This is a genomic window from Paenibacillus graminis, assembly GCF_000758705.1.
Lineage (GTDB): Bacteria > Bacillota > Bacilli > Paenibacillales > Paenibacillaceae > Paenibacillus_AQ > Paenibacillus_AQ graminis.
The window spans coordinates 6,335,471-6,393,141 of the sequence record NZ_CP009287.1; the positions used below are offsets into that span (position 1 = coordinate 6,335,471).

46 protein-coding genes, 2 pseudogenes and 1 other annotated feature (2 of these 49 running past the window's edge) are annotated in these 57,671 nt (G+C 50.0%); of the genes and pseudogenes, 11 read left to right on the forward strand and 37 right to left on the reverse strand.

All coding sequences use genetic code 11. The features are described from left to right. From PGRAT_RS27360 to PGRAT_RS27375, 4 genes are all read right to left on the reverse strand, one after another. Nucleotides 1–1,188: the 5' portion of an Nramp family divalent metal transporter gene (locus tag PGRAT_RS27360; RefSeq protein ID WP_155990304.1), read on the reverse strand. 75 nt of this gene lie to the left of the window's left edge; only the first 1,188 of its 1,263 coding nucleotides appear in the window; it begins with the start codon at nt 1,186–1,188; its stop codon lies beyond the left edge, outside the window. A 435-nt stretch (nt 1,189–1,623) separates the two neighbouring features. Continuing rightward, nucleotides 1,624–3,315, reverse strand: a complete 1,692-nt coding sequence (locus tag PGRAT_RS27365) for a glutamine--tRNA ligase/YqeY domain fusion protein (protein ID WP_025703671.1) — start codon at nt 3,313–3,315, stop codon at nt 1,624–1,626. A gap of 86 nt (nt 3,316–3,401) precedes the next feature. Further along, nucleotides 3,402–3,665: a binding site (T-box leader), on the reverse strand. Between the two features lie 70 nt (nt 3,666–3,735). Next, nucleotides 3,736–5,292 carry an SAM-dependent methyltransferase gene (locus PGRAT_RS27370; RefSeq protein WP_025703672.1) on the reverse strand — a complete coding sequence of 519 codons (1,557 nt, stop codon included), beginning with the start codon at nt 5,290–5,292 and terminating at the stop codon, nt 3,736–3,738. A 44-nt stretch (nt 5,293–5,336) separates the two neighbouring features. After that, a complete protein-coding gene (locus PGRAT_RS27375; protein ID WP_025703673.1) occupies nt 5,337–6,194 on the reverse strand; it encodes a copper amine oxidase N-terminal domain-containing protein in 858 nt (285 codons plus the stop codon). Between the two features lie 169 nt (nt 6,195–6,363). Here PGRAT_RS27375 and PGRAT_RS27380 point away from each other — a divergent pair, with 169 nt between their 5' ends. Together PGRAT_RS27380 and PGRAT_RS27385 are read left to right on the forward strand one after the other, a co-directional pair. After that, nucleotides 6,364–7,563: an oxalate decarboxylase family bicupin gene (locus tag PGRAT_RS27380; RefSeq protein WP_025703674.1), complete on the forward strand. Its 1,200-nt coding sequence runs from the start codon at nt 6,364–6,366 to the stop codon at nt 7,561–7,563. 391 nt (nt 7,564–7,954) lie between these two features. Beyond that, complete coding sequence (locus PGRAT_RS27385; RefSeq protein ID WP_081954772.1) at nt 7,955–9,022, forward strand: LLM class flavin-dependent oxidoreductase; 1,068 nt, start codon at nt 7,955–7,957, stop codon at nt 9,020–9,022. A gap of 500 nt (nt 9,023–9,522) precedes the next feature. Here the strand turns inward: PGRAT_RS27385 and PGRAT_RS27390 are convergent, their stop codons facing one another. From PGRAT_RS27390 to PGRAT_RS27405, 4 genes are all read right to left on the reverse strand, one after another. Continuing rightward, nucleotides 9,523–9,954: a protein-tyrosine phosphatase family protein gene (locus PGRAT_RS27390; protein WP_025708485.1), complete on the reverse strand. Its 432-nt coding sequence runs from the start codon at nt 9,952–9,954 to the stop codon at nt 9,523–9,525. A gap of 77 nt (nt 9,955–10,031) precedes the next feature. Next, entirely contained in the window at nt 10,032–10,451 is a 420-nt protein-coding gene (arsC, locus tag PGRAT_RS27395) for an arsenate reductase (thioredoxin) (RefSeq protein WP_025708486.1), read from the reverse strand. A gap of 21 nt (nt 10,452–10,472) precedes the next feature. Next, nucleotides 10,473–11,762, reverse strand: coding sequence for an arsenical efflux pump membrane protein ArsB (locus tag PGRAT_RS27400; protein WP_025708487.1), 1,290 nt, complete (start codon nt 11,760–11,762; stop codon nt 10,473–10,475). A 125-nt stretch (nt 11,763–11,887) separates the two neighbouring features. After that, complete coding sequence (locus PGRAT_RS27405; RefSeq protein WP_025708488.1) at nt 11,888–12,223, reverse strand: ArsR/SmtB family transcription factor; 336 nt, start codon at nt 12,221–12,223, stop codon at nt 11,888–11,890. Between the two features lie 151 nt (nt 12,224–12,374). Between PGRAT_RS27405 and PGRAT_RS27410 the strand changes: the two genes are divergently transcribed. Together PGRAT_RS27410 and PGRAT_RS27415 are read left to right on the forward strand one after the other, a co-directional pair. After that, nucleotides 12,375–12,824, forward strand: coding sequence for a MarR family winged helix-turn-helix transcriptional regulator (locus PGRAT_RS27410; protein ID WP_025708489.1), 450 nt, complete (start codon nt 12,375–12,377; stop codon nt 12,822–12,824). A 67-nt stretch (nt 12,825–12,891) separates the two neighbouring features. Continuing rightward, nucleotides 12,892–13,674 (forward strand): arsenite methyltransferase, encoded by a 783-nt coding sequence (locus PGRAT_RS27415; RefSeq protein ID WP_025708490.1) that lies wholly within the window; start codon nt 12,892–12,894, stop codon nt 13,672–13,674. Between the two features lie 161 nt (nt 13,675–13,835). Here the strand turns inward: PGRAT_RS27415 and PGRAT_RS27420 are convergent, their stop codons facing one another. Then, a complete protein-coding gene (locus PGRAT_RS27420; RefSeq protein ID WP_025708491.1) occupies nt 13,836–14,105 on the reverse strand; it encodes an ABC transporter permease family protein in 270 nt (89 codons plus the stop codon). On the opposite strand from PGRAT_RS27420, the gene PGRAT_RS31965 reads away from it, so the two are divergent. Together PGRAT_RS31965 and PGRAT_RS31325 are read left to right on the forward strand one after the other, a co-directional pair. After that, nucleotides 14,104–14,301, forward strand: a complete 198-nt coding sequence (locus PGRAT_RS31965; RefSeq protein ID WP_025708492.1) for a cupin domain-containing protein — start codon at nt 14,104–14,106, stop codon at nt 14,299–14,301. The two genes, PGRAT_RS27420 and PGRAT_RS31965, sit on opposite strands and share 2 nt — an antisense overlap. 13 nt (nt 14,302–14,314) lie before the next feature. Then, nucleotides 14,315–14,770, forward strand: a complete 456-nt coding sequence (locus PGRAT_RS31325; RefSeq protein ID WP_025708493.1) for a helix-turn-helix domain-containing protein — start codon at nt 14,315–14,317, stop codon at nt 14,768–14,770. 118 nt (nt 14,771–14,888) lie between these two features. Here the strand turns inward: PGRAT_RS31325 and PGRAT_RS33560 are convergent, their stop codons facing one another. Continuing rightward, nucleotides 14,889–20,900, reverse strand: coding sequence for an invasin domain 3-containing protein (locus PGRAT_RS33560; RefSeq protein ID WP_052415739.1), 6,012 nt, complete (start codon nt 20,898–20,900; stop codon nt 14,889–14,891). Between the two features lie 428 nt (nt 20,901–21,328). Here PGRAT_RS33560 and PGRAT_RS27435 point away from each other — a divergent pair, with 428 nt between their 5' ends. Further along, complete coding sequence (locus tag PGRAT_RS27435; protein ID WP_025703526.1) at nt 21,329–25,813, forward strand: helix-turn-helix transcriptional regulator; 4,485 nt, start codon at nt 21,329–21,331, stop codon at nt 25,811–25,813. A 152-nt stretch (nt 25,814–25,965) separates the two neighbouring features. Here PGRAT_RS27435 and PGRAT_RS27440 read toward each other — a convergent pair whose 3' ends face one another. Further along, on the reverse strand, nt 25,966–28,344 hold the full coding sequence (locus tag PGRAT_RS27440; protein ID WP_025703527.1) for an ABC transporter ATP-binding protein/permease: 2,379 nt from the start codon (nt 28,342–28,344) through the stop codon (nt 25,966–25,968). Between the two features lie 195 nt (nt 28,345–28,539). Here PGRAT_RS27440 and PGRAT_RS27445 point away from each other — a divergent pair, with 195 nt between their 5' ends. Together PGRAT_RS27445 and PGRAT_RS27450 are read left to right on the forward strand one after the other, a co-directional pair. Beyond that, on the forward strand, nt 28,540–29,214 hold the full coding sequence (locus PGRAT_RS27445) for a response regulator transcription factor (RefSeq protein ID WP_025703528.1): 675 nt from the start codon (nt 28,540–28,542) through the stop codon (nt 29,212–29,214). Between the two features lie 2 nt (nt 29,215–29,216). After that, nucleotides 29,217–30,266: a HAMP domain-containing sensor histidine kinase gene (locus PGRAT_RS27450; protein WP_202903620.1), complete on the forward strand. Its 1,050-nt coding sequence runs from the start codon at nt 29,217–29,219 to the stop codon at nt 30,264–30,266. A 119-nt stretch (nt 30,267–30,385) separates the two neighbouring features. Here PGRAT_RS27450 and PGRAT_RS31330 read toward each other — a convergent pair. The 7 genes and pseudogenes from PGRAT_RS31330 to PGRAT_RS27485 form a co-directional block, all read right to left on the reverse strand. After that, a pseudogene (locus tag PGRAT_RS31330) lies at nt 30,386–31,173 on the reverse strand (MraY family glycosyltransferase). 92 nt (nt 31,174–31,265) lie between these two features. Then, complete coding sequence (locus PGRAT_RS27460; RefSeq protein WP_025703530.1) at nt 31,266–32,063, reverse strand: lipid II flippase Amj family protein; 798 nt, start codon at nt 32,061–32,063, stop codon at nt 31,266–31,268. A gap of 285 nt (nt 32,064–32,348) precedes the next feature. Next, nucleotides 32,349–32,665, reverse strand: a pseudogene (locus PGRAT_RS34570) (alpha-N-arabinofuranosidase); the annotation flags it as partial. Nucleotides 32,666–32,719: 54 nt separating this feature from the next. Next, entirely contained in the window at nt 32,720–33,574 is an 855-nt protein-coding gene (locus tag PGRAT_RS27470) for a carbohydrate ABC transporter permease (protein ID WP_025703532.1), read from the reverse strand. A 3-nt stretch (nt 33,575–33,577) separates the two neighbouring features. Continuing rightward, nucleotides 33,578–34,549 (reverse strand): carbohydrate ABC transporter permease, encoded by a 972-nt coding sequence (locus PGRAT_RS27475; RefSeq protein WP_025703533.1) that lies wholly within the window; start codon nt 34,547–34,549, stop codon nt 33,578–33,580. Between the two features lie 59 nt (nt 34,550–34,608). Beyond that, a complete protein-coding gene (locus PGRAT_RS27480; RefSeq protein WP_036703030.1) occupies nt 34,609–36,021 on the reverse strand; it encodes an ABC transporter substrate-binding protein in 1,413 nt (470 codons plus the stop codon). Between the two features lie 426 nt (nt 36,022–36,447). Continuing rightward, entirely contained in the window at nt 36,448–36,666 is a 219-nt protein-coding gene (locus PGRAT_RS27485; RefSeq protein ID WP_025703535.1) for a hypothetical protein, read from the reverse strand. Between the two features lie 591 nt (nt 36,667–37,257). On the opposite strand from PGRAT_RS27485, the gene PGRAT_RS27490 reads away from it, so the two are divergent. Both PGRAT_RS27490 and PGRAT_RS27495 read left to right on the forward strand, forming a co-directional pair. Continuing rightward, nucleotides 37,258–38,001 carry a TrmH family RNA methyltransferase gene (locus tag PGRAT_RS27490; protein WP_025703536.1) on the forward strand — a complete coding sequence of 248 codons (744 nt, stop codon included), beginning with the start codon at nt 37,258–37,260 and terminating at the stop codon, nt 37,999–38,001. A gap of 1,069 nt (nt 38,002–39,070) precedes the next feature. Further along, nucleotides 39,071–39,487, forward strand: a complete 417-nt coding sequence (locus PGRAT_RS27495) for a VOC family protein (RefSeq protein WP_025703537.1) — start codon at nt 39,071–39,073, stop codon at nt 39,485–39,487. A 79-nt stretch (nt 39,488–39,566) separates the two neighbouring features. On the opposite strand, the gene PGRAT_RS33815 is transcribed toward PGRAT_RS27495, so the two are convergent. The 19 genes from PGRAT_RS33815 to PGRAT_RS27590 form a co-directional block, all read right to left on the reverse strand. Further along, the gene (locus PGRAT_RS33815) at nt 39,567–39,728 is read right to left on the reverse strand and encodes an SRPBCC family protein (protein ID WP_167337239.1); all 162 of its coding nucleotides are present in this window, start codon (nt 39,726–39,728) and stop codon (nt 39,567–39,569) included. Nucleotides 39,729–40,000: 272 nt separating this feature from the next. After that, nucleotides 40,001–41,833, reverse strand: a complete 1,833-nt coding sequence (gene glmS, locus PGRAT_RS27505; protein ID WP_025703539.1) for a glutamine--fructose-6-phosphate transaminase (isomerizing) — start codon at nt 41,831–41,833, stop codon at nt 40,001–40,003. Between the two features lie 671 nt (nt 41,834–42,504). Further along, nucleotides 42,505–43,845, reverse strand: coding sequence for a phosphoglucosamine mutase (gene glmM, locus PGRAT_RS27515; protein ID WP_025703541.1), 1,341 nt, complete (start codon nt 43,843–43,845; stop codon nt 42,505–42,507). Between the two features lie 110 nt (nt 43,846–43,955). Next, nucleotides 43,956–45,419, reverse strand: coding sequence for a CdaR family protein (locus PGRAT_RS27520; protein WP_025703542.1), 1,464 nt, complete (start codon nt 45,417–45,419; stop codon nt 43,956–43,958). Beyond that, nucleotides 45,412–46,242: a diadenylate cyclase CdaA gene (gene cdaA, locus PGRAT_RS27525; RefSeq protein ID WP_025703543.1), complete on the reverse strand. Its 831-nt coding sequence runs from the start codon at nt 46,240–46,242 to the stop codon at nt 45,412–45,414. Before cdaA ends, PGRAT_RS27520 begins: the two co-directional genes overlap by 8 nt. A gap of 207 nt (nt 46,243–46,449) precedes the next feature. Beyond that, nucleotides 46,450–47,064, reverse strand: coding sequence for a zf-HC2 domain-containing protein (locus tag PGRAT_RS27530; protein WP_025703544.1), 615 nt, complete (start codon nt 47,062–47,064; stop codon nt 46,450–46,452). A 121-nt stretch (nt 47,065–47,185) separates the two neighbouring features. Then, a complete protein-coding gene (gene sigW / locus PGRAT_RS27535; RefSeq protein ID WP_020427142.1) occupies nt 47,186–47,752 on the reverse strand; it encodes an RNA polymerase sigma factor SigW in 567 nt (188 codons plus the stop codon). A gap of 553 nt (nt 47,753–48,305) precedes the next feature. Continuing rightward, complete coding sequence (ppc, locus tag PGRAT_RS27540) at nt 48,306–51,098, reverse strand: phosphoenolpyruvate carboxylase (protein ID WP_025705073.1); 2,793 nt, start codon at nt 51,096–51,098, stop codon at nt 48,306–48,308. Nucleotides 51,099–51,398: 300 nt separating this feature from the next. Beyond that, the gene (locus PGRAT_RS27545) at nt 51,399–51,662 is read right to left on the reverse strand and encodes a holin (RefSeq protein WP_025705074.1); all 264 of its coding nucleotides are present in this window, start codon (nt 51,660–51,662) and stop codon (nt 51,399–51,401) included. Between the two features lie 120 nt (nt 51,663–51,782). After that, nucleotides 51,783–52,481 (reverse strand): M15 family metallopeptidase, encoded by a 699-nt coding sequence (locus tag PGRAT_RS27550; RefSeq protein ID WP_025705075.1) that lies wholly within the window; start codon nt 52,479–52,481, stop codon nt 51,783–51,785. Next, nucleotides 52,453–52,845: a hypothetical protein gene (locus tag PGRAT_RS27555; protein ID WP_025705076.1), complete on the reverse strand. Its 393-nt coding sequence runs from the start codon at nt 52,843–52,845 to the stop codon at nt 52,453–52,455. Before PGRAT_RS27555 ends, PGRAT_RS27550 begins: the two co-directional genes overlap by 29 nt. After that, complete coding sequence (locus tag PGRAT_RS27560; protein ID WP_025705077.1) at nt 52,829–53,029, reverse strand: hypothetical protein; 201 nt, start codon at nt 53,027–53,029, stop codon at nt 52,829–52,831. The genes PGRAT_RS27555 and PGRAT_RS27560 overlap by 17 nt, the downstream gene beginning before the upstream one ends. Nucleotide 53,030: 1 nt before the next feature. Then, nucleotides 53,031–53,339, reverse strand: coding sequence for a hypothetical protein (locus tag PGRAT_RS27565; protein WP_025705078.1), 309 nt, complete (start codon nt 53,337–53,339; stop codon nt 53,031–53,033). Between the two features lie 282 nt (nt 53,340–53,621). Next, nucleotides 53,622–53,753, reverse strand: a complete 132-nt coding sequence (locus tag PGRAT_RS34735) for a CD1375 family protein (protein ID WP_272945706.1) — start codon at nt 53,751–53,753, stop codon at nt 53,622–53,624. A gap of 53 nt (nt 53,754–53,806) precedes the next feature. After that, nucleotides 53,807–54,280 (reverse strand): XkdW family protein, encoded by a 474-nt coding sequence (locus PGRAT_RS27570; protein ID WP_025705079.1) that lies wholly within the window; start codon nt 54,278–54,280, stop codon nt 53,807–53,809. Nucleotides 54,281–54,294: 14 nt separating this feature from the next. After that, nucleotides 54,295–55,872, reverse strand: a complete 1,578-nt coding sequence (locus PGRAT_RS27575; RefSeq protein ID WP_025705080.1) for a hypothetical protein — start codon at nt 55,870–55,872, stop codon at nt 54,295–54,297. An 11-nt stretch (nt 55,873–55,883) separates the two neighbouring features. Continuing rightward, entirely contained in the window at nt 55,884–56,495 is a 612-nt protein-coding gene (locus PGRAT_RS27580; RefSeq protein WP_025705081.1) for a YmfQ family protein, read from the reverse strand. A 2-nt stretch (nt 56,496–56,497) separates the two neighbouring features. Beyond that, nucleotides 56,498–56,833, reverse strand: a complete 336-nt coding sequence (locus tag PGRAT_RS27585) for a hyaluronate lyase N-terminal domain-containing protein (RefSeq protein WP_025705083.1) — start codon at nt 56,831–56,833, stop codon at nt 56,498–56,500. A gap of 12 nt (nt 56,834–56,845) precedes the next feature. Next, nucleotides 56,846–57,671, reverse strand: the 3' portion of a protein-coding gene (locus tag PGRAT_RS27590) for a DUF2793 domain-containing protein (RefSeq protein WP_042267516.1). Its footprint extends 197 nt past the window's final position; only the last 826 of its 1,023 coding nucleotides appear in the window; its start codon lies beyond the right edge, outside the window; its stop codon occupies nt 56,846–56,848.

Genomic DNA, 57,671 nt, shown 5'->3' on the forward strand with positions numbered 1-57,671 from the left:
AGTAATCCGGTGGTTTACCAGCCCGTTCATGATCTTGCGGTCACTGGTGAAGATCACCAGCGGAATCAAGGCAAAGGCAATCCCGAACGAGAGTACCACCTGGCTCATGACCAGTGCGCTTGTAGCATTGATGCCGAAGGCGATGATGGCCAGCGGAGGAATAATCGTAATCGCCCGCCGCAGGTAGAGATTGATTCTTTTATTAATGAAGCCTTGCATGACCACATCCCCTGCCATCGTCCCCACTGACGAACTCGAGAGTCCGGCAATCAGCAGGCCCAGTCCGAAGGAAATCGCAGTAACCGGTCCTGCCAGATGGCGGAACTGCTCAAAGGCGATATCCAAATCCTCGACCACTAAGCCGTTCTTGAAAAACAACGCGGCAGAGACAACCACCATCGCCATATTGACCGCACCGGCAATCAGCATGGCAATCAGAATGTCGATGAACTCCAGCTTGAAAATCTGTTTTTTCTCCTTGTCATCAATTCCGACTACGCGGCTCTGTGTCAGTGAAGAATGCAGATATATCGCATGCGGCATTACCGTCGCCCCCAGGATGCCCGCAGCCAGCAGAATGCTGTCCACGCCCTGGAACTGCGGAGTGAAGATCCCGGCGACGACTGCCCCGGCATCCGGCTTGGCCATGATGACCTGGAACGCAAAGGCCAGTACAACAATGAGGACCATACCGGCGATTCCAGCCTCAAGTGTACGGTACCCGCGCCGCTGCAGCTCCAGAATGGCGAATGAACCGACAGCGGTGAACAGTGCGGCTGGCAGCATCGGAATGCCGAACAATAAATACAGTCCGAGGGCTGCCCCGATAAACTCTGCCAGGTCGGTGGCGATAATCACCAGCTCACTCTGAATCCACAAAAAGATGGATACGCCCTTCGGGAATCTCTCCCGTGCTACCTCGGGCAGATTTTTGCCGGTAGCTATGCCAAGCTTGGCGGACAGCGACTGAATCAGAACAGCCATCAGATTGGACGCGAATATAACCCACAGCAGCAGATACCCATACTTCGATCCGGCTGTAATATTGGTAGCGAAATTCCCGGGGTCCAGATAGGCTACAGAAGCGATAAAAGCCGGGCCCAGGAAAGGAAGGAGCCTCTTCATTCCTTTGACATCCCCGTTCAGTACTGCCTGTGCGGTGAGTTTGTTTTTAGGTCTGTGTATCATTGGAGGTGTTTCTGCTAAGTTTTGCTCCATCATTATCAATCCCTCCTCTTGCCCGGAAAAGTTGTCTATACACACGAAAGTTTCCCTGGTGCAACATTTAATTTAGTTTTATTATAATCTGCGTTTTGAAAAATGTAAATGCATTTACGCAAACTAATGCTTGGCATCATTTCCTTACCCTATTATTAACCAATGTGCGCTGAATCTTTCGGGGTGGATTTTGTACACCTAATTATGTACATTGATCCCATATGGCGCTTTCAACCGGATTGGTGGTATTGTCTAGAGTAAGCTACTTTAATCATATGTAACAAAGCCCCACAAAGTGAAACCTCGATTTATCTGCTTATGCTCAAAACAAACGGGCGAGATTCCGGGTTACTCCCGGCTCTCGCCCGTAGTTATTACCTGTCTCTTCATCCCATTAATAGCGGCTTATTTCCCGCCCTTCCACGTATCCTTCAGCGGAACAATCCGGTTGAACACCAGCTTGTTTTCACGGCTCAGCTTGTTGTCGGCGCAGAAGTAGCCCTGGCGCATAAATTGAAATTTATCCTCAGGCTTGGCACCAGCCGCAAAAGGCTCCAGAAGGCAGTGTTCCAGCAGCTTCCTGGACTCCGGATTGATGTGTTCCTCCCAGGTTTCACCTTCCGCCTTGGGACCGTCGTTGTCTTCCAGCAGCTTTTCATACAGGTATACCTCTGCCGGTATGCCATGACTGGCCGAGACCCAGTGCAGGGTGCCTTTGACTTTGCGCCCACTATTTGCCCCGCCGCTTTTCGTCAGGGGATCATAGGTGCAGCGCAGCTCGCTAACCGCACCGGTTTCAGCATCCTTGATGACTTCATTGCATCTGATGATATAAGCCCCCTTCAGCCGGACTTCGCCGCCCGGAACCAGCCTGCGGAAACCCGGTGCCGGTTCCTCCATGAAATCATCACGCTCAATGTAGACAGTGTCTGAGAATGGCACCTCTCTTACACCCAGCTCTGCATTTTCGCTATTATTGGCCAGGGTCAGCCACTCTGTCTCCCCCGCCCCGTAATTAGTAATAACGACCCTCAGAGGATCGAGCACGGCCATTATACTCGGCACAGTGGCTTTGAGGTCCTGTCTCAGGCAATGCTCCAGCATGGAGAAATCCACCATCGTCTGGTTTCTGACCATGCCGATCTCTCTAACAAAACTGCGGATGCTCTCCGGGGTGAACCCCCGTCTTCGCAGACCGCTCAGTGTGGGTAAACGCGGATCATCCCAGCCGTCCACGTAATTCCCCGCAACGAGTGCTCTGAGATACCGCTTGCTGGTGACCACCCCTGTCAGGTTGACCCTTCCGAATTCCCTTTGCCTAGGCGCTTCTTCAATGCCCAGTTCCTCCAGTACCCAATCGTAAAGGGGCCGGTGGTCCTTGAACTCAAGCGAGCATAAGGAATGGGTAATCCCTTCAATGGCGTCCTGAATCGGGTGGGCAAAATCATACATCGGGTAAATGCACCAAGCATTCCCTGTACGGTAATGCTCCGCATGGATAATTCTGTACAGTACGGGATCACGCAGGTTAATGTTCGGTGAAGCCATATCGATTTTGGCCCGCAGCACCCGGGAACCAGTGGGATAAACCCCTTCTCTCATTCCGCTGAATAAGCGGAGGTTCTCCTCCACGGACCGTTCCCGGTAAGGACTGTTTTTCCCTGGCTCCGTCAGTGTGCCTCTGTAGGCAGTCACCTCTTCAGGCGATAAATCGCATACATAGGCTTTGCCTTTGCGGATTAAGCCCAGCGCGCTGCTGTAGATTTGCTCTGAATAGTCTGAACCGTAATAGATATGTTCTCCGGGGCTGCAGCCCAGCCATTCAATATCCTGAATGATCGCTTTTACATATTCCATGTCCTCTTTGAGCGGATTCGTATCGTCGAAGCGCAGATGAAAGGTGCCTCCGTATTTTTGTGCAATCCCGTAGTTGGTGTGAATGGCAAATGCACTGCCGATATGCAGATATCCGTTCGGCTCCGGCGGGAACCTTGTACAGATCTTTCTGCTGTAGATGCCGGACTCTATATCCTCCTTGATGAGCTTATCCATGTAGTTTTCCGCTGCTGCGGTTTCCATTGAGTTGTCGCTGCCCATGTGTGAACCCTCCTGTGTGAATGTGTAAACCGCCTTAACCAATCTTTGCCCCAAGCAAAAAGAACCCCACCTCCAAGACGTATGGTCTTGGGGACGAGATTCTCGCGGTACCACCCCAGGTTTATTAATATGTCGCCATATTAATCTCATTAAGTACAGCATTGCCTTCAGGCAATGCTTATACTCTAGCTCTGTAACAGGAGCTCCTGTCGCACCATCCCCAGCATCTGCTATAGTTCCGGTACGCCGCTCAGAGGCTTGGTTCAATACACCGTTCTTTGCCCCTTTTCAGCATCCGGAGCTCTCTGTAAAAGAATGGATATATCTACTCTTCTCATCATCGCGTTTCCTTAATTTATTGCGTGAAGCCTATAAATTCTAATCATTTTACATAAAAACAGGACTGATGTAAAGACGGCATCAGTCCCCGCTGAGCGCCGCCAGCAGATCCAGCGCTTCCTCATGCTCCGGCTCCAGCACCAGCGCCTGGCGGGTATACTCCAGCGCAGCTTCCAGATCCTCAAGCTCATAGCTGCAGATAGCCAGGCAATAGAGCACTGTGACAACCGGCTCATCCTCCGTCTCCTGCAGCGATTGGGTCAGAAAATGCCGCGAGTCTTCGTACAGTCCCATCTCGAACAGCAGCAGTCCGCTGTCGAGGGCGAGATCATATTTTTGCGGCATCGGATAAAAGCCTGTCCACATCCGGCCGATCCCCAGCTTCAAATCGAGAATCTCCTCGTCGCTGGCCTCTTCCAGCAGGCTGGAAATCCGCTCGGCACTCTGGATGAACAGCTCGGCATCATAGCCGCCCAGCCGCCAGAAGCCCAGAATCTGCTGCAGCCCGATGGTGTCATAGTTCTGGTCGATCCAGAGCTTCAGACTGAAGAAGTCATCCGGACCAAAGCGCTCGATAAACCTGCGGTAGGCCAGGCGGGCCTGGACATGGCGCAGCGGCTCTTCCAGCATGAAGATGCAGCCTACGTTCAGGTTCTTATAATGATGTTCAGTAAATGAAGCGGAAGCGCCTTTTTGCTCAAAATAGCACACCAGCGCATGATAGTTCGCTGTAAGTGAGATGCTGCCATGATGGATCAGCTTCGGAGGCTCGGCAAATTCCCAGTTCTCCAGCCGGTGGTCGCCCTTGTCGGCGGTCAGCAGCAGGAAGCCCGCCCCGGACAGCGCGCGCAGCCGCTCCATGCAGCCCAGCGCAGCCGCCGGAAAGAGCACATGCGAATCCTCCAGCTTCTCCTGATAGAACGCGATCACCTCGCGGTACGGGTAGGACTCCTCTTCATAGCCTTCTGCCCTGCGGTAGTGATACTGGGGAATCAGATCCCTGAGCACCTCGGAGGGTCCCATCTTGTCAGACTGTTCCGGGTACTGCAGCGATACCTCGCACTCATATATTTTGCCTTCATCTACATAGAGCAGCTCCTGCGGGATACTGTCAAAAAAGTAGTTGGCAATCACCATCAGCGGCTGCGCCAGCGTCCCCGGTGTAATCACCTTTCCGCTCTCGGTCAGATGCAGCACGGTATCCGCAACGGCATCGAAACGTGCGAAGTCGAGGATGCCCTGCTCAACAAAAGGGATCAGGCCGGGATGCTGCTGCCAGCCGGTGATATTTTTCCACGGAAGATCGCTCATGACATAAGTAAACGGAGGCAGCGGCAGCCCCGCATAATCCATTAATTCAGACAGCTTCTGCAGCACATGGAACGCCAGGCGTCCGGCACCTGCACCCAGCTCCAGAATAATGACCGGCTCAGTGGCGTGTCCCATCCCCGCCCGGTCCTGCAAAAACCCGAAGATCATCTCTGCATAGCCCGTCCCGATCATCGGATTGCTCGTAATATACTGCGGAACCTGGTCGTTTTTCCAGGCCTGCATGCCCAGCTCTTCATAATATTTACGCTGCAGCTCCCATATCGGGGCTTCGCTGAAGCGGTAGCGTTCTTGTCCGCTGTCTGTCATTTGTGCATACCCTGCTCTCTATAATCTTCTGATTAAAACTTCTCTTAGTGCTCCAAACCCGCTGTCCGGGAATTATAAATGACATACTCAGCCGCTGATGGAATATTCACTGTAAATGATAATGCCGCAGCCTTGGGCGTCTGGCCGGCCGGACCTGGAATCTTCCGGATTATTGCTTGTCCCTGACTGTCGACAGCTATCAGCTCCAGTGCCGCGCTTCCTTTGGGAAGGACGAACCCGGATGTGTTGATCACACTCAGCCTCAGCCGGTATCCCTTGCCGGAAGGCTCCTGCGTCAGTACCGCCGGATAAAACGGATTGAAGTTCTCTCCGGAGAGGCCCGTAAATGGTGTGGTGCTCAGCCATGGCTCCGTCTGCGGCAGCGTCACCCCCTGTCTGCCTTGCACCACCAGTATAGGGCGGTTGATATTATTCAGCATATTTTCCCAGCGGACGGACTTCAAGGCCCCCAGCACTGGGCTCATTGGCACAAACAGCACACCGTCACGCAGCACCGGCGCCACCCCCATGGAGAACGCCGTTCCGTCACCGGCTTCAGCTGTAGTCTGCCCGGCTCTGATATGACTCACAGTCTGGCCGAGAAGTGAAACCGAAATGCTCTTCGTTTGGACATTGTACGCCAGTTGTGCGCCAAGCGCCTTCGCAAACGGACGGATGGGCACCATTAATTTACCCGCTTGTGTATAGGGTGCAAGCTTGCCCGGGAACAGCACATAGCTATTGTTGATCAGCAGCGGCTGGATCTGATTCCCCATAACCGGTGCGGCATTTACTGCTGAAGGCGTTGGCACATAGACCATTGCCAGGATACCGGCACATAACAATATAACTAAACTTCTGATTCTGCCGAATCGGCGGACCTGGCAGCCGGGATGATTCATTTCATATCCTCTCCCTTGTTCATTGGAATATCAGACATAAGTCCATTATTAAGAATCCCTCTTCGAGCGGTCCCTGTCAATTACTGATTTGCAATTGCGGGCATCTTCAAACGGCCTTCCGGCATATATTCTCTATTGAGCAATTGCGATCAGGAAAGGAGCCAGACCCATGGAATCCCCGGAACATGGTTCAGCCAGAAAAGCAGGCATTCCCCAGCCGATCCGCAGCGACGGCGCAGGCAACGTAGACCTTGGCCCCCGCGATGTGATGCGGGACCGGGAGAACCCGGATATGTTCATTCCACCGGTTACGGACAATGGACTCATTCCCAATCTGAAATTCTCTTTCTCCGACGCCCATATGCAGCTCAATCACGGCGGCTGGTCCAGAGAGGTAACGGTTAGAGAATTGCCCGCTGCCACCACACTGGCCGCAGTTAATATGAGCCTGACACCGGGCGGCGTACGGGAGCTTCACTGGCATCAGCAGGCCGAGTGGTCCTATATGCTGCTTGGAAGCGCACGGATAACAGCGGTGGATCAGAACGGCCGGAACTTTATTGCCGATATCGGCCCGGGAGATCTGTGGTATTTTCCTCCGGGTATCCCCCATTCCATCCAAGGGCTCGCAGAGGGCTGCGAATTTCTGCTTGTTTTTGATGATGGCACATTCTCCGATCTCAATACCCTATCGGTCTCCGACTGGTTCGCCCATACGCCGAAGGAGGTGCTGTCGGCCAATTTTGGAGTTCCGCCTTCAGCCTTTGACTATCTTCCAAAGGATCAGGTCTACATCTACCAGGACCAGGTCCCCGGCTCCCTGCAGAGTCAAAAGGTACAATCTCCCTTCGGCGAAATTCCGCTGAGCTTCAAGCACCGGCTGCTGGCCCAGCCTCCGCTGAAAACGCCGGGCGGAAGCGTGAGAATCGTTGACAGCTCGAACTTCCCCATCTCCAGGACGATAGCCGCAGCACTGGTTGAGATTGAGCCGGGGGCGATACGCGAACTGCACTGGCATCCGAACAACGATGAGTGGCAGTATTATCTGGCCGGAGAAGGCCGCATGACGGTCTTTGGCGGCAACGGCGCAGCCCGGACCTTCAATTACAGGGCCGGAGATGTCGGATATGTTCCCTTTGCCTTCGGACATTATATCCAGAACACCGGAACGGAAACCCTGTGGTTCCTGGAAATGTTCAAAAGCGACCGGTTTGCAGACGTTTCACTGAACCAGTGGATGGCGCTTACGCCTGAGGAGCTGGTCAGCAGCAACCTGAACGCGGGGCCCGAGCTGATGGATGCGCTGCGCAAGGTCAAATGGCCTGTCGTCACCTATCCGGGGTACGGCGGTCCGGAGCGAAAGGCCTAAGGAGGTAAGACCATAGCATCCACAGGAGACCAATTCACCAGCATAATGATTCAGGGGATGAAGTAATAACCTCAGTCAGCCCTTCATAGTCTGTATTAAGGGAACGAAGCAGCTCCTTGGGAGAGGGGATGTGGTCCGAAGAGCCATCCTAAAGATTGGAGGCCGGACCCCTATGAGTACAGACCAGCTCATTGCCTTGCTCGTTCTTGTCATCATGATTGTACAGCTTGCCGTTGGCAAAAAAAAATCCTAAGCACAGCACTACTGCATCCGCCTGCTGCCCATACTTAATGGGTGGCGGGTATTTTTTATGATTCAATTCACTTACTAAAGTTGAGAAACATTAAAAAATATAGTAAGATGAAGATACGAAAAAAGGAGGCGGATTAAAATGGCTGAAATGGAGAACAAGATGGAAATAGGCATCAGCACTTTTTTGGAAACGACGCCGGACCCGGTGACCGGTGAGGTCATCAGCCACGCCGAAAGACTGCGTGAAGCGGTGGAAGAAATTGTACTCGCCGATCAGGCCGGCCTGGACGTATATGGAATCGGGGAACATCACCGCGCGGATTATGCCGGCAGCGCCCCTGCTGTAGTGCTCGCTGCTGCGGCGGCTATGACGAAGAATATCCGGCTCACCAGTGCCGTTACTGTACTGTCTTCGGATGATCCGGTGCGCGTCTACCAAGCCTTCTCAACGCTGGACGGCCTCTCGGGCGGCCGGGCGGAAATCATGGCGGGCCGGGGCTCCTTTATCGAATCCTTCCCGCTCTTCGGCTACAGTCTGGATGACTATGACGAATTGTTCGAAGAGAACCTGGAACTGCTGCTAAAGATTAGAGCCTCGGAAAGGGTCACCTGGCGCGGCGGTCATCGTCCGGCCATCAACAACCTTCCGGTCTATCCCCGCGCCGTCCAGGACCCGCTGCCGGTATGGATTGCCAGCGGCGGCAATCCCGAATCTGCGATCCGGGCAGGCATGCTCGGCCTCCCCATCGCCTTCGCTATTATCGGCGGCATGCCGGAGCGCTTTGCCCCGCTGGTCAAGCTCTACAAGGAATCTGCCGCCAAGGCCGGGCATAACCCCGACAAGCTGCAGATCGCCACGCACTCGCATGGCTTTGTCGGTGAAACCACCGATCAGGCAGCCGCTTTGTTCTACCCGTCGACGATGGCCCAGATGAATGTGATCGGGCGCGAACGGGGCTGGGGACAAGCCTATAACCGGGCTACCTATGACGATGCCCGCAGTTTGCGTGGCGCCCTGTATGTAGGCGATGCCGAATATGTCGCCGAGAAAATTCTGCTGCTGCGCAAGAATCTGGGTGTCACCCGTTTCTTCCTGCACGTCAACGTCGGCACCATGCCGCACCGCGAAGTCCTGCGTGCCATTGAACTGCTGGGCACCAAGGTCGCGCCGATTGTGCGCCAAGAGCTGGCGAAGGGCGCTTTGTAAAGAACTAAGCCTGACAAGAGACAGTACAAAACAAGGGATGCTTCATCAGCCATACGGTTACTTATGGCCGGTGCAGCATCCCTTTTCACTGCCGGAAATACATTTAACTTAGATCTACATACAGTGCAATTGAGGTTGTGAAGGCAGGAAGCCGGGCATATGTAATGAAACCAAAGGAGAACCCTTTATCCATCCTTCGCCGATTCTTAGTGGAAAAAGGTTAACTAATTTGCCCCTGCACCCCGTTCTCCGCAGGTGAAGTGGAAAAAGTTTAACTAAATACAGCTCATTTCGCTCCTGACGAAGGATTATGACCCAATTAAGTTCCATTTTTCCACTCAAATCTCTCGATTGTTTATTTTTAGAAAAAAATAAATTCCCTTTTTCCACTTAGCATTGCTCACCTGCGTCTTCGCAAGCGCTAGTTGGATAACGGGTATTTTCCTATACTGCAAAAAGACCATCTCCCAGGGAGACAGTCTCTCTACATTCAAAACAGCTTATTTCGACGGATATAAATCCTGGAGCACCTCTCGCATCTCTGGCTTAATGCTGATATCCGGGCGTTTTGCTTGGGCTAAGGCTTCCGCCTCCTCTACCGTGGATGCCAGCCCCAGTTCCAGCAGGACTCCCGTAGCCACGGTTCCCGTGCGGTTTCGGCCGCCGGCGCAGTGAAAGTATACCGTTTTGCCGCCAGTTACCGCTTCTTTCACCGCATGGATAGCCGCCAGCACCGAAGCCTCCTGCCCGCTCTCATGTTCTACAATCGGATAATGATGGCGGGTTACCTCCGCAGGAAAACCTTCCGCTTCTGTTCCTGTATCCCTCAAATCAAACACATCGGTAATTTCCTGCTCCTGCAGCGCTGCAAATAGTGCATTTTCTCCGCCAATATACACTTTGCCCGGAATGAGCTCGTGATAATTCTTCATTCTAGTTCTCTCCTAACAGTTCTCTCCTATGTCTCTGGCAGCAGTTGGTCCCGCCATTTATAATCAGTCTTCACCCGTTATTCGCCGGTTTCCGCAAAACGCTGAATACGCTCGCCCACTTGGTCGCGCACCCGCTGGAAGACTGTCCACTTCTCTTCCTCCGTACCCTGCGCTTTCGCCGGATCATCGAATCCCCAATGCTCACGTCTCACCTGTGGTGGTGTAACCGGACATTTATCAGCGGCATCCCCGCATAATGTAATCACGAGGTCTGCGCTGTTAAGAAGCTTCGGATCAATAATATCCGAGGTTTGACCCGAGATATCAATGCCCACTTCATTCATAGCTTGTACGGCTTTTGGATTCAGACCGTGGGCTTCTATTCCCGCACTGTACACATCCCATTCATCGCTTAAGTATTTCTTGGCCCAGCCTTCGGCCATCTGGCTCCGGCAGGAGTTCCCTGTACACAAAAAGTAAATGGTTTTCTTATCCACGAATCATAGTCTCCTTTGGGTTTAGAATAATGTCAACGTGATATAGAGGCCAAGCAGCGTGATGAACAACGTCGGGATCGTCAAAATAATGCCTGTTTTGAAATAGGTTCCCCAGGATATTTTCAGCCCTTTGCTTGACAGTACATGCAGCCACAGCAAGGTCGCCAGGGAGCCGATCGGTGTAATCTTGGGTCCCAGATCAGAGCCGATCACATTCGCATAGATTAAAGCTTCCTTGATCAGTCCGGAGGTATGCGTTGCATCGATCGCCAGGGCATTAATCAACACGGTTGGCAAATTATTCATTATTGAAGAGATAACAGCGGCAATAAAGCCCATTCCCACGCTTGCCGCGAACAGCCCCTGATCGGCTACAGCCTGAATCACAGCGGCAAGGACGTCCGTCAGACCGGCATTACGCAAACCATACACGACAACATACATCCCAATGGAAAAGAATACGATCGCCCAAGGCGCACCCTTCACCACTTCCATAGCAAGCACATTAGGGCTTTTCCTTGCCATAATCAGGAAAAATATCGCGACAATCCCGGCCACGGCCGACACCGGAATGTTCAGGAATTCACTGACGAAATATCCGGCCAGCAGAACCGCAAGCACAATCCAGGATAACTTGAACATCTGCTTATCTTTAATGGCCTCTTCAGGTTTTTTTAGCTGTGAGCTGTCAAAGTTCTTAGGGATGCTTTTTCTGAATAAGAGATACAGAACGAGAATACTTGCCCCCAAGGAGAACAGGGTAGGGATTAGCATACGGCCAGCGTATTCCATAAAGGTTACCCCGAAAAAATCTGCCGATACGATATTCACCAGATTACTGACAACAAGCGGCAATGAAGTGGTATCCGCAATGAATCCTCCGGCAATGATGAACGGAAAGACCTTCTTCTCATCAAAATTCAGCGCACGGACCATAGCCAGCACAATCGGGGTAAGGATGAGCGCCGCACCGTCGTTGGCAAAAAACGCGGCCACCACTGCCCCAAGAACCGTGACGAAGAAGAACATCCGGGTACCACTTCCGTGTGCGGCTCTGGCCATATGCAATGCAGCCCATTCGAAGAAACCAATTTTATCGAGGATTAAGGAAATCAGAATAATTGCGACAAAGGCCAATGTGGCATTCCAGACGATCAGGGTGACATCGATAACATCGCTAAAGCGGACTGCACCGACAAGCAAAGCGAGTATCGCCCCGCCGCAGGCCGACCATCCGATGGATAGATTCTTGGGCTGCCATATGACAAATACCAGCGTTACAACAAAGATAAAACCTGCTAAAATTCCCAAAAGCTAACCTCCAGTGTACATCCGGGCTTCATCCGGGCCTCTCACTCCTTTAAGCAGAATTGCACTGCATTTATATAATTAGCATATAACTATATAGTTATATACCAGGCAAAGAAACGTCAGGATCAATGCAATATTTCGCAGCAAGCCGTCACCTGTGTTTTATTCAGCACGGCCAGGATGGTGGAAGCATCAGGTGTAAGCTGAAGCACGGCCTGGATATGGGGTTTGTCCTCAACGTTAAGAGAATAGTGCACCCATTGGCCTTTCTTCTGTTCCTTGACGATGCCTTTGCTTCTTAATTTCCTTAGATGCTGGCTGATAGCAGGCTGGGAGATGTCAAAAATCTCAACAAATTCGCACACGCACCATTCCCGTTCCTTTAATAGAGACAGCATTAAGAGACGCGTTCTATCACCTAACAGCTTCAGGTCATCAGCGAGCCCGGACATATCTGCTATGACAGTAGTTTCCTTCATGACAGTCTCTCCATCCCCAGACATATAAGCCTGTGCTTATATACTAAACGAGGTTTTTAAAATTGACAATCCTCAATTAAATATTGCAACTTGCAAATAAATATTGTATAACTAAATCATGAGGTGAGCCAAATTGGACAATGCACGAGAAATATTTCAGATTATGACCCGGCGCCTAGGGCTGCTGAACAAGAACTGCTGTACCGTTGGAGGATGCGATCTCTCCCCTCAGCAAAGCCATATCCTCTATGAGGTGGACCGCAGACATAATCCTTCCATGCAACAGATTGCGGAAACACTGGGTACGGATGTAACAACGTTCAGCCGTCAGGTTCAGACTTTGGTCAAAATGAATCTGGTCCAAAAAACACCGGACCCCAGCGACCGGAGAGTCTACACTCTCTCGCTTACAGCACCGGGCAAGATGGTCGCCACTACCATTGATACACAAATGAATGAGTATCTGGATGAGGTCTTCTCGTATATGAGTGAATTCGAGCAAGAGACTCTGCTGCGCTCTGTGCAGCTTTTTAATGAAGCTATGGGGAAATCCAGCAAATGCTGTGCGCCCGTTACCGGGTGATTCCTCTTAACCAATACTTGCAAATTGCAAGTATTATAATCCAATATCACACAAGGAGTGTTGAAGAATGACTAAGCTTTCCAATGACCAGATCCGCCAAAATGTACGGGGACGCTATTCACAAATTGCCGTTAAGAACGTGACGTCCGCTTCTTCCTGCTGTAATTCGCCGTCTGATTTCGATTCCATATCCGCCAAGCTCGGATATTCCAGCAGTGAGCTGGCCGCGGCTCCCGAAGGTGCAAATCTGGGCCTTGGCTGCGGGAATCCGCAGGCGATTGCTGAACTGAAGGCAGGCGAGCGTGTGCTTGATCTCGGCAGCGGCGGAGGTTTCGATTGCTTCCTGGCCTCACGCCAGGTAGGGGATAAGGGACATGTCATCGGTGTCGATATGACACCCGAAATGATCAGCCGTGCCCGGAACAATGCGGTTAAAGGGAACTTCGGCAATACCGAATTCCGGCTGGGTGAAATTGAGCATCTTCCGCTCGCTGATCATTCCGTTAACGTGATTATCTCCAATTGTGTCATTAACCTTTCCCCGGACAAACCGCAGGTATTCCGTGAAGTCTACCGTGTCCTTGAGCCGGGGGGCCGTCTGGCCATCTCAGATATTGTAACCACGGCCGAGCTTCCTCCGGAGATCCGAAACAACGTTGATGAGCTTTATGCAGGTTGCATTTCCGGTGCCTCCTCTATCTTGGAACTGGAGGCCATGCTGCAGGAGAGCGGGTTTACGGAGATATCCATCAAACCGAAAGACGAATCCAAATCATTCATTAAGGTTTGGGTTCCGGAATCAAATGTTGAGCAGTACATCGTTTCTGCGGTTATCACAGCGAAGAAATAAAGGGACAGGAGGATACCTTCTCCGATTCAAAAAAACAGCCCCGGTGCAGACAAATTCTCTGCCCGGAGCTGGCATCATTTCACTCCTGACCGCCTCTCAAAGACTGACCATTGTTTTTACCCGTTGATTGAAAGTTGCCCACTCCTTATACCCAATCTGCTTCAGGCTGGCACGGACCTCCTCATAACCGCTTCGTCCATCTCCTTGGAGATCCCGAAATAGAATTGCCGCAGCAAAAAGATCACAAAAGCGCTCCCCGTAAAAGCCGGTACAATGAGCGGCAAATAGGAATTGGTCCAGTGAATCCGGTTAAACAAAAGGTACTGGGGAATTAGGGTAACTTGGCTTGGAATCATCATGGTGCCCAGCACCAGTGTGAACAGCAGCAGACTGCCGCGGGCGCGCAGACGGGCAAAAGCAAAAGCTGCCATGGAAGATGCAAGCACCGTTCCAATGTTCGACATTAGCCGCGAACGGAAGCATCAGTCCTGCATGCCTACACGGCATTACCATAACGGCTATGAAATTTTTTATCTGGTTTCAGGGGATGTCTGCTATTTCATTGAGGATAAAGCGTACCAGGTGGTTGGCGGGGTAGCTTGTCAACGCAAGCGGAGAGTCCTTTGAGCGGACTACACTTGTGTTCAAGCGTGAATTCATGGAGGATTTGTTTCCGGACAACAAAAACTTCGATGTACTCTCCGGCTTTTCGCAGAAAGGGCATCTGCTGCGCTTCAGCGGTGTGGAACAGAGCGCGATCGAGCGTTTATTCGACAAAATGGTCGCTGAGTTCAACAACAAACCACCCGGCTATGAATTTTATCTGAAGACCCTGATGTTCGAGCTGCTGATCTTCATTTACCGTCATCAGGAAACCTCTCCGCGCAGAACCACCCAGGAGACCGGCATCGTTAATAAAAAGATTTTTGAGGTGGTCGATTATTTGAACCGCCATTACGACCAGCGCTATTCGGTCAATGACATTGCCAAACGCTTCTATATCAGCCCGTCCTATTTCTGTAAAACCTTCCGTGACAGCACCGGTTTTACCTTCACCGAGTATTTGAACAATGTCCGCATCAAGGAAGCAGCCTAGTTATGGTGTGAAATAGGAGCCCTTAAAAATAAGTAAAAAGCACAACCGCCGGGTTGCTTCTTTGGCAACCTGGCGGTTGTGCTGCATCGAGCCATCTCCGGCTCATAAGGCACGAACATTACCCATTAATTAGTCCTGCTTGCAGCAGCAGTCTGTGCAGCAATACGGTCGTCTCAGCACGGGTTACTGCCTGCTGCGGACGCAACTCATCTCCATACCCTTTCATAAGACCTTCATAAATCGCTGTCCGCAGCGCTTCCTTTGCCCAGGCGCCAATTTGACTGCTGTCAGTGTAAAGGGACAGATCCGCTTGTACTCCAACGTTGCCTGCTGGAGCAGCATCCGTCAAACGCAGCGCTCGAATGATAGTTACGATCGCTTCTTGCCGAGATACCTTCTGGTTAGGTCTGAAAGCACCATCACCGAAACCATCCATAATCCCGTATGCTTTTACTGCCGCCACAGCACTGCTGTACCAGCTCAAGCCGTTTACATCCCGGAACCCTGAATTGTCTCCTTCCGGCAACCCCAGCGCTCTTGCTACCATTGCAGCGAGTTCGGCCCGTGTAATCGCTGCTCCAGGAGCGAAGTGTCCTCCTTCTGTTCCCTGTACAATCATTCTGTTACTCATTTGGGAAATTTCCGGTTCCGCCCAGTGTCCCTTAATATCTGTTAATGGAGACGTTATGGATACCACTACATAAGTGCTGTTTGTGAGACTGCGAATAACAGCAGCCTGGTGCCCGTCAACTATAGTGAATTCCGTTGGTACCGGGCGCACCCCTGAGTTCTGGTCCCATATGATAGCCGTTGATGCCGCTCCGGCATTCTCGGATAAGTAAATGACTCTTTCTACATAATGGTTAAAGCGGGTGACTTCTTTTTTCTTGCCATTACCCGTTACAAGGACATTGAAATGAACCGGATCGGTTGCCAGGTGAAACCCGTTTGTAGTGGCCGCCTCTTGCAGCTCCGTTTCCCGCTTGCCACGCTCGATGATAATCTGGACTTCCACATCGTCCGTCCAAGTGGTCTGCTGATTTATAATCTCAACTAGCGGCAAGCGATATTGGCCATATTGTGTTTTTATAGTAATTGCAGCCGTCCTGCCAGCCAGGATGGGGACTGTATTGCCGGTAAGCCTGAGCGCCAGTTGATCCGCCTCTTCTTCAACTGAAATCGAAAGATTAGCTTCAGCCGTATTGGATAGCGAATCAAGGGCCTGGTACAGATTATCCATATTCAGCAGAACGTCGATTGTTTTTGCTCCATTGGCATTTACATTACGTGTGGCAAGCCCTGTTACTTTTCTGTTATTAATCCAAACCACTGGTGCATTGCCAGGCAATGACGGACTCGAAGAACCGGGAACAATCGCGGGTCCGCCCGGGACAGATCCGGAATCCGGAACCTTACTGGCCGCTGAACGAATCACGTTGAGCGTATAGGTTTTAAATGAACTGTCTTGCGCCTTGACACGGACCTCAAACTTATTTTGACCTGTTGCAAGAACATACTCTTTGGTTAGTGCATTGCTGTCTACCTGGAGTCCGTTCACATAGACGGCTGCATGCACATTTGCGGGAGTCAGCAGCATTCTCAAACCATACACCGAATCACTGACTTCCAGTGTATTGCTTAGTTTACCCGCATCAAAATCAAACTTCACCGTCCCGCCAAGCCCGATTAGCTGCCAGCCCGTCAAGTCCGAATCGCTGCTCAAAGGTACGATATTCTGGATTTCAATCAAGCTAACATTTGCGTTACCTGCTGTATCTGCCGCATAGACTGAATAAATCCCATTCTCCTGTACGGTGAAATGGTCTTTAATTTGTGTTCCCTGTGTGTCAAAATAAGAGATCGAACGGCTTCCAGCTGCCCATTTTATTGAAGAAATACTATTGTATTCGCCATATACTGACGCATAAACCGCAACATGTACACTGGAGAAGGTTGGAGCGGCAGTATCAACCTGCAGTTTGATAACTGGAGGCTGATCGTACGTAAAAGTAATGCTCACCGTTTCGTCCAGTGATATACCACTTGCTTCTTCCTTTGCAGAATAAGTCACTTTCTCTGCCATTACATTGCTGACCGCAAATGTGGCAAGCCCCTCTTCATTAGTAACTCCATAAACTTCTTGGGTCACAGAGCTTCCATCTTGAGCTTGAAGCTGCACCCGTTTTCCGGCGAGTGGATGATCATATTTATCTTTAAGCCTCACGTAGATCGAGGCTTGGCTTTTCCCATCTGCCCGTACGACTAGATCGCTTGCCGTAACTGTAGAGTAAGATGAACTTACTTCACCCGGTATAAGCTGAACCGTTACCGTTGAGGCTAGCGCACTGCCATCGATAGTGGCACTTATCTTTGCGGTCCCTGCCGCTGCCGGCGCTGTCAGCGTCGCCGTATAGGTTCCGTTATGGTTGTCCGTGACTGGACTCACCGTACCGGATGTCGACGCAACCGTTACCGTCGCCCCTCCGGCAGTTAAAGCATTGCCCTGCGCATCCTTCAGCTTCACGGTCACCGTCGTCTGACTTGTGCCGTCCGCCGTCAACGAAGCATCTCCAACCTCGATTGTGCTGGTCGCCATCGACGGTGCCCCCGCCACGAACTGGACCGTTGCCGTGCTTGTCAGTGCAGCGCCGCCGACCGTTGCACTTACGGTCGCCGTTCCTACCGCTGCCGGCGCTGTCAGCGTCGCCGTATAGGTTCCGTTATGGTTGTCCGTGACTGGACTCACCGTCCCGGATGTCGACGTGATCCCCACCGTTGACCCTCCGGCGGTCAGCGCATTGCCCTGCGCATCCTTCAGCTTCACGGTCACTGTCGTCTGGCTCGTGCCGTCCGCCGTCAACGAAGCATCTCCAACCTCGATTGTGCTGGTCGCCATCGACGGTGCCCCCGCCACGAACTGGACCGTTGCCGTGCCTGTCAGTGCAGCGCCGCCGACCGTTGCACTTACGGTCGCCGTTCCTGCCGCTGCCGGCGCTGTCAGCGTCGCCGTATAGGTTCCGTTATGGTTGTCCGTGACTGGACTCACCGTACCGGATGTCGACGTGATTCCCACCGTCGACCCTCCGGCAGTTAAAGCATTGCCCTGCGCATCCTTCAGCTTCACGGTCACCGTCGTCTGGCTCGTGCCGTCTGCCGTCAACGAAACATCTCCAACCTCGATTGTGCTGGTCGCCATCGACGGTGCCCCCGCCACGAACTGGACCGTTGCCGTGCCTGTCAGTGCAGCGCCGCCGACCGTTGCACTTACGGTCGCCGTTCCTGCTGTTGCCGGCGCTGTCAGCGTCGCCGTATAGGTCCCGTTATGGTTGTCCGTGACTGGACTCACCGTCCCCTGCGTCGCCGCAACCGTTACCGTTGACCCTCCGGCAGTTAAAGCATTGCCCTGCGCATCCTTCAGCTTCACGGTCACTGTCGTCTGGCTCGTGCCGTCCGCCGTCAACGAAGCATCTCCAACCTCGATTGTGCTGGTCGCCATCGACGGTGCCCCCGCCACGAACTGGACCGTTGCCGTGCCTGTCAGTGCAGCGCCGCCGACCGTTGCACTTACGGTCGCCGTTCCTGCCGCTGCCGGCGCTGTCAGCGTCGCCGTATAGGTTCCGTTATGGTTGTCCGTGACTGGACTCACCGTACCGGATGTCGACGTGATTCCCACCGTCGACCCTCCGGCAGTTAAAGCATTGCCCTGCGCATCCTTCAGCTTCACGGTCACCGTCGTCTGGCTCGTGCCGTCCGCCGTCAACGAAACATCTCCAACCTCGATTGTGCTGGTCGCCATCGACGGTGCCCCCGCCACGAACTGGACCGTTGCCGTGCCTGTCAGTGCAGCGCCGCCGATCGTTGCACTTACGGTCGCCGTTCCTGCCGCTGCCGGCGCTGTCAAAGTCGCCGTATAGGTTCCGTTATGGTTGTCCGTGACTGGACTCACCGTACCGGATGTCGCCGCAACCGTTACCGTCGACCCTCCGGCAGTTAAAGCATTGCCCTGCGCATCCTTCAGCTTCACCGTCACTGTCGTCTGGCTCGTGCCATCCGCCGTCAACGAAGCATCTCCAACCTCGATTGTGCTGGTCGCCATCGACGGTAACCCGGCCACGAACTGGACCGTTGCCGTGCTTGTCAGTGCAGCACCGCCGACCGTCGCACTTACAGTCGCCATTCCTACCGCTGCCGGCGCTGTCAGCATCGCCGTATAGGTCCCGTTATGGTTGTCCGTGACTGGACTCACCGTCCCGGATGTCGACGCAACCGTTACCGTCGACCCTCCGGCGGTAAGCGCATTGCCCTGCGCATCCTTCAGCTTCACGGTCACCGTCGTCTGGCTCGTGCCGTCCGCCGTCAACGAAGCATCTCCAACCTCGACTGTGCTGGTCGCCATCGACGGTGCCCCCGCCACGAACTGGACCGTTGCCGTGCCTGTCAGTGCAGCGCCGCCGACCGTTGCACTTACGGTCGCCGTTCCTGCCGCTGCCGGCGCTGTCAGCGTCGCCGTATAGGTTCCGTTATGGTTGTCCGTGACTGGACTCACCGTACCGGATGTCGACGTGATTCCCACCGTCGACCCTCCGGCGGTCAGCGCATTGCCCTGCGCATCCTTCAGCTTCACGGTCACTGTCGTCTGGCTCGTGCCGTCCGCCGTCAACGAAGCATCTCCAACCTCGATTGTGCTGGCCGCCATCGACGGTGACCCGGCCACGAACTGGACCGTTGCCGTGCTTGTCAGTGCAGCACCGCCGACCGTTGCACTTACAGTCGCCATTCCTACCGCTGCCGGCGCTGTCAGCATCGCCGTATAGGTCCCGTTATGGTTGTCCGTGACTGGACTCACCGTACCGGATGTCGACGCAACCGTTACCGTCGACCCTCCGGCGGTCAGCGCATTGCCCTGCGCATCCTTCAGCTTCACGGTCACCATCGTCTGGCTCGTGCCGTCCGCCGTCAACGAAGCATCTCCAACCTGGACTGTGCTGGTCGCCATCGACGGTAACCCGGCCACGAACTGGACCGTTGCCGTGCCTGTTAGTGCAGCGCCGCCGACCGTTGCACTTACGGTCGCCGTTCCTGCCGCTGCCGGCGCTGTCAGCGTCGCCGTATAGGTTCCATTATGGTTGTCCGTGACTGGACTCACCGTACCGGATGTCGACGTGATTCCCACCGTCGACCCTCCGGCGGTCAGCGCATTGCCCTGCGCATCCTTCAGCTTCACGGTCACCGTCGTCTGGCTCGTGCCGTCCGCCGTCAACGAAACAGCTCCAACCTCGATTGTGCTGGTCGCCATCGACGGTGACCCGGCTACGAACTGGACCGTTGCCGTGCCTGTCAGTGCAGCGCCGCCGACCGTTGCACTTACGGTCGCCGTTCCTGCCGCTGCCGGCGCTGTCAGCGTCGCCGTATAGGTCCCGTTATGGTTGTCCGTGACTGGACTCACCGTACCGGATGTCGACGTGATTCCCACCGTCGACCCTCCGGCGGTAAGCGCATTGCCCTGCGCATCCTTCAGCTTCACGGTAACCGTCGTCTGGCTCGTGCCGTCCGCTACAAGGCTGGACTCTGCACTGGATATCTCACTTAATGCAGGAGATGTCGAATAATCGGCAATCATGTACGTTCTGAAAGAGAAGTCATAATTGTTAGCCGGGGAGTATCCTCTTGTATACGGGTTGCCACTGCTGCTATACCACCCGAAACCACTCGATCCTCCGAACTCCGTAGAAGCAACCATTCTATACATCGTGTCCTTCTGCAAATAAGGTGATGCTCCAGAAAAGTCAACCGACGTCCAGCCTGTGCTGTAGGAAGCCAGTTGCGCTTCACCGAGCAATACCGAAAGATTCCCTTCCTTATAAATTTTTAACTTCAGGACTCCAGGTGAACCATAGGTATCGAATATATTCAGTTCAATCCTGCTGAGATTTCCGGTAATCCCCGGAGTAAAGGTTTGATATCTTCCATTTTCATAATTGACCCATACATTCCCTGTCACATTTTCCTGCTTTTGATCCAATACCACTGGATCTGCAGCAGATACATCCCCATAAAACACCGATCCGAAAACAACCATGAATACCAAAATCATGGCGATCCGGCGTTCGTATCGTTGTATACCTTTCATTAAATATCCTCCATTTCCTGACTTCCCGATGAATCGAAAGAACGCTTATGTAAGTTGAATCTTTTATCTACCAAAACCGGACGGATTTACCGATATAATGACTTAACTCACGAAAAAAGTGCCTACCCCGACAATCAGCGCCGCTAATAAAAAAATGCCAAAATACCATTTTGTAAACTTAAAGCTTATCCCGGGTCCATCCCACCAAATCTTCACAAAGATCACAACGCCAAGAAGAAGAATACTAATAAAAGCAATTAGGGCATTCTCCATTTATTCACCTAAACCTCTCCCATTTCTCAAATCAGCTAATAAGTCATGCTCCAAGCATAGAGTTAATATTTAAAATTCTCTATACCTAAAAAGTTGTATCTTCCATTACAATAATATGTATTCGCTACTAAGCCTAATATTAGAGGTGTTCAAAAATGAAAGTGAATCAACAAGTTGACAGTGTTATCAGAAGAATCCTACTCGAAAACGCTGATTCTGGTAAAAGCCTGCAGCATGATGCAGATATGACGCTAAGAGAATTCATGAATCGACAGCCCTGTACAAAACCGGAGGTATTTCTCACCCTTGCCAGGTCCATCGCGGCAGGTGTCCTGCAGCTTCATCAGCTGCAGACCCTTCATCTGGATTTGCGGCCTGAGCGGATCGGGGTCCGTTCCAATGGCCAAGAGGCTTATTTAATAGATTCAGGTTATGCACTGCAACGCTCGGACAACGGTTATATCCGTCCGGCTGGCTATGGTATGTCTGACACGGGTTTACCCTATTGTTCGCCTGAGAACACAGGCAGAATGCTGCGGACAGTGGATGAGCGAAGCGATCTATATTCTATCGGCGTTATTTTCTACGAAATTTTGGCCGGATATCTGCCCTTTCTTGCCGACAATCCGCTGGAATGGGTGTATATGCATCTGGCACAAGCCCCTCCTCCACTAACACGGGAACAGTCACATTTACCTGACGGCTTGGAGGCTGTAGTAATGAAGCTGCTCGACAAAAATCCGGATAATCGCTACCAGAATGCCGGTTTTTTACTAGCAGACCTAGACAAAATCGGACGTTCCCAAGACACCCTTTTCATGGAACCCGGGTTTCACGGAAGAGAATATGAGATCTCCATGCTGACCCAGGCCTTTTATTCCGCTTGCTTCGGATCAACAGAAATGGTCTACGTTTCGGGCGAAGCCGGCATCGGCAAAACGAGCCTTATAGACGAGGTTTTCCGCAAACAGCAGCATGCCCGTAATTTTTTTTATGTCACCGGTAAATTCGAGCAAATATCTAAAGAAAGCCCCTATCATCCGATTATCCAAGCCTTTCGTGGCTTGATGCGGCATCTGCTGGGAGAACGCAAGGAACAGTCCGAGCTGTGGAGGCAAAGACTGCAGGAAACACTTGGGGCAAGCGCTAACGTCATTACTGATATTATTCCTGAAGTGGAGCTGATCCTGGGCTCCATGCCGTCTGCGGAGGAGCTTCCGGCCAATGAATCGAAGAAACGGTTCATCTATATTTTCCGCAAATTTGTACAAGCCCTAGCCTCCAAAGAATACCCTCTCGTCCTGTTTATTGATGATTTACAGTGGGCGGATTCATCTTCACTGCAGTTGATTCATGCGCTGATGTGCGACCCGGAATGCCAATATTTGATGTTCATCTGCGCTTATCGCCCTAACGAAACAGACCGCAGCAAGCTGCCGGGATACGAGCTGGATGGGAGCATTACCGATCAGGCAGTAATCCGCCATATTCATTTGTCACCGCTTAGTCTTGAGCAAATGAATCATATTGTGATGGAGACACTGAATAGCGGGAAGGAGACTGCACTATCTTTTACGGAGCTGTTATACCCTAAATCAGGCGGCAATCCGTTTCATTTCAAGCAAATATTGCTGCACTTTCAAGACGACGGCATCCTGCAGTACAACCACGGGAATCAATGCTGGCAATGGAATTTGGGACAGATCATGGGGCAGGAACCGAGCTATGCCATCAATGATTTAATGGAGCACAGATTGCGGCGTCTCTCAGGGGTTGCACAGGAGCTGCTGCAAATTGCGGCTTGCGTGGGAAGTACCTTCCACCCGGATCTGATAGCCTGCGTTGCCAAACGGGAAACCCCGGAGGTTCATGCAGAATGGGCCACGATTGAGGCTGAAGGCATGATTTCGGCATATGATACAGATGAATTCCGTTTTGCCCACGATAATATCCAGAAGCTGATTTACAGCCAGATAGGGGATGAAGCGAGACAGGCCATTCATATCCGGATTGCCGCAACCTTGCAGGCTGCCGGGGATGGAGAGCACTTGTTTGATGTGGTCAATCATTTAAATAAAGGCTCCGGCAAAAATATGGAAGAAGCCGAGAACCTTAAGCTCGTACAACTAAATCTTGATGCGGGCAACCGTGCCAAGGCTGCTTCCGCTTACGACGTTGCGCTGGGTTATTTCAGAAAAGGGGTAGAACTAATGTCCGCAGAAGCTTGGAACAACGCCTTCGAGCTCTGTTTTGAACTGCATGCGGAGCAAGCGGAATGTGAATATTTATGTGGAAATGCTAAGGAGTCCGACCGGCAAATCGATTTCCTGCTTGGGTTTGCACGCAGTCCGGCTGAGCGGAGCAGAGTTCAGATGATCCGGATTATGCAGTATATTAATCAAGGCAAGTATTTGGAGGGCACAGCACTTGGTCTCGAAAGCCTGCGGGAGCATCATATCATCATTCCGCCCCATCCGGGCAAATTCGCACTGATGATGGAAGCGGTGCGAATGGAGGTCCTTCTTCGCAACCGGTACGATAGGCTCGCTGATTTGGAGGAAATGTCCGATAATGACCGGATAGCTGCAATGAATCTCATTCTTGCGATTATACCCTCCACCTTCTTCACGAATAAAAGGATTTATTTCCTTCTGATATGCAGAGCTATTCAATTATCCATTAAATATGGAAATACCCCTGTTTCCGCAGCCGTTTATTCTGCGTATGGCATGCTGTTGGGCAGTGCATGGGGTAAATTCGATAAGGGCTATGCCATTGGCAAGGTCGGAATGGAGCTTTCCGAGCGTTATAATATCACTTCAGTTAAAAGCAAAACCTATACTATGTTCGGCGGAGTGCTCTGCCAATTTGCCGGAAATGCGCTCGAAGGCGAGAGATACTTGTCCAAGGCGCTTCGCTTTGGCCTGGAGTCAGGAGACTATGTGTTTGCCAGCTATGCCATTGGCGCACATGTTAATTCGCTCTATACCAGAGCGCCTTTAAGTGAATTCGAAAGAACCATAGCCGAATATATGGTGGTCCTTGATACTACAAATGACGAGTTCGTGAAGCAGAACTTCTACCTGTATCAGCAATTTATTCTTGCCCTTCAAGGGAGGACGGCTGCCCCCTACTCCTTCAGCAGCGCTGGGTTTGAGGAGGAGGAGTTCCTCCGCCGGACTCAGACTGAGGAGACCTCAGCCACTACCTTCTTTCAATACAATACTTATAAGACTCAGCTTTGTTACTTGCTTGGTAATTATGAGGAAGCCATTCACTGGGCGCAGCGGGCGGAATCCTATAAAGACTACGCGACACATTTGCCGCATTTGCCGGAATGCCTTTTCTATGAGTCGCTCGCTGCATTGGCCGGTTCTGCACCGTCATGGAAAGAGGCTCATACTAAGAAGCGCCTCCTGAGCCATCTTGACCGTTTCCGGAAATGGGCGGCATGGAGTCCGGATAATTATCAGCCCAGATATGATCTCCTTCAAGCCGAAATGGCCCGTGTTTCCGGCGAATTCAGGAGGGCTGAAGAATTGTATGACAAAGCCATTCGTGAAGCCAGGGAGCGGGATGATATACAGGTGGCCAGCCTTTCGGGCGAGCTTGCCGCCTGCCACTACTGGAGTCGCGGCAATCAAAAAACGGCTTTATTTTATTTGCAAACGGCCTTTGAGGCATATACCGGGTGGGGCGTACAAGTGAAGCTCACACAGTTAGAAAAGCTTATGCGGCACTGGCAGCAGGATGAGAACGCTGATACAGCTTCCGAAAACCTGCAAAGCACGCCAGAACCTAACAAAATACGACTAGCGGCAGAAACCACCGTCTCTCGTAATATGCCAAATGCCTTTGAAAACTTTGATCTTGCGGCAATCCTCAAAACCACCCAGGCGATATCCAATCAGGTGGACATCGATACTGTGCTTGCGGAGATCATGAATACCATAATGAAGTACGCAGGTGCCAGCAAGGGTGCTCTGCTGATGGGCAGTAATGATGGGCTCTACATACAGATCTATGCTGATTCTGAAGCGCAGGTTCCCCCCGCCCCATTGGAATTGAATGGCAGCTCTCTCTTGCCCGAAGGCATCATCAGATATGTTTTCCGCACGCAGGAGGATGTTTATTATTCCGGGGACGAGGACAGCTGGCTGATTCATAATCCGTATATTGCGGAGCACCGGCCCGGTTCCGCACTCTGCATCCCGGTAACCGTTCATAGTAATATGCTTGGGATTCTATATCTCGAAAACAGGCTGGCAAGCGGTGTGTTCGCGTCCGAGCGGATGGCTGTCCTTCAAGCTATGGCTTCAAACGGAATATTGATGTGCATGCTGCAGAACTCGGCTGAGCCAGCCTTTCCGGAACCAGTGCTAACCGAAGAACCCCCGCCAATGTCCGCTACAATGGAGGAGCCGCTTACCGATCGTGAGCTTGAGGTCCTCGCGTTACTGGCAGCAGGATTATCTAATAAAGAAATTGCCGATCAACTGATTATCGCCATAGGCACAGTAAAGGTGCACGTCAAAAACATCTTTGCCAAACTAAAAGTCAACCGGCGCACCAAAGCAATTGTTCAGGCCAAGGAGCTTAAGCTGCTCAGCTCTTCGAATGACCATTTTCAGATTCGTTAAGCAAGGGCGGGAAGCAGCCTCTTGACGCCTATTGAACTCCCCCAGGTTCCTCTTCTCCTCAGCGCGTTCACACAAAAATTGCCGGAGCACTAGAACTGCGTTCATTCCAGGCTCCGGCATCTTTAGTTAGTGTACACCTTCATCACTGCCCCTTACTCACTGCGCAGGGCTGTAACCGGGTCTTTCTTCGCGGCCATCTTGGCCGGGATGAATCCGCCGATCATCGTAAGCCCTACACTGATCACGCCCAGAATAAACGCATGCAGCGGATTCAGCTGGGCGACATTCGACAGTTCCGTCAGATTATAGAGAATGGCATTAACCGGAATCGTCAACAAGTAGGTAATGCCGATCCCCAGGAGGCCTGAGCAGGCTCCGATAATAAAGGTCTCGGCATTGAATACCCGTGTAATATCCTTCTTACGGGCTCCCAGCGCGCGCAGGACTCCAATCTCCTTCGTCCGCTCCATGACGGAGATATAGGTGATGATCCCGATCATGATCAGTGACACTACCAGGGAAATCGCAGCAAAAGCAACAAGCACCATCGTAATCCCGTCCATAATACCGCCAGATATATTGGTAACGATAGCGGCCAAATCGGTATACTCGACCTGATCCTTGGCATCACGTCCTTCATTCCATTTATCCAGATAAGCCGTGACCGATTCCTTGGCGCTGAAATCAATCGGGTACAGCGAAACCGAGTTAGGGATGTCCGTTGCCCCCAGAGATGCCAGCACATCCTCTTTAGTTAAGGAAACAGCCCCCAGTGCTGCGCCTCTGCCAGGGCCCATCATCCCCATCGGACTTGTACCGGCTCCGCCTGCGCCGCTGCCCGCGGCACCATCAGACAATACTTGACCGGTCAGCACGTTGAAATCTGCTTTTTCCTGTGCCACAACGATTTCGGATTTCTGCGCATCTGCTATAAATGAAGCGGCAAGCTCATCCGAATAGGCAATGCCCGGAGACAGTGTAGATATGCTGGAGCCTTCCTGGCCGCGCAGCACCCCGACGATGTTCAGGGTCACCGCTTTAGGACTGTTATAGAGGTCCATAACATTCGCGGCTGTTCCGTTTACGACAAACTGCCCGCCGTTTTTGCGGTAATAGTCGTTGTTCATTACGAGCTTCAGTTGTTTACCAATAAGATCTCCCAGATTGATACTATCCGCTTTATAATCCAGCCCCAGGGCATCGGCCGCAGCTTCGGTCAGGCGGTTATATTCATCCAAGATGAGCACGACATCCGTCGGCTTGGCAGGGAATGTTCCTTCCAGCACATCATAATATTGCTCCAGATAGCTTCCCGCCTCACTTCCCTGTTTGCTGGGATATGCGGTGAAGCCGATATTGCTTTTATCCAGCGCAGCCGCCTTTTTGCCATCCGAAACCAGCACATTCATATTCACGGTGCGGGTATAGGAAATACCATCAATAAGCTCGGGGTCAATCTGATTCAAATACTCGATATATTCTTTAGTCAACACATTTGTATGCTGTGATGAATTCTCGCTCGGATCATAGGGGTATAGCTTTTTCTCTTTAGGGTACGAGGGAAGCTCCGAGTCTTTGCCGGCTGGCGGTCCCAGTTCTACATTTATCGGTGTCTGAGTAATCTGGATCGGGAAGTTAGAGAGCGCCCCCGTTTCATAGGTGTTGATCTGCTTATCGAATCCATTCGACAAGGACAGGATCAAGGCAATGCCAATGATTCCGATACTTGAGGCAAAAGCAGTCAGGCCCGTCCGCCACTTCTTGGTCGCGATATTTTTCCCGGATAATTTCAGGGCGGTGAAAAAGCTCATGCTGGTTTCCTTCAGCTTATAAGAGCTTGAGGTCTTCTGATTCGCCAGCGGGTTGCTGTCCGAAACCGCATGACCATCCGAAAAACGAATGACACGGTCTGCATAGCTCTCAGCCAGCTCCGGATTATGCGTAACCATGATAACCAGCTTATCCTCCGCAATCTTCTTAATCAGCTCCATGATCTGCTCACTGGTTTCCGTATCCAGCGCCCCCGTCGGCTCATCCGCGAGAATAATATCCGGATTGTTGGCCAGGGCACGGGCAATCGCTACCCGCTGCATCTGTCCGCCGGAGAGCTGGTTCGGCTTTTTATGGACATGCTCCTTGAGTCCGACCTTCTCCAGGACTTCAAGCGCCTTGCGGTGTTTCTCACCGGAGTCTACCCCGCTGAGCGTCATCCCCATCTCCACATTATCCGTGATACTCAGATGCGAAATCAGATTATAGCTTTGAAAAATAAAGCCCACACTATTATTGCGGTACGCATCCCAATCGGCGTCTTTGAAGTGCTCCGTTGACTGGCCGTTGATAACCAGCTCTCCGCTGTCATATTGATCCAGTCCGCCGATGATATTCAGCAGCGTGGTTTTCCCCGAACCGCTCTGGCCCAAAATGGCGACAAATTCACTTTCCCTGAAATTCAGATTCACTTTATCCAGCGCTACCTGCGTGAAGTCTCCGGTCTTATAGCTCTTGGTGATGTTTTTTAATTGCAGCATCTCATCAGTCTCCTTTTCTATCCCTGTACTCTTTGCTCTCTCTAATCTTTCTCTGTTCTTGTCTTGCTGGCACCAGTATAAGTTCCAAATATAAACTAAACCTCAACTTAGGCAGTTGAGATTCAATTGATGTTCATGAAGTATACTTAAGCCATCTATATACTGAACCCTATGAAGCACCCCGGGAGGAACCTCATGTTTAATATTCTTGTAGTTGAGGATGACAGCAAATTACGGCAGCTCTTCTGTACAGTCCTGACCAAAAACGGATACCGGGCAATCCCGGCAGTTAACGGCGAGGATGCCCTTACGGTGTTGGATAAGGAATTTATCGACTTGATGATCTGCGATATTATGATGCCGCAAATGGATGGCTACGAGCTGACGCGGACACTCAGAGACAATAACAATAATCTTCCGGTTCTTATGGTGACTGCACGGGAGACCTTTGCTGACAAACAACAGGGATTTCTCGTTGGAATCGACGATTATATGGTTAAGCCCATTAATGTAAATGAAATGCTTCTGCGTGTCGGGGCGCTGCTGCGGCGTGCCAAGATTATTAGCGAACGCCGGATTGAATGTGGAGGAACCGTGCTGGATTATGACTCCCTGACCGTCAACCAGAGACAGGAAAGCATCCTTCTTCCGCAAAAGGAATTTTATTTACTCTATAAACTAATCTCCTATCCGAATAAAATCTTTACCAAACAGCAGCTGATGGATGAAATTTGGGGGATGGATACGGAATCCGATGAGCATACAGTAGTGGTCCATATTAACCGCTTGCGCGAGCGTTTCAGGGAGAGCACAGACTTTGAAATTGTCACTGTAAGAGGACTCGGCTATAAGGCGGTGAAGCTGGGATGAGGATGAGGCGCCCTAAAAACAGAGGTTTGTGGTGGTATTTTGTATCGTTGGTGTTTGTGATTATCCTGTCCTTCCTTTTACTCTTGTCGATCTTAGCCTATCTATATATCAGTCTAGGCAATGATTTAGTACAGCACAGAAATCCTTTCCCGCCTATTCTAACCATTATATTATTCAGCCTCATCCTCGGAACAACGATCACTTTGACTGTGGGCCGGAAAGTATTAGCTCCCATCGCGGATCTGATCAAGGCAGCCAAGGAAGTCTCCAAAGGCAACTTTGAGATTCATTTGGATGAATCCCACCGGGTGGGCGAAATCAGCGACGTCGCTCACCACTTCAATATTATGGTTCAGGAGCTGCGCAGCATCGAGACTCTGCGCAATGATTTTGTGGTCAATGTGTCCCACGAATTCAAGACGCCCCTTGCGGCGATCGAGGGGTATGCCACCCTTTTGCAGGATGACAGTCTAAGCAAAGAAGAGCATGACGAATACACCGGGATGATTATTGACAGCGCCCGGCAATTAACCACCCTGTCCGGCAATATCCTCAAAATATCCAAGCTCGAAAACCAGGAACTGCTCACAGAACAAACGGAATACCGCTTGGACGAGCAGCTCCGGCAGGCTCTTCTATTACTGGAACCGGCTTGGGGGCCGAAGCAGCTGAGCCTTAACCTTGATCTTGAGGAGCTGCGCTATTACGGAAATGAAGAGCTCATGATGCAAGTATGGCTCAATGTGCTCGGCAATGCGGTCAAATTCACGCCGGAAGGCGGAGAAATTTCGGTTTCTCTCCGTCCCGGCCCCTCATGGATTACAGCGGTCATCTCTGATACAGGAATAGGAATGGCCCCGAAGGTCCGCAAGCATATTTTCGAGAAATTCTACCAGGGCGATCCCGCCCGCTCTGCCGAAGGCAACGGCCTCGGCCTGCCCCTGGTCAGCCGAATTATCAGCTTAAGCGGAGGCACGGTCGAGGTTAGCAGCGAGCCGGGGGTGGGATCGGCTTTTACGATTAAGCTGCCTGGGCCAGTCAACGTAAAATAAGTATTTAATGACCCTATAAAAGAATCGCAAATCCTTTTTGTTATGATGCTTTTCCAAACTGCATATTCGATTTTGCAAAATCATTATGTAGGAATTATGTTGCATACTGAATTGCGCGCTTAAAGCATGAGATACTTCCAGATCAACCAGCAAAACAGTACGGATACCCAGGAAATGAAACCGAAAATCATCACGATTTTGTTTTCGCTCCACCCGTACTTCAGGCTGAAATGGTAATGGATCGGGGCCATCCGGAACAGCCGCAACTTCGTCCGTTTGTACCACCACACCTGCAAAATGACCGACAGTTGCTCTGCCAAATAGACGAGAAACAGTATTGGAATCAAAACCTCGACCTTCTCAATGATGGCTAAAACGGAAAGGGAACCTCCTATCGCCAGTGAACCCGTATCGCCCATAAACACTTTTGCCGGATAGATGTTGTACAGGAAAAGCCCAAGCAAACAGCCGATCATGACGAGTGAAAATGCCTGCACTTCAGGTTTGTCCGAAATCATGAAAAAGAAAAAATACGTCGGAACGGCCGCATTGATCAGCAGCCCATCAAGACCGTCCGTAAAATTGATGGCATTCGCCGAGCCGACCACAAACAGAAGCATGACTGCCATATAAAATCATCCAGAAATCCGACGGAGCTGAACAACAAAAATGTAACGCATAAGAGCAACATTAGAGGCCCGGGACGAAACTGCAGCGAAATTGCTATCCCGATAAGCAGGGTCAGCCCTGCCATAAGCGGTGTACCTCGTTTGGCCTGATGATCCGCTGGTAGCTCGGCGCGAATTGGCTGCGTTAGCCTCAGCCTGCGCAGCGTCCAGATCAACAGCGGGGTAAATACCGCCACCAGAAGAAAGGACAGCCCGGAAATAGCCATGATTCCGTACATATGACGAACTCCTCTTCTTTATGCTTTTTATTTAAGTGTTCTGCCCGTTAGCTCAATGAATTGCTCATCTCTTCTACAATCCTTTTGAGTCATTATAGTACCGATACCATCCATTTAATCCAATAAGCGGCTGGCTCCAGCAATACCTGTGCAAGAACAGTTCCAACTAGTCGAGACACCATTAATAACCCAAAAACCTTATTAAGTGTAGCCGTCTTACGTTCTCCTCTTAGAACTTTATCGGTAATTAAACCGATTTGCGGATCAATGAGTATGGTAAGTAAAATAGTCGCCATCCCATTTATTAGACCAGAAGATTGTGAGGCGGCAGTCGAGTATTCTGTGGTTAATGTTGAAGCAAGTAGAGCTGCTAGCACACCGATTGTGTAGATTGCGGTTACCAAACAATTCAGAACCACCAGCCTTTTGGGTATACCTCCAATCCTCAGCCTTGACAGCATCGATAATTTGGGAAAACGCAAATGATATCGTGCATTATTTATCTTTTGAAAAGAAACCGAAGAACGAATCATTTGTGGTATAGATCCTGCCACTTCTAAATGAGATATCACTCTTGAAGAGAGTAATACAGCTGATGGGAACAGTAATAAAGCTGTAAATGTCCCTAAGGCGGCAGCACCGATAATAATCCGAAACTGATCAATTAGATGATAATCCTGATTATGTTTTGCGTAGTCTAGAATTTTGCCGGTAAGTAGGGCCTGGACCATGTTAGCTGTTCTTGAAATGAGCAGTATAATCCCCGATAAGGACATGGCGACCGCTAATTTCCCTAAACGTACACCAGCTAAACGAAGGGAATATGTAAGCGTCTCGGAAAGATGAATAATAAAAGTAAATAAAGATACTAGTAATACTTGCTCGACCAATCGACCACCTCATACGCGTTCATAATGATAGTGAATAAAGTTATAAGTAAAATGATAAAGTAAAAAGCCTTTCGATAAAGAGAAATTATTCTGTCTTTATTTCCTGTTTTCGACCCTCAACTTAATCGATGTTATTCTCAGTGTGGCCCGCCACGGTTATGAACATTATTAAACGCAAAAAAGGATGTCTCCGAAGCATTAGCTTCAAGACATCCTTAAGCAGAATCAGGTTATCTCAGAACACATACAGTTGAAAGCAGGACGTTCGCTTAAAGGAGTACAGGCCGGATTCAGGACCGTTCCTTGAAAGACAAAAGGTCCCCAAGGCTTATCGCTCACTGCATAGACGATTTTATGAGTCGTGCCCGTAGAGTACGACAGATAATATTTCCCCTCATACTTATGCATCCAAGGGCCCTCGAAATATTTTCCATAGATAATACATGATAATCTTCCATCGCATATTGGTCGCCATTATCGTTTGTAGGTCCGTCGTGGTCGATGTCATGGGATGGATAAATATACAGTTTGCCCTTGAATACATGAGCGGAGGGATCGGCTGTATAGAGATGGGTAACTAGCGGCTCATTTTGTGCTGCCATAGTCGGATTCTCCTCCTCATTAAAATTAGTATGGTTGATTACCCCAGGAAGGGGTTATTCTTTCACGCCTCCCAGCGCTACGCCCGCGATAATATACCGGGACAACAGGAAATAAACTACAAACAGCGGTAAGGCCGTCAAAGCCAGACCCATATAGATCGAGCCAAACTCCGTTTTATAGATATCGCCGCGCAGTAAGCTTACCATGACCGGCATCGTATACTTTTCCTTCTGTGTCAGCAAAATCAGCGGCATGAACAAATTGTTCCAATTGGCCACAAAAGCAAAAATGGCTTGCGTCGCCACGGCCGGCATCATCAGCGGCAGGATGATCCGGTTAAAGGTTTTGAATTCACCAGACCCGTCTACGCGCGCTGCTTCTACGATCTCTATCGACAGCGTTGCGAGCAGGTATTGGCGCATGAAGAACACCACCGCCGGAGCTGCTATCGCAGGCAGAATCAGCGGAAGAAAGCTGTTTGTCCAATGTATTTTATACATGAACTGATAGAATCCGATGGCACTTGCCTGAGAAGGAATCATCATCACGCATAAGATAAAGGTAAAGAATGGCTTACGCAGCTTCCAGTCATAGGTCACAAGCCCATAGGCCGCCAAGGACGAGAAGTAGACCGTTAAGATGGTGGCTGAACTCGAGATAATAAACGAATTCAGGAACCCCTGTATGGGATCAAAGCTCTTATCCAGCAGCACCCGCAGGTTGCTCATCATGTGGGTCGAAGGAAGCAGTGAAAGACCGCTTTGGATTTCCGCCGTAGAGCGGGTAGCATTTACAAACATGATCCAAAAAGGGAGGATGCTAAGCACCGCCAAAAAGATGCAGACGATATAGATAATCGTCTTGTTTATCTTTCGGGTAACGGTTCCGTTTTTATAATTGTGGTCCATATGCTATACCTCCCTCACGGCTGCTGCTTTGGCAGATTTTTTAAAATTCTTTTCCGCTTTTTTCATTCTTCCCGCGTCGCGGTCACGCATTAGATAGAACACCAATCCAGACAATATTGCCGCGATCACGAACATGATCATGCTCGCCGCTGCAGCGCGGTTGTACATATAGCTTCCCTTGAACGCTTGCCCATAGATGAACATGGACGTGGTAAGCGTGGAGTCGTCCGGTCCGCCCGCAAGGAACAGCTGTGGAATATCGAACATGGTTAAGCCACCGATCATCGATGTAATCAGCGTGAATAGCAAAATGGTACGGAGACTCGGCAGCGTGATACGGAAAAAGGTTTGAAATCCGTTGGCGCCGTCAATCGCCGCAGACTCGAAGAGAGCGGGATTTATGCCCATAACGCCTGCGACAAGAATGATCATGGTGTTGCCGTACCACATCCAGAACTGGATGAACGCCACAATGCCCCGCGCTGTTGTCTTATCCTGAAGGAAGAAAATCGGAGCATCGGACCATCCCAGCATATCAAAAATACTGTTTATGGGGCCCATCGGATAAGCAAACAAAGTGCTGAAAAGCACGGCGATCGTACCCGCTGTGATAATATTGGGCATATAGAGCAGGACTTTGAACGCACCTTGTCCCTTTATGTTGAGGCGTTTGTTCGTGAACCAGGCAGTGAGCAAGAGCGCCAGAACGATCTGAGGAATGAAGTTGACGATCCAGAGCAACCCTGTGTTGATTAGAGACTTCCGGAATGAGACGTTATCAAAGAGGAGGTCTTTGAAATTTTGAAAAGGGTTATCCATAATGTGAATCGGTTTGGGTATCAATCCCTGCATATCGGTGAAGCCGATGACTGCGGTGTATAAAATGGGATATAACGAGAAAATCAGAAATGCCAGGACAAACGGAAAAGTGAAGATATAACCGAATTTCGAGTAGTTCACACCTTTGCGGCGCATGCTTTCACCCCTTTAGTTGATATGAAGGGACGGGATAACCCCCGCCCCTCAATTCTTTCTTATTCGCTATCGATACCAAGCTGGTCTTTGACTTGCTGCTTGAAGGTTTCGATTGCTTTAGCACGGTCTTTGTTGCCCGCTGTATATTCGCGTACTTGCTCGCGCCATAGCTTGTTAATCGTTTCGTCGTACTGGGTCAAGTTCTTGCCTGAAGCGTTAGCGTTAGCCGGAACGAACACATCGAACATGTTCTGCCCGCCGAGCAGTGGAACTTCACCGTTTGACTTCGCCATTACCACAGAGGATGCAACACTGTCCTTCGTGCCTTGTTCGCCCTCTTTCATCGTTCCGTTAGCCCAGTAGTACTGGAGGCCGGTTTCGGAGGTATCGAGCGTCACCCACTTGATAAAGTCCGCAACAGCTTGCTTCTTGGCATCGTCCTTAGTAACGTCTTTGTTAGCAAGCAGCCAGGTACCTCCCCAGAAGAAGCCTGTCGGCGGTTCGGTAACTGCCCAGTCGCCATTTGTATCTTTTACTTGTCCGCTCATTGTATAGTTGATGAGCCAAGCGGGACCGAAGAAACCGAAGATCGGTTGGGCGCCGGCACCGGACATATCTGCGTACCATGCTTCCGTCCAGTCCGTTGTATCGTTGTGATAGCCGTTATCTTTCAGCTTCTTAGAGAGATCAAGGAACTCTTCACGCTTCGGATCGATATGAAGCTTGCCGTCGACAATCCAGCCTTTCTCAGAACTGTTCTCGATCGCGTGCCAAATATCGCCGTCGCCGGATACGATGCCATACCCTTTGGCTTTTAGCTTCGCAGCTGCTTCGTAGAACTTCTCCCAGCCAGGTCCAACTTCATTTTTGATAGTGGCCGGATCGTCTGTTCCAAAAACATCCTTGGCAATCGAGCGGCGATAGATAAAGGCTCCGCCTGTCGCTTGGTAGCCGAGTCCTTTTAGTTGGCCGTCTTTGCTGCCGATGTCAACCGAGTATTGGGCAATCCCTGCATCCTTAACCATTTGATCGTCAAGGCCCAGGTCTGCATAGTTAGCAGCATAGCTGGATGCATCGCCTTGCGTATATTTGAGGACAAACGCCGCTTCAGCAGCAAAAATATCCGGAGCATCTTTACCGCCAGCGGCCAGGGCCTGGTCAAGAGCCGGCTGATAAGCGCCATCGGTTGTTGCAATAACTGTAGTTTTAAAATCCACATTTGCGTCGGGATGAGTTTCTATATACTTTTTGGTCATGTTCGGAATCTCATCTGTGAAGCTCCAGAGATTAATAGTGACCTTCGAGCCATCTCCCTTGGCTGGTGCCGCTGATGCGCTGGCCGAAGCTGCCGGAGCTTCGCTTGGGCTGGATGAGTTTGAGCTGGAATTTGAGTTTCCGCCACACGCTGTAAGAGCAGATGTCATCACAAGCATTGTAGAGATCCCCGCTAGAACACGCTTCATACTTTTCATACTTTGCCTCCCCTTTATATTGATTCCTCGGTTTTGTGTAACCGCATACATAATTATAGAGCCGATTGTCCTCAGGCATAAGGAACCGATCATTGGGTAAAATTCCACTTTTATTGGGTTTCATTCCGTTCAAGACATAAAAAAACACCAAAGGATCTCTGCCTTGGTGTCTCCATTCTCATATTTTTTTGAAGCCCGTTTTCAAACGAGTCAGTCTATTGCTCAGGGCCGTCTCTGTCATAGGAAATCCCCTAACGAGACAGCCCCTACGTATTACATATAAACTATAGCCCAGGTGGCAGATTACACCAATCTTTCCACAAGAACCTTATTCCATAAACTAATACTTTGAAATTAATCCAGGTATGTCTTCATTTGAATATCAAGTTAGCTCGCATCATTCGTTTTCACGATTGAGGCCAGTTATTACAATTCATCTAATGCCTCGTTGATTAAATCTCTTGCATCGTTGACTCTATTCCGGGCGTCAAAGAGAGCAGCACGGCTGCTGTTGATAATTTGTCGTGCATCATTCAATTGTTGAAGTGCATTCTCAAGTTGTGTTCTTTGTCTTGCCTTATATGGCGGCTTTACAGTTGCTCTCTTTTTGACCGGTGTTACTTTTCTTACTCCAACTTTTTTCATCTTCATACACCCTTTCTTTATTTAGCCTGCATTTTTATTAAATGCAGTTTGCAGAGAAGAAGATTGGGTGACTAACCCCTATGAATTAGTTTGATTTTTGATAAAAAATAGAGCCGTCCTTTACATTTCAAGGACGGCTTATGATATTTATTTAGTTATAATCTTTATTTTTCAGTTGCATACAGTCTTTAGCATATTCAAAAGATGTTCGTTGAAAATAAAGTATGAACTGACCGCTGTTGTTGTTCAACTAATGTTTCCCGTTAGCGCATCAAGCGGCTGCCAGAGAACGGACAGCCACCTCTTCGGACGAAACTAATTTCCGCTTAACCCTTTACTTTATCAAAACATGTTGCCGCTAAATAAGTGCTTAAGTTGCGATAGTGATATAATAATATCAGGCAAACTTAGAAAGAGGGTGAATCCTTTGGCTATTCATTTTGGTGTAACACTCGATCTGCTCCACGCAAAGTCTTAAGGGCAAACAGACCCTGAACCTTGTGTGGAGCTAATTTGGCATCCTGAGTTAGGTCTGTTGGTCCAGAGACTTTGCATCCTATATGAAATTAATTCATAAAGGAGCGGGTTTCGATGACAAGCATGACAAATTTCTCATTAAAGCAATATCGTAAAGAGCAGGACTATAGCTATACCCTTGGCGCATACGCCACTATTGAAATGATTCAGGCACGGCCGGAGATCGTAAAAGCCGTTTATATCCATTCTGCTTATCGGGATCGCAGTGTTCTTGAAACCCTCTGCCAACAACAGCATATTCCAGTTGTCCAGCAGGATAAGGCTTTCGCCAAGGTCGATCGGAAAGAAAATTGCTTCGTGTTTGGGATGTTTTCCAAATATTCAGATAGGCTTGCTTCCGATAAACCTCATATTCTCCTCGTCCATCCTGGGGATATGGGCAATCTCGGCACCATTATCCGGATAACCGCAGGTTTGGGATTTGGCAATCTCGGGATCGTTACTCCCGGAGCAGATCATTTCCATCCCAAAGCCATCCGCGCCTCTATGGGGGCATTATTCCGGATTCAATGTTGTTCCTTTCCCAGCTTCGAGTCATATCGCAGCCAGTTCGGTCGGCACGACCTGTTTTCTTTCATGCTTCGTGCTGCAACCACACTGACACCCGAGACCTGTCCCGTAACGGAGCTGTTTACCCTTGTTTTCGGAAATGAAGCTGCAGGTCTTGACGAAGAAATATTTAGCCATGTGGGAACCGGCTTGAAAATAGCACAAACCCCAGACGTGGATTCCCTGAATTTATCCATTGCCGCAGGCATCGGCGCCTATTTGTTCGCGTCAAAAAACAAGCTCATCTGACTACTAACATTCTCTCGTGTATAAGATTTTGAAGCTTCATCGGAGGGCGGAAGCCCTCTTCTTTACTTTCCAAATCTCCCTTCATCCAACTGGGGCGATCCCAATCCCACTACATCGGAGCTGCACTTCAAAGGGTCTCACACCTTCCATTGTCTTAGCTCACGAACTTAAGGCTTAACTCCCTCTTGCTGGTTACTATCCTGCCCGTTAGAATTCCTGTAGAATGAATAACTTGGACTTTGTACAAAAAAAGATTACCTCTGTAACATGGGAGCGTAATGCCTCATTGATGCAAGAATTTTCCTCGTAGCCCAAAATTTGGGGCCATCAACAAGATTAGTCCACTTATTAGAAACGATGTCCATGAGTCGTAAGCAATCATTCGAACAAATTCCCATATATTCGAAGGACTCTGATGTCCATTGCCTCGATAACTTTCTCAGTCGTCAACGGCTTGGAATTCGCTTCGGCTTTTTCGTTATACAACTGCACGAGTTTTGCAGCCAGCGCCTCCTCCGCTTCTTGCTTAAAGCTTGTTTTGAAAGTAAACTATAAGGAATGAGTTGGATCGAATAATCGATCTGCTGCCCCGCCGAATCTTAAATATTGTCGCGGGTGGGCGGGATGGATACGCCCTTCGTGATTATGCTTGTCTGGCGTTCCTAGAGACTTCGACCCTCGACGAACTGTAGATAAGCAAAACGTACGATTCGTGAAGAGAACAGGAGAAATGTAAGCATGAAAAAGACATTTAACCTAATACTGAAGTGGTGACTGTTTCGAACATTTCTTAATTTCCTACCATTCCCTCATTCCGTCACTCGATACCCACCCTTTAATTGTCATATATTTAGACGAATTCCTTTTTAGAGAGGTTCAATCTCTATCCCTGCACAATAAGAATAAGCAACCTTACGGGAATGGCGGGTATCCGAACTCAATACCAAGTTATTTTTCAAAATTTACGCTACCGAATCCATGAGACCGATGAGTTCCCGGATCGGCTGTCGTCTATATAAATGAAGGCATAAATGAACACAAACTTATTTGACGAAGAGGTGTTTTGAAAATGGCATTAACGTCCGCATTCACGAGCGTCAACCTGCCCGTAAAAAACGTAGAACAATCGAAAGCATTCTTCACCGGACTCGGATTCGAACTCAACCCGCAATTCCCCGAGAATGAGAATTCGGTAGCCATCGTGATCGGCGACAACCTGCAGGTCATGCTGATCAATCAAGCATTCTTTAATACGCTCACAGAGAAGGAATCCGTCGATACGAGCAAGTATGCGCAGATGACGATCGCATTGGCCTTCGAGAACCGGGAAAAGGTCGATGAAATCGTGAATACCGCGGTCTCCTTGGGCGGGAAATTGCACGCTGAACCTGAAGATCATGGGTTCATGTATCATTGGGGCTTCGTGGACTTGGACGGCCATCTGTGGGCCATTAACTACATGAACATGAATGCGGCACAAGGTTGAGGTTAACGAAGAGCAAGCTCGTATTTTAGGATTCAAACAGAAAGACGCCGGGCATCTTCCCAGGCGTCTTCTTCGATGATTAGTTTTGTTCGGTATAGACTTTGAAATTGTCCATGATCGCTTGCCAGCATGCTTGCTGGAACTCGGCGGGATTGGAGCTTTCCGCGTCGAACGTTTCAATGACCTTCGTCTCATTTCCTTGATCGACGGAAGCAATATCCACTCTTCTTCCGTCTTCCATAGTGTGGCCGAACGCCTCATGCCGATTCACGACATCGTAGATCTGAGTCTAACACTTTATTTTCTGAGTCTAACACTTTATTTTTGATTCTAATACTTTGTTTTTCATTCTAATACTTTGTTTTCTTCTAATAATACTCACCCCTACATACACAACAGAGCCGTCCTTTACATTTAAAGGACGGCTCCTGATATTTGTTTAATTACAATCTTTACTTTTCAGTTACAAACAATATTTAACGCAGTCAAAAGATTGTACTGTACCTTAACCCCTTACTCCACCGTAACACTCTTCGCCAGGTTTCGTGGTTTATCGACATCGTGGCCCAGGGCCAGCGAAGCGTAGTAGGCGAGCAACTGCAGCGTAACTACGGACAAGGCAGAAGTCAGCAGCGGCAGGGTCTGAGGAATCACGAACACCTCATCAACGGATCTGAGCAGGTCATTCTTATGCTCTTCATGAGTGACGGCCAGGACGTGTGCTCCGCGGGCCTTCACTTCTTTGATGTTACTGACGGTCTTCTCAAGCACCGATTCCTGGGTGGCCAGGGCAATCACCGGAACGCCTTCTTCAATCAGCGCCAGGGTGCCGTGCTTCAATTCGCCTGCAGCGTAAGCTTCGGAGTGAATATAAGAGATTTCTTTCAGCTTTAGCGAGCCTTCCTGAGCGACAGCGTAGTCAACGCCGCGGCCAATGAAGAACAGGTGGTGGTGCTCAGCGATTTGCTCGGCATAGGCTTTGATCGCGTCTTTCTGAGCCAGAATAACTTCTACCTGCTCCGGCAGGGACTGCATAGCCGCCAGAATCTTGGCAACTTCAGGTTCGGACTGTGTATCGCGAACTTCAGCCAGGTACAAACCAAGCAAAGTGAACGCGATCAGTTGAGAAGTGTATGCCTTGGTCGATGCTACAGCAATTTCAGGACCCGCCAGCGTTACCAACACACTATTGGCTTCACGGGCAATGGAGCTGCCCACTACGTTAGTAATCGCCAATACATGCGCACCATTTGCTTGCCCTTCACGCAGTGCTGCCAGCGTATCCGCAGTTTCACCGGATTGGCTCACTACGATCACCAAAGTTTCCGGTGTAACGATCGGCGAGCGGTAACGGTATTCCGAAGCAATGTCATTTTCTACAGGAATACGCACTAAAGACTCAATCAGATTGCGTCCAACAAGACCGGCATTGTATGCCGTACCACAGGCAACGATCTGGATGTTGCGGATGTTCTTGATCTGCTCTTCAGTCAGGTTAAGTTCTGGCAGAATCACTTTGTTGCCTTCAGCATTTGTACGTCCACGCATAGTATCGCGGTATGCTTTTGGCTGCTCGTGGATTTCTTTCAGCATGAAATGCTCATAGCCGCCTTTTTCCGCGGTAACTGCATCCCAGTCGACAGTAATCATTTCCCGAGAAATAAAGTTGCCTTCAATCGTCATCAATTCGACAGCATCCCGTGTCAGTACAGCCATTTCGCCGTCGTTCAAAATATATACGTTGCGGGTATATTCCAGCAAAGCCGGAATATCCGACCCGATAAAGTTTTCGCCTTCGCCCAGACCAATGATCAGCGGGCTTGCTTGACGCACAGCCACCAGTTTGTCGGGCTCATATTCAGTCAGAACTCCCAGTGCAAACGCACCGCGCATGAAGGTGATCGCTTTTTGTACAGCTTTTACGATATCACCATTATATTCGCGGGCGATCAGGTGGGAAATAACCTCCGTATCTGTTTCGGAAGTAAAGTGGCATCCTCCGGCAATCAGTTCTTCCTTAAGATCAAGGTAGTTCTCCACAATCCCGTTGTGTACGACCGAGAACTTCTTGCTCTCGTCGGTGTGCGGGTGGGAGTTCTCATCGGAAGGCTTACCATGCGTCGCCCAGCGTGTATGCCCGATTCCGGCGCTGCCGGTAAGTGGAGTTGCTTCCAGTCTGGATTCCAGGTTCGCCATACGGCCTTGTGCTTTTACAACTTGAAGGCCTTCTTTGGTAAATACGGCAATCCCTGCCGAATCATAGCCGCGATACTCCAGCTTCTTCAATCCCTCTACCAAGATCCCCTGCGAATTCTGATTCCCGATATATCCTACAATACCACACATTATAATTTCCCCCGTCCAATTTATAGTGTGGGCGGCATAAGGAAAGAAACGTGCCGTGCGGCATGTTTTTGAGAAAAAGCAAATATTCTGTTGTATTTCAAGCTCACCAAGTTAACACGATTACGCCATCCCTAAAAAAAGGACAGTATCCGTTTCCCTTGCGTCTATGTTCATGAAATGCACAGTCTTCTCCTCTGCCGCAGCAGAACGCTCTGTGTTTCTTTCCGTTATTGCGCGATCCCATGAAATGAATAACTTCTGATTGCACCCATAGAAACGTTGTGTGAAAGGTCGCCCTCGCATTTTCCGTTTCCATTTACGGCTCTGGTGCATCACCGGGAGGTCCCCGCCGAACATTTCGAACACCTCCACCTCGTCAGCTTACATCTGCCGTGATCCGTTCAAGCCCTGCCCTATGGGCAGCTGCTGTCCCTTCTCCCCCGCGCAAGATCAAGCTCTGGCGCTTGCTGTTGCCAACCTTACTATCCCCGCTTTCCTTCTGGAATGACACTTAATCTATTATATGCACCTTACATCGTTTTGGCAATGCTGTATCGCAAGAATACTTGTGGCAGCCCGTGCAAGAAATTGGATTTAAATTTAAATATTCAGCCGGTGAAGCAGATCAATCACTCCCTACCGGCTGAACAACTTAACATAAATATAATTAATTACACCAATTCACGCTGAACAACATCAACAATCTGCCCTACATAAAGATCCAGTTCCGCCTTATCCGGACCTTCCGCCATCACGCGGATTAACGGTTCTGTACCGGAAGGACGCACCAGCACACGGCCATTATCGCCGAGCTTGCCTTCGACTTCTTGAATAGCTGCTTCAATCGCCGGATTGTTCGGATAGTTAGTCTTATCCTGCACACGAACATTCACAAGCACCTGCGGATATTTGGTCATCATCGATTTCAGAGCACTAAGCTTCTTGCCCGATGACTTCATTGTGTCTACCAGTTGGATTGCGGTCAGAATACCGTCACCCGTTGTGTTGTAGTCCAGGAAAATAACATGGCCGGACTGTTCCCCGCCCAAATTGTATCCGCCCCGGCGCATTTCTTCCATCACATAGCGGTCACCGACTGCGGTTTTCGCCGTATTCAGCGCCAATTGCTCTGTTGCTTTGTAGAACCCGATGTTGCTCATAACTGTGGATACAATGGTCCCATCCTTAAGCTTGCCGGCGCGGTTCATAGCATCTCCGCAAATACAAAGGATAAAGTCTCCGTCAACTTCGTCACCCTTCTCATCTATGGCAATCAAGCGGTCAGCATCCCCGTCAAAAGCAAGTCCCAGATCCGCACCCTGGCGCAGAACTTCCTCGCGCAGTGTCTCCGGATGTGTGGAGCCAAAGCCGTCATTAATGTTCAGTCCATCCGGTTCTGAACCGATGGCAATCACTTCCGCCCCCAGCTCTCTGAACAGGCGTGGCGCAAGTTCATAGGCCGCTCCATGGGCGCAATCCAGTACTACCTTAAGTCCAGCGAAGCTATGAGAAATCGTTGTTTTGAGATAGTCCAAATATAAATATTTCGCATCATTATCTATGCTTACTGTCCCCAGACCCGCACCTACAGGGCGCGGCAATTCATCGATTTCCGCATCCATCAGCTCTTCAATCCGCAGCTCAGTTTCATCTGTCAGCTTGAAGCCGTCTCCGCCAAAAAACTTAATCCCATTGTCTTCAACCGGATTATGCGAGGCGGAAATCATCACTCCCGCATCAGCTTTCAGCAATCTTGTTATATAAGCTACCGCAGGCGTGCTCACGATACCCAGACGGATAACCTGGGCACCAATAGACAGCAAGCCCGCTACAAGTGCTGATTCCAGCAGTGGACCCGAAATCCGCGTGTCCATGCCTATCACCACCTTGGGCTTCTCCACATTTCCTGCCAATACATATCCTCCGCAGCGGCCGATGCTATAGGCCATTTCTGCAGTTAATTCACGGTTTGCAACTCCGCGTACACCATCTGTTCCAAAATACTTACCCATCTGTTTTCTCCTTTAGAATACGCTGCTTCAGCTTAATGAATTATTGTATGAATGAATTCTTATTTCGTGTGCTTATAACTCATAGGTTAGACGTATACCGGCTGAAAAAGTTACGTTCCATCTGTACTGCTTACATTATTGCCAACTCCGTTGAGAGCACCTGAACTAGCACCACTCTCCGGTACTACGTCGGAAGGGGTTGGCGTGGCTGTGGGTTCCCCGGCATCTGGACTCTGTGCAGGTGCTGTCGGACTCTCTTCAACGAAGGCCGGCTCCGAACTTGGCTCAGGGGTCACTGCTGCACTGCTGTTATCCGGTGTCTCCGTGGCTTCCGGCGTTGCCGGAGCCAGTAGTTCGACCGTTGCCGTGAACCGTTGCGACGCATTCGCAAGAGTAATGAACCTGGGCAGCGAGACATGCAGAGTTACCGCATGATTTCCGGCCGTGAGGCCAACCACATCCGCCACCACACTGATATTATTCTTGTCCAGCTGATTCAGCAAAGCCGGGGCTCCAGATACCGTCAGAGTCACAGCTTTATTGGCCGGATCTGTGATCTGAGCGGTAAGCCCGTTGTCTACCCCCTCCAGCTTAATGGGGATATTATCGATGGTCTTCTCAGCAACCTCCGAGGTGACTACCGAAACATTCAAGACTGCAGGTTCAATCTTCACCGTGCCTTCCGGTGCAGTCAGCTCCAGCTTCAGCTCCTTTGTACCTGCGGAATCAATTGTACTTAGATTCAGCGTGGCTTCATAGGAGGATAAATCGGCTAAGGACGCTTCGGTTCCATATACCGTTACCGTGTCCTGCCCGGGTGACACCCGGGACAATGCCAGCGCTCCTGGAAGCTGACCGGTGAAGCTGATGTCCAGCGGCAGGCTTTTGAATGGCATAGTGACCGGCAGGTCCACAGTAACAGAGGACGGCTCGATGACCGCATCCTTAATCTCATTGCCGCTGCTGTCAACTGCGTATAGCTTCAGCTTTTTATCTTTAATCGTCTCGCTTTCACCATCCAGTTCAATGGTTCCCTGCACCTTGGACACCTTGCTAAGCTCACTGGCAGCCAGCGTAACCTGCGCTTCCACAGCTGGATCTATGACCGGAGCACCCACCTGATAACCTGCCGCCGGCTTCCCTTTAGTAACAATAGATACAGGAAAAGACTTGGTATTCCGCAGTTCCACATGAATATTCACTTCATTGGGGTTGATATCCTGCAGCGACACCCCGCTCGGAAGTGAATAATGAAGCGGCAGTGTGGTATCCCCCGGTTGAATGTTGCTTAAATCAATCCACACCTTATAGGCATCCGAAAATTTATAGGTAAGATCCGATTTTTTGCCCAGGACCTCGAGTCTGACGCTTACGGCGTCCTGGGACGTGATCACATATTTATCCTCATCGAATCCTTTGACCTCTATCTTGACATTTTCAATGATTTTGGACTCCTTGTTGACCGTGGTCTGGCTGGTAGGTGCAGTATCCACATGCACGATGGTCCACAGGATAATAGCAAGGGCAAGGGCAAGAATTTTATTGAAATTATTGTTCTTCATCCACTTATCCATTGTTTTTATCCCCCTTCCGTTTCCAGAAAGCGGAGCTTTTCTCCTTGAGCGATGAAGTGGCACGCAGTTCCTCATACAGCTTGGAGATCAAGGATTCTTCCTTAATATCGCGTACGATCTGCCCGTTAATCGCCAGTGAGATCTGTCCAGTCTCTTCCGAGACTACAACGGAGACAGAGTCGGCCACTTCACTAATCCCGATCGCGGCGCGGTGGCGGGTCCCCAGTTCCTTGCTGATAAACGGATTCTCCGACAGCGGCAAATAGCAGGCGGCAGCGGCAATCTGTCCTTCCTGCATAATCAGCGCACCGTCATGCAGCGGCGTGTTCGGGATAAAAATATTGATGAGCAGCTCGGAACTGACCACAGAGCGCATAGGAATACCGGATTCCGTATATTCGTTAAGCCCGGTAGCTCTTTCAAAAACAATTAACGCGCCTATTTTTCGCTGGGCTAAGTAATTCACAGCTTTAATTACTTCACCGATCAGCTTGCTGATCTCTTCATCGTTTTCGGCAGCCCGTCCAAAAAACTTGCCCCGGCCAAGCTGCTCCAGCCCCCTTCGTAGCTCCGGCTGAAAGATGATAAATATCGCAAATATCCCGAAGGTAAAAATCTGGTTCATCAGCCATTTCAGGGTATACAGATCAAGCAGAGTGCTTAATGCCCAAATCACAACCAGGACCAGAATCCCCTTCAGCAGCTGAACCGCCCGGGTCCCGCGTACCATATTGAGCACTTTGTAGATAATATAGCTGACGATCAGTATATCGACTATATCTTTAATGGAATCTTTCCATGTCATGTCCGAAAAATAACTCATGCCAAAACCCCCGTCATTTCATATTAGCTGGGTTTATGTAAAATGTCTGTAAGTTCTATAACATATCTAGGTTATAACGTTCCAGCCCAGGTTGCAAGTTTAGACTCGCAGAGAATCATACCATGTTATTTCCAGGCAGCAAAAAAGCGCCATCTTTCCGGAAAAAGAGGCGCAAATGAGATTTCTGCTAAAAGCGACCAAATGTTATTAACGGTAGGCAACTTCAGAGAACATGTTCGTCACTTTATACCAGAGCCAACTTACCGCTTGGTCTATGCTTTTGACTTGCCCGGAGATATGAGCTGTTGAAGCCTGATACAAGGAACCGTCGATCACAGTCACATTGCCGTTCACTTCACCATACACCTGAGTTTTACCATTCTCCACCGTTAGATCACCGGATATTGTTTTGCCGGAAGGTACGATAACCGTATCACCCTTGATGACAACCTGTTCCAGGTCACTTCCCCTGACAACAAGCTGCCGATCCTGATTCCAAAAAGTAACGGAACTCATCAGCATTACGAGAATAAACACGGACGCCGCTGTAAGCGCAGGATGCCGCTTGATCCAGGTAACAAAAGCCCGTTCCTTCTTGACATGTGGCAATGAATTCATAATCCGGCCTACAAGATCCTCAGAAGCCACAGGATTCTGGTGCATCAGGGAAAACATCAGCATATCGGTCTGTTCCAATTCTTTGAACTTGGCACGGCAATCTGTACAGGATAGAAGATGCTCCTTCAATTCCCTCTGCTGCAGTTCGGGCAAGTCGTCATCCAGGTAGTCGTGCATCATAGAGACGGCCAGTTTGCATTCCATAGGAGCCAATCCTTTCATGAGTGCTATTTAATTATTACATGGCAAAGGGGCAGAGCGCATAAGACTTGCTTAACTTACATACGTCGCTGCCCGTCAGGCGTTTCATAAAAAATAATCTATTTTACATTTTGGGGCCTAATTTTTTACGCAAAAATTCACGTCCGCGGTGCACACGGGTCTTAATCGTAGTTACAGGCATATCCATGACGTCACTAATCTCCTGAAGCGACAAATCCTGCAGATAACGTAAAATCATCACCGACCTGTATTTCACAGGCAGGCTGTCAATGGCCTCATAAATCAGGCTCTGTGTCTCGGAGAGCAGCAGTTCTGTTTCCGGGGTCACATTATCGCTGGGGATCATGGAATAGCCGTCAATCCCCTCCTGGTCGTTCATCTCGGCATCCAATGAATACGTCGGCCGCCGCTTGCGGAGTCTGTCAATACAAAGGTTCGTGCCGATGCGGTAGATCCAGGTTGAAAATTTCTGTTTGTCATCATAACGGTCCAAATTCCGGTACACGCGCAAAAATGTTTCCTGAACAATATCCTCTGCCTCATGGCGGTTGTTCAGCATCCGGTATGCCAAATGATATATTTTGTCTTTATATAGTTCCACAAGCTCGGCAAATGCCCTTTGGTCGCCCTTCAAGGCGAGCTTTGTCAATCTGCCTTCCAAATTCTCCACCTGTTAACTCCCCCAGACTTGCCGCCCTTGGTCGTTCATCTCTTGATTGTCCACGGTACAAGCTCTTAAATCGTAATTCAAGTTTGTGCAAAAATCAAGGATAGTATTGTTACCTTCTATATATATTGGGCAAAAAATAATTGCGCAGTAGGGGCAGTTGGATACGGCGGCATTCCTAAGAATGTTTGGACTTCCGGACGCTGTTGTCTCCAGATTTCCTGATTTGTACCGCTGTTCGCGGTTGAAATCCGGAGACAAAGGCGGTCGCTGACGCTCCTACAGTTCCAAAATTCTTCTCCATGCCTTCTCCTCACCTATACCTAGCGTTACTTTGCGGCTTTGCCCAAAATCCATATCGGCAACAAAGGGCAGGGTAAAGGGAAAGAAGCTGCTTGATCCTTGCAGCGCAGAAACTATAATCACACAACAAAGCCTCTATGGTTATTCGATACATAGTTCAATCGGTATTAAACAAAAAATCCCCGTTCCGCCTCCATATAGAGGCGGGACGGGGATTGGAAACGGCCCGGCCGGCTTCCAAACTCACTGTAAATCAGCCGGTATTCCGCAGTCCGGCGGCAATGCCATTGATCGTAAGCAGCACCTCGCGCAGAAGCTCGGCGTCATCTCCCTCGGCTTCACGCAGGGCTCTAAGCTCCGACAAGAGCTGCACCTGCAGATAGCTGAGCGGATCAACGTAAGGATTCCGCAAACGAATGGATTCCTGGATGACAGGAACGTTATCCAGAATATCCTGCTGCCCGGTGATTTTGAGAATCAGCTCGGAGGTCAGTTTGAATTCCGCTTCGATCTGTCCGAAGATACGGTGACGGGCTTCCTCATTTTTGCCCATGCCGGCGTATTCCTTGGCGATAATCAGATCCGCCTTGGCAATCGCCATTTGCAGAGTATCAATTAATGTAGTGAAGAACGAAAATTCTTCATACATATGCTGCATGATCTTCAGGTTCTCTTCCTTGCCGTCGTAAAAGCTCTGCAGCCCCGTTCCGGCAGCGTACCATGCTGGAAGCAGGTAACGGCTCTGTGTCCAGGCAAAAACCCAAGGGATGGCACGCAGATCTTCAAAGCGGTCGCTGTTCTTTCGTTTGGAAGGACGCGAACCAATGTTAAGCTCACCCACCTCAGGAAGCGGCGTCGACTCCTTGAAGTAGTTCAGGAAATCCGGATCACGGAAGATCAGGTCCTGATATTTGTTCAGTGATACTTCAGAAATCCGGGCTACAATCTCTTCCCATTTAGGATCGTACAGATCAGCCTGCGGTGATCTGGCATTAATCGCTGCCGTAATCAGCGCGGAAGTTGCCTGTTCCAAGCTGCGGTAGGCGATTCCCTGCATCGAGTACCGGGAGGAGATGACTTCGCCCTGCTCTGTAATCTTAATGCCGCCGCCAATCGTCGAGGCCGGTTGAGCCAGAATACTGCGGTTCAGCGGCATGCCCCCGCGGCCAAGGGCTCCCCCGCGGCCATGGAAAAATTTCAGTTTGATGCCGAATTCATCCGCCGTAGCCGTAATTTCCTTGAGTGCCACACGCAGCTCATAGTTGGCGGTAACCACACCGCCATCCTTGTTGCTGTCCGAATATCCCAGCATGATCTCCTGCAGATCATTCATCGCCCTAACCGCATCACGGTAGATTGGCAGGTTGAGCAGTGTCCGCATAATTTGCGGTGCATCATGCAGATCGTCAATGGTTTCGAACAACGGCACAGCCTGAAGTGTACAAACAACAGTACCATCGTTGTCTTTGCGGAATAAGCCGACTTCCTTGGAGAACACCATAACCTCCAGAATATCGCTTGCAGCTTCAGCCATGCTGATCAGGTAGCTGGTGATGCATTGTTTGCCGTACTCCTCTTGAGCCGTATAAATAGTACGGTACACAGCAAGACATTCTTCCGTGCTCTCGCTGTAAGTCTGATATGGTGAAGTTAGCGGCCGCGGATCATTCAGCAGTTTTTCCAGGAGTTCAATCTTCTCGTTTTCCTGCAGCTTGGCATAATCCTGCGTAACATTCATTTTGGCCAAAATCTCAGTCATCGCATTTTCATGCTCCTGACTGTGCTGGCGGACATCAAGAGTTGCGGTATGGAATCCAAACAACTCTACCTGGCGAATCAATTTCTTAATGTAGGTATCCGCTACATAATCGGCATAGTGATGACGCAAGCTGCGGTCAATCACATTTAAATCATCTATAAATTGCTCCGGTGAGGAGTAGCGCTCCAATGAGCCTTTTTTCTCATCATCCATAACATTCTGTGTCTTCGCGATCATATAGGTAAGCTTAATCCGGTATGGCTCATTATCATTATGCCAGGATTTCGTCTTATCCAGCTGAATAATACCCCGGTCCAGTTCAATGGATTCCAGCAGCTCCGGCGTCACCTTAACGATACTTGTACTAAAACTCAGATACTGCATCAGTTCGCGCATAATGCGCTGATATTCCCGAATCGCCAGCTTGCGCTGCAAACGCAGGGTCTGCAGGGTCACAGCTGCGGTTACCGAAGGGTTGCCGTCACGGTCCCCGCCGATCCACGAGCCAAACCGCAGATAGGTGGGAACATGCCAATTCTGGCCCGGATAATATTTGCTTAGACATCGTTCAAGTTCTTGATACACATCCGGCAGCACCTGGAAAATCGTCTCATGGAAATAGTACATTCCATTGCGGACTTCATCGAGTACCGTAGGCTTGCGGTCGCGCAGCTCATCCGTCTGCCATAAGGTAATGACTTCATTCAGCAGCTTCTCACGCAGCTGTTCGCGTTCCCGGAATGTCAGGGTAGGGTTATCCAGACCCATCACATCATCAGAGATACGCTTATGAATATCAAGGATCGCCCGTCGCATGGCTTCCGTAGGGTGAGCCGTCATGACCAGCTCCAAAGACAGGCCGTTCATGATCTCATGAACATCCTCGTGTGAGAAATCCCGTTCGCGGAGCTCCTGAATCGCGCTTTCGATAGAACCAGGCTGTACAGTCTCCCCGGCTGAACGTTCGTAGTCGCGTTTTCGGCGAATCCGGTGATTCTGCTCGGCAATGTTCACCAATTGAAAATAAATAGCGAACGCCCGTATCACCTGGTGTCGATTCTCAGGATCAAGTGAATTGATTAGCTCCTTGAATTCATTGTGCAGTTCAGGCAAAAACAATGAGCGCAGCGATTTGCTGGTTTCGCGGATCTTCTCTACGATCTCCAGCAGTTCGTTGCCGCCTTGGTGAACCAAGACTTCGCCCAAAATATTCCCCAGGAACCGTACGTCTCGCCGCAGCAGATTGTTAGAGTTGCTTTTGCTGACGGCAGTCGTAAGTTCGGTCATGCTGCTCCCCCCATCCTCTTTCCGGATCAATGCTTTTAACATTGTCTATTTGATGCTTTCCTCATATCATACAATAAAACTGCCCGGAAATCTCCAACTTCATTGCGCTGTAAAGCGATACAGCAATTAAGATTATACACCAATCCGTCTATATATGCAGTCTCAAAAAAAATATGTATCTCTTCCTATTTATAATGCCTGATCTGCGTCGGGTTTATGTAGTTTTTGTGTGATAATATATCACGCAGGAACACAAAAAAAGCCGACTCCAAGGAGCCGGCTGTCAATTAAATTCACGTATTATTTTTTGGTGGTTCCCGGGCGATCGTTGAAGGCTAATTCGAATAAACCTGTCGCGGATAATCCGGCGAGTCCCCCTGACCATAACCGGAGCGTGAGCCCCAGATCGGTAAAAGGATACGCAGCCGCTCCTATAAGCAGCCCAATCCCAAGTCCGATAAAAGGCACCGCGTTGGTTGGCAGATTAATATTATTTTTGACCAACTGCACCAAAGCAAGCGTAAATACCGCCAATACCGATGCAAAAGCCAATACATTATTCAGAATATCGGTGTTAATCACTTAAAATCATTCCTTTCTGTTTCGCGTTTATCGCTCAAACGTGTTAATATTTCTATTCTAGGAAAGTATTTCTATTATTCATAATATACAGCTGCGGTTATTCTAGCGGCCACTTGTAATCTCAACGGTTCGGGTAACCGAATCATAACCAACCGAAGCTCCAAGCGCCTCCGCTACAGCACGTACCGGCACATAAGTTACACCATTTTCCAAACGGCCATCGGCTATTTTTGCGCCATTCACTTTTACTATTGTAATTGCATCACTATTCAGATTCTGTTCCTCCTTAGCCCTTCCGTTGATTAGCCTATACGCCGCTTTCACCGCTTGTACTGAAGGCTGTGCTCCCGCTCGCAGCTTGGAAAGCGTCAATCCGAAGCTCATCTGAAAATGGGGGTAGTCCTTCAGGCTGGTCCAGTCCCCGCCCCATTCGAAACCCAGCCGCTTAGCCTGCTGAACCACCTCGAGCCAATCCGTTGTCCGATCCTTGTCTCCGTCGCGCGCCATGTCCCAGGACACGCTTGAGCCATTCGGCAGCAGCAATGCAAAATCAATGGCCAGACCATAATTGTGGTAGCTATAGCCACCCCGGGCATTGGTAACAATCGATCCCGGTTTTGTGCGTCCTTGGGCATAGAGCGCATCCTGCTCTGCAATCGTCCGCAGTCCTTGCGTAATCTGGATCGGAACACCGAATGTGTAGCAGCATTCGATTAACGCAGTAGCTGCTGCGAGCACAACGGGATGCAGACCCGTTAGGCGGGGGGCGGATTTATTTTTGATTTGCATTAGGGTCAGCATGGCTTACTCCTCCCTTCTTCACCTCCTGCAGAACAATGAACAAATCTCGACGTTTTGTGAACACCAGCAGGGTTAGGATGAGCAGGCCGATCGCGGTTCCGGTCTGGGCAACCGCCCAGGCTTCTGTTTTGAGTGAAGCCAGCACGGAGTCTGCCCCGGACACTGCGGTGAAACGAATCCACAAAGCTACTGCCATTTTTACGGTGTAGGCACCCAGAAAGAGAAAGGCTGCCAGCATAAACAGGCTGACCGCCTTTGCCCGCAGGCGTCGGCGAAAATACAAAAAAAGCGCAGCTATCAGCAGCAGCGCACAAATCAAAGATACCGAATATGCAATTAACAGCAACCTATCCATTACGCCCATTGTTGACACCCCGATCATAGATTAGAAATTCGGCAAATCCGTTATTATGGATCTCCTCCTGAATCTCTTTGGATACGTCCTTATATCGAAGGATAGAGAACATTACCCGGGCCGAAGCTTGGGTCAGCTCCCTCTCCTTTTTCCGGTGCAGGGGCGATAATCGTTTGATCCATCTACTCAGCACGTTATCCTCCCCGATCTTCTTCATTTACTACATTCACACCGCTTGATGTGTAATCAACTTTCAGTCTCTGCAGTACTTCAAGCGTGGGTGCCATGAAATCTGAGCGCTCTTTATCCAAAATATTCTGCAGACGGTCCCGGTCTTCTTCAGCCCGCTCAAGCAGCTCACGCGGCACCAGATTCCCTTTGACAATCGAGCGCAAAAGCACCAGAACAATCAAGAGCAGAATTAAGGCCACGATATAAGCCAGCCCATATTTATCAGCCAGGGGAAGAATCTTCTCCAAGTTTGCAATATCGTTGCTGTCCATTGTTTCACCCCTTTCTTGTTGAACTTTAGATTTTCATATTAGGTCTGGTCGTAACTGCGGGGAATGTTTGGACTTCCGGCCGCTGTTGTCCCCAGATTTCTTGACATGAACCGCAATAGCGGTTGAAATCCGGTGACAAAGGCGGTCGCTAACGCTCCTATAGTTCCAAACTTCCCCTCCGCACTTCTACCTTTTTATTCTTTTTTCAAGTTCAGCTTATAAAGATGTACCCCCGGTTTACGGGGGCAAAATAAAAACGCCACAGCGGGCGCCAGCAGTCACCTATTCTTCTTTGGCCAGATACTCAAGTCCGCTGTCAACCAGGATTTCTTTTACGCCAGCTTTCAATGTCGCCGGAACTTCCGTGAACTTGGTCTTCCCTAAGATTACACGCTGTGCAAAAAACATCGTCATTAAAATCACCTTCTTCCCATTTTGACCTTCAACCACATAGAACAGACTGGGTATTACTGATAAACCCTCGTCGCCATCTCTGCAATGATATCTTCAATAAAGTCAGCCCGCTCGGACAGAGCATTGTTTTGCGCCTTCAGCCGTACATTCTCTTTCTGCAGCTGCTCGACTTCCGTCAGCTCTGGCGGCTTGTTGGCTTCGGCTTCCTGGTAGGCTTCCCAAGCGGCTTGCAGCTCTGCTTCTGTGGGCTTGGGTTTGTCCAGGTTCCAGACGGCGATATAGGGTCCACGCTCTACGATATCGTAATCCTCACCCTCAGTGAGTAGGTTGTAGTCGATACCGTAGCGATAATGGACACCCTCTACTGGATTCTCGCCGTCTTCCGGCGGCTTGATCTCGTAGCGGACACGGCCTTTTTCTTCGGCTCCGGGGCGCAGGACGGGTTCTGGTCCGTTGTCTTGTACGATGAAATCCCGCGTTGACTCAGCTTGCGGGTGAAGGTGCATGATTGCTAGTGCTATATTCATTTTGAATCCCTCCTTTATCCGATTCTATCAATATTAAGTGCACATATTGTAGGGTCTGCTAAAGTAGTAATGTCTACCCCTTTTTTTTGCTCTATATATATTTCCAAATAATCCCCCGCATTTAATGGTACAGTTTTACTGCCGCCAAGAAAAATAAAAGCCCCGGGAGAGCCCACTTGATCGAAACAAAGCGTCCTACCCGCCTGACCGTTAACATAATAGTATAAACGGGTTTCAAAGGTTCCGTTAGCATTAAGCAGTAAAGATGCATCAACATGATAGAGTCCGCTTTGTTTTACTGTGAATCTACCGATACCGTCATATTCCTCGCGTTGGTCCTTGTCTTCTTGCCCATAATTAATTTTTGTTCGCACAGAACTTGAAATTGTTTGTGAAGCATTATGCGCGGCTTGAACATAAGATCGAGAAGTAGATGTATTATCTCCCCATGGGTTAACAACACCGTCACCAAAAGAAATTATACCTCCCGTCTGCGTGCTGTTTATGGCTGCTGTAGCGCTCATTGTCCCAACGCTTCCTCCGATTTTTGCTCCTTCAGTCGCTAGATAGCCATAACCGCTGCCACTACCGCTTACACCAACCACAAATACATTTGCTCCACTACGTGCCCATATAGATGTTGTTTTATTGGAATACATCCCTCCACTTATGACAGCCCCACCACCGTATACCATAACTCCGTAATAACTGCCAGCACTTGCAGTCACATTACAGTTTTGCAACCAAGTCCATACATTACTGATCAACTCAATTGCATTGGCAGTCGTTGTAGTAGCCGTGATCCCTGTAATTGTGACTTGAATTGTATTTTCCTGCATCGACAGGCGAGTAACGTTCACGATCCCTGAAGCATTGATTCCAAGTGTACCTCCCCCACCAAATCCCTTTAAAACAACTTCCTCCGCATAGGTTCCCGCTACGATATTAACTACAACTGCATGATTAACCTTCTGTGGGATCATACTAATAGCTTTACCAATGCTCCTAAACGCCCCACCTGCCGTATTCGCCAACCCATTATTGCCATCATTCCCATCCGTACGGACATAGTAGGTAATATCCGCCGTCGTCTGCTGCGGGGTTGTCGCCAAAGGCGCTTTTCCATTCAACTGCCCCTGAATCCCTGCCGTCACTCCATCCAAATACCCAAACTCCGCATTCGACACCACCCCAGTGCCGATCTTGCTTGCATCGATTGCCGCGGCCGCGTTAATATCCGCGTTTACAATAACCCCCGGAGCAATCGCGGTAACCCCATCCCCTGTGCTGGTCACATCCCCGGTATGATTGGGATGCACATATTTATTGGCCCCTGCCGCTACTCCGTCCAGCTTCGCCTTATCTGCTGCGGCCATCAGCCCGGCAGCGCTGGTGGTGGCTGCCGCCGTGGAAGCCTTTGCGTTCCAGGCGGTGCGTTCCGCCGCGGTAATATGCTTTACCGTATCCACGGCATGGTCCTGCACATTTTTAACGGCAGCATCCAAAACATCCATATTGCCGTTCAAATCGGCGATATCGACAATATCTGTGCCATCCGGCTTTTTCAGCCCCAAATTACCCGTAGTCTGCATAGTTCACACTCCTATTCGTATACTCTTAATTCATTCCATGTTCTGGCGTGCGCTGCATTCCAGGTGAGTGACTTCAGCGAATTCCACCAGGTATAGCTGTACACAAACTTATAATCCAGATGGGCAGGCTTAATCTCTTCTATGATTTGTATCAACCCTGCCATGTTTGCCGGAATGCCCAGCGTCCCTACAAAATGCACCTCAAAGCTATACGCTCCCGGCACCTCAACAACCTGAACATCCCCTCCGGAGAAAGCAGACGCCGTCCGCCGGATCATCTCCGGTGTAGTCGTCCCGCTTCCGCGCAGCTTGGCCTTGATCATTTCCCGGCGGGCGGCATAGGATTTGGTATTGTCCGTGGTCAGGGCCAGCACCTTCTCCCAGCGCGCAAGCCCCCAGGTTGCCGACTCCACCTTCGTCTGCAATGCCGAATCCTCTATCGAATAGGCCAGCTGTCCACATTCCGCAGCATGGCTATCCTGGATCTGCTCCATCTCAAGTACACCCTGATAATACTCCGGCAGGTATTGCATCAGGTCAGGCTTGTTAAATTCCGGCCCCTCTTGTGTGGCGGGACTGGAAGAATAGCTTATTGTCCCGTATACATTCTCGCCATAGGTCATAGTTACACCCCTTTAAGCTGATTCCAGTTCAGCGGGCCTTTGGGCATGTACTCATGCGTATGAGCCGCTGGCGGATACACCGCCGGCTTCCCGTCTACCCCTGACCAAGGTACGGTGTCCGCCGCCTGCGCGTAATCCACTTTGCCGTTGTTGTTGGTGTCATAGATGCTTTTCAGCATATCACCGGTGCTTTGTGAGGCTACGAGCAGTTTGTTGACAGTGCCCGTCCCGATGTAGAGCTTCCCTGTATCGGTGCAGTAACCGAGTTCCCCCACCGCAAGGGTACCCAGTGCGCCCTCCAGGCCGCGGCGGATTTGAATTAATGTCTTTAGAGCCATTATCTTCGCCCCCTAGAATGTACCGCCGTCAATAGCAGCCACCATCAGCCGGTTGCCATTGGCTGTGTCGTATACGATGCTGCTTCCATCGACACTGGCCGCTACACCGTTCGAATCGACGGTGATCCCTTTGCCGGCGGTCACTGCAATCGCATCGGCGGTCACACCAATCCCGTAGCCTGCCCCAATGTTCAGTGTCACTGAATCGGCTTGTCCGCCCCCGGTAAGGCCATTGCCGGCTGTAATCGTCTGTAATGCTCCACCCGTACGAACCCAGGCACTGCCGTTCCAGCTGTAGATTTTCTGTTCATCGTCAACATAAGCCGTCCAGCCCACAGCCGGTGTATAATACACCCATGCCGCAGATTGATACTCAGCAATTTGATTGGTTTTGCCCGCCCAGACGCCTGTTGCCGCCGCAGGAATAATGTAGCGGTCGCCCTCCGCAGGAATCACCGGGGGAACAGTCAGATTCTGGTTTTTCACTGAACTCTGCGGCTCGATATTATGCTTGGCCAGCTCGATCTCGTTCCTGATTTTTTGTGCTGACCACAGGTCGGTAATGGCTGTTCCCGTATCATTGATTACACGGTGCTTGGAGGCATCGTCGATATGGGTTTTGATCTCAGCCGCAGTTTTGATATTTGTACCGTCAGAGATCTTATTTACATGGCCTGCCGTGATGTCTGCCTTCAGTACCTTGGCATAGGTTGTTCCATCGGTAACGTCGTCCACTGACCCCGTCAGATCACTCAGCTTCTGCACATTAATCCGGCGCCAGGCCGAACCATCGTCGAAATACAAATATCCGCTGTTCGTTCCGCTGGTTACAATGTAT

What these genes read in the sequence shown, in the direction of transcription:
- ppc (WP_025705073.1), bottom strand. Translation starts at nt 51,098, where the DNA reads ATGACCGAACTTACGACTGCCGTCAGCAAAAGCAACTCTAACAATCTG.
- PGRAT_RS27435 (WP_025703526.1), top strand. Translation starts at nt 21,329, where the DNA reads ATGAAAGTGAATCAACAAGTTGACAGTGTTATCAGAAGAATCCTACTC.
- PGRAT_RS27585 (WP_025705083.1), bottom strand. Translation starts at nt 56,833, where the DNA reads ATGGCTCTAAAGACATTAATTCAAATCCGCCGCGGCCTGGAGGGCGCA.
- cdaA (WP_025703543.1), bottom strand. Translation starts at nt 46,242, where the DNA reads ATGAGTTATTTTTCGGACATGACATGGAAAGATTCCATTAAAGATATA.
- PGRAT_RS27445 (WP_025703528.1), top strand. Translation starts at nt 28,540, where the DNA reads ATGTTTAATATTCTTGTAGTTGAGGATGACAGCAAATTACGGCAGCTC.
- PGRAT_RS33560 (WP_052415739.1), bottom strand. Translation starts at nt 20,900, where the DNA reads ATGAAAGGTATACAACGATACGAACGCCGGATCGCCATGATTTTGGTA.
- PGRAT_RS27580 (WP_025705081.1), bottom strand. Translation starts at nt 56,495, where the DNA reads ATGACCTATGGCGAGAATGTATACGGGACAATAAGCTATTCTTCCAGT.
- PGRAT_RS27575 (WP_025705080.1), bottom strand. Translation starts at nt 55,872, where the DNA reads ATGCAGACTACGGGTAATTTGGGGCTGAAAAAGCCGGATGGCACAGAT.
- PGRAT_RS27415 (WP_025708490.1), top strand. Translation starts at nt 12,892, where the DNA reads ATGACTAAGCTTTCCAATGACCAGATCCGCCAAAATGTACGGGGACGC.
- PGRAT_RS27440 (WP_025703527.1), bottom strand. Translation starts at nt 28,344, where the DNA reads ATGCTGCAATTAAAAAACATCACCAAGAGCTATAAGACCGGAGACTTC.
- PGRAT_RS31965 (WP_025708492.1), top strand. Translation starts at nt 14,104, where the DNA reads ATGGAAGATGCAAGCACCGTTCCAATGTTCGACATTAGCCGCGAACGG.
- PGRAT_RS27520 (WP_025703542.1), bottom strand. Translation starts at nt 45,419, where the DNA reads ATGGATAAGTGGATGAAGAACAATAATTTCAATAAAATTCTTGCCCTT.
- glmS (WP_025703539.1), bottom strand. Translation starts at nt 41,833, where the DNA reads ATGTGTGGTATTGTAGGATATATCGGGAATCAGAATTCGCAGGGGATC.
- PGRAT_RS27390 (WP_025708485.1), bottom strand. Translation starts at nt 9,954, where the DNA reads ATGAAGAATTATCACGAGCTCATTCCGGGCAAAGTGTATATTGGCGGA.
- PGRAT_RS27385 (WP_081954772.1), top strand. Translation starts at nt 7,955, where the DNA reads ATGGCTGAAATGGAGAACAAGATGGAAATAGGCATCAGCACTTTTTTG.
- PGRAT_RS27565 (WP_025705078.1), bottom strand. Translation starts at nt 53,339, where the DNA reads ATGGACAGCAACGATATTGCAAACTTGGAGAAGATTCTTCCCCTGGCT.
- PGRAT_RS27450 (WP_202903620.1), top strand. Translation starts at nt 29,217, where the DNA reads ATGAGGCGCCCTAAAAACAGAGGTTTGTGGTGGTATTTTGTATCGTTG.
- PGRAT_RS27475 (WP_025703533.1), bottom strand. Translation starts at nt 34,549, where the DNA reads ATGCGCCGCAAAGGTGTGAACTACTCGAAATTCGGTTATATCTTCACT.
- PGRAT_RS27490 (WP_025703536.1), top strand. Translation starts at nt 37,258, where the DNA reads ATGACAAGCATGACAAATTTCTCATTAAAGCAATATCGTAAAGAGCAG.
- PGRAT_RS27480 (WP_036703030.1), bottom strand. Translation starts at nt 36,021, where the DNA reads ATGAAAAGTATGAAGCGTGTTCTAGCGGGGATCTCTACAATGCTTGTG.
- PGRAT_RS27380 (WP_025703674.1), top strand. Translation starts at nt 6,364, where the DNA reads ATGGAATCCCCGGAACATGGTTCAGCCAGAAAAGCAGGCATTCCCCAG.
- PGRAT_RS27485 (WP_025703535.1), bottom strand. Translation starts at nt 36,666, where the DNA reads ATGAAAAAAGTTGGAGTAAGAAAAGTAACACCGGTCAAAAAGAGAGCA.
- PGRAT_RS34735 (WP_272945706.1), bottom strand. Translation starts at nt 53,753, where the DNA reads ATGACGATGTTTTTTGCACAGCGTGTAATCTTAGGGAAGACCAAGTTC.
- PGRAT_RS27375 (WP_025703673.1), bottom strand. Translation starts at nt 6,194, where the DNA reads ATGAATCATCCCGGCTGCCAGGTCCGCCGATTCGGCAGAATCAGAAGT.
- PGRAT_RS27555 (WP_025705076.1), bottom strand. Translation starts at nt 52,845, where the DNA reads ATGGGCGTAATGGATAGGTTGCTGTTAATTGCATATTCGGTATCTTTG.
- PGRAT_RS27570 (WP_025705079.1), bottom strand. Translation starts at nt 54,280, where the DNA reads ATGAATATAGCACTAGCAATCATGCACCTTCACCCGCAAGCTGAGTCA.
- PGRAT_RS27370 (WP_025703672.1), bottom strand. Translation starts at nt 5,292, where the DNA reads ATGACAGACAGCGGACAAGAACGCTACCGCTTCAGCGAAGCCCCGATA.
- PGRAT_RS27420 (WP_025708491.1), bottom strand. Translation starts at nt 14,105, where the DNA reads ATGGCAGCTTTTGCTTTTGCCCGTCTGCGCGCCCGCGGCAGTCTGCTG.
- PGRAT_RS27495 (WP_025703537.1), top strand. Translation starts at nt 39,071, where the DNA reads ATGGCATTAACGTCCGCATTCACGAGCGTCAACCTGCCCGTAAAAAAC.
- PGRAT_RS27550 (WP_025705075.1), bottom strand. Translation starts at nt 52,481, where the DNA reads ATGCTGACCCTAATGCAAATCAAAAATAAATCCGCCCCCCGCCTAACG.
- PGRAT_RS27530 (WP_025703544.1), bottom strand. Translation starts at nt 47,064, where the DNA reads ATGGAATGCAAACTGGCCGTCTCTATGATGCACGACTACCTGGATGAC.
- glmM (WP_025703541.1), bottom strand. Translation starts at nt 43,845, where the DNA reads ATGGGTAAGTATTTTGGAACAGATGGTGTACGCGGAGTTGCAAACCGT.
- PGRAT_RS27470 (WP_025703532.1), bottom strand. Translation starts at nt 33,574, where the DNA reads ATGGACCACAATTATAAAAACGGAACCGTTACCCGAAAGATAAACAAG.
- PGRAT_RS33815 (WP_167337239.1), bottom strand. Translation starts at nt 39,728, where the DNA reads ATGGAAGACGGAAGAAGAGTGGATATTGCTTCCGTCGATCAAGGAAAT.
- PGRAT_RS27365 (WP_025703671.1), bottom strand. Translation starts at nt 3,315, where the DNA reads ATGGGCAGCGACAACTCAATGGAAACCGCAGCAGCGGAAAACTACATG.